Genomic DNA, 57,671 nt, shown 5'->3' on the forward strand with positions numbered 1-57,671 from the left:
CGGTTGATCAGTTCAAGCTTGGGGCGCGGCTGTGAGCATCCTTAACCAAGCGAGTGACGGACTCTTCAATGTACTGATCGTGCTGGTTCGCGCTCTCGTTCGCTTTGGTCCAAGGGAACGGGACGAACTGATCCTTGTCTGTGGTGGTGCAGCCGATCCGGTCGACACAAGCCAATTGACCCGAACACTAAACCGCTGGACTGAACTAGGCCTATTCGTAGAAGACAAAGGAGCCATCACCATAGCCGAGCCGTACCTTTCTGCCCTGGGCAAGAAAGCCGATGACGCCGAAGCCCGTCTTCCGAAAGTCGCTCGAACCGTAGCATTTCTGCCGGCAAACAATGTGCGCTTTTGGGAAAGCGAGGAAGCTAGGAGCGCCGATCTGTCACGTGGCGTAGCATGGATGCTGGCTCAGGACGTCTATTCGCTCGACGTTAACGCAGATCGTCTCACCGAACTTGAAGGTGCTCAACTGATTGATAGCAGCGCTAAGAAGATCGCCCAAAACAACACACGATGGAATGGCCTTAAGACATGGATGCTTTATCTCGGTTTCGCTCGTGACAGCATGCAGTGGGTTATCGACCCGACCGAAGCACTACGAGATACACTGCCCGACATCTTCGGCCCTAGTCGCGAATTGACTGGTCCGGCCTTTGTCGAACGCGCCGCGTCAGTGCTGCCCGTACTCGACGGCGGAACATATCGGACTCAAGTGGAAGCGGTGCTCAAGGAACGTGCATGGCCGCAGCCGAAAGATGGAAGTCTGTCCTCCTCTCTTTCGCGGGCAATCCAGCGGTTGGACCGGGAAGGCGCAATAAAACTAGCGAACCGCAGTGACACAGAGGGCGTGGTGACGCTGACCGGGACCAATATGCGCACCTGGCGAGATGTTTCGCACGTGTCTCTGCCGCCGGCGGAAGAGGTGGATTGATGCTCGAAAAGTATTGGCCAGAGGCGGATGAGGTAAATGCCTGCATCAAGAATGAGGCGGAGACCGCGGACGTATCTGTACTGCTTGCGGTTCATCAACCGTCGCCTCTCACCACTCGGAACGCTGGCACGAACATCGAGATGCCAGCTTCGGAGCAGGAACTGCTGGACGCATTCCTCTCCGATAACGTGCCCGGGGGCTACTTGCTCTTTCCGATTACTGGTCCGTCGGGGATTGGGAAGTCTCATATCATTAGATGGCTTGACGCTCAGCTTCAGAGGTCACCAAAGCACGATCACCTACATATCATTCGGATTCCCAAGAGCGCGAGCCTGCGCAAGGTAGTAGAACTCATTCTCGAGCCGTTGGCGGGAGACTCACGCTTTGAGAAGTCACGATCCGACTTAACTCGGGCAGTGGCGGAGGTGGATGAGCGCAGGGCGGTTGTATTGTTCCGAGCGCAAATCGAGAACGCTCTCAATGGACTTGCTGAGGCGATGCAGATCGAAGCGCGCGAACACCCGGATCGTCGTGCTGGGTTGGTCCCACGTATCGGTCACGCGCGTGATTTGCCAAAACTCTTCGGAGATGCCGCGCTCAAAGATCACTTTGATAATAACGTACTGAATCGCGTCATCTCCCGAGCAGTAGAAGGACGCAATGAAGGCGCTGAAGGAGATGAGACGCAATCCCAGTTCTTCGCTGAAGACTTGATCCTACCAGACGAGATTGACCTCAACGGCGCTGCTTTCTCTGTAAAGACCTATTACCAGACACAATTGGCTGTTTCGGATCCGAAGCGACGGCAGGTTGCAGTCGATCTACTCAACTCGATAGTCGACACTGCAATCGGTAATGTTTTTCAGCTTGAGCAGAGCACAGGCGGTGTCACGCTACAGGAGATTATCCTAGGGGTTCGTGAGATCCTGTTGAAAGACGAAAAGGATCTCGTTCTTCTAATCGAGGACTTCGCAGCACTTTCCGGCATTCAAGATGTTCTTCTGAAGGTTTGTGTCCAGGAGGGAGCGTATGACGGCAAGAAGGTTCGCGCGACCATGCGGACAGCCCTTGCTCTCACCGACGGCTATCTGGCTTCGCGTGATACGATACTAACTCGCGCGCAGCGGGTCTGGGTGATAGGCAATCGAAAACAAAGCGACGAGGAGATCACAAACGCCGTTGTTGACCTCGTCGGAGCCTATTTGAATGCTGCTCGGTGGGGCGGCGATGGCTTGCGAAAGCTCTTTGCCCGGCGTGACGTAGGCGACAGCCTTACTGACTGGCTTCCGCCATGGATTGACGAGGAGCAAACCGACGAGGACGCCGAAGCGCTAGATGCGTTTGGATTTTCTTCCGTAGGACACTCTCTCTTCCCCTTTAATCGCCTAGCCATAGAGGAGTTAGCCCGGCGACACTTGGCTGACGCAAGCGGCCTTCTTTTCAATCCACGGCGCGTGATCAACGAAATCCTGCGCCGCCCCCTGCTAATGCGCGACAGTTTTGTCAGCGGGGCCTTTCCGCCCGTCGACTTTCAGGGCTTTCTTCCCAATCGCTACCTTGCAGGACTTGTTCGCGATTCAAGCCAACCGGAGCCTGTGAAGGGGAGACTTCGTTCGGCACTTGCCGTCTGGGCCGGAAACGCAAGCGTCGAGAGTGAACTTGAGAAAGTGCCTCCGGCAATCTTCAAGGCTTTCTCTCTGCCGACGCCCGCAGACCTCGCCAACGTGGCTTTTGTGCCGGACGAGCGGCCAACCAATCCGCCGCCGCCCAAGGTGGGAGGGGAGGTTGCACCCGCGCAACCCACAGCGCCTTCAGACTCACATGAACCGCGTATTGCCGAATGGTCGAAGAAACTCGACGCTTGGGCGGGAGGTGCAGAACTTATCCATTCCGACGCGAACGCCCTTCGAAAGGCGCTTGCAGCGATGCTGAAGGGTGCCATCAACTGGTCGGCGCTTCGAATTCCAGAACAGGAGATTAGCCCAAGATGGCTTAAGATTGCGGGTGCGCGAGGCAACCCGGTTGGCGGGCGCGAACTCGTTGTTTGTGAGAGCAACGAAGACGAGGATGGCACCCTACGCGAAGGGTTCCTTGGCGCACTCCGCTTCACTGAAATCCATAAGGGCAAGCATTGGTCTTATTCGGAGGCCGATGTCGACTACGTGGCAAGTGCAGCGATCATAGACCGGATAGTTGATCAATTGGTCCCGCTGTTGGTTGCCGAAGCGGCCTCGCAGATTACCGCCGTCGGGAGAGCCTTGCTCAATCAATCCCGCATCGTCGGCCTGTCTCCTCCAGTGCAGACAAACAAAGCAGAACCTCTTCTTCGAGGGATATTCGCTCCGTCGCCGCAGACCGAAGTAGAACCGTTTGAGGAAGGGTGGGACGAACTAAGGAGGTTGGCACTCGGGCGAAAAAACGGGCACAATGTACGGAGCATTTTGCAGTCGCTACTGCTTGAACGAATTGCAAGTTATCAAGGGTCAGGAAACAAGCCTTTTGCAATCGATACTTCGCGCTTGCTAGCGGCTTTATCGGCCGACGCCCAGACCGAGAAAAACACCGAAGGATTGCCTGACGAGGCTCGCAGCTTTATTCGCGCTACAAGTGATCAACGGCTGTGGCCGAGACTTCAGAAGGTCATCATCAAGCTTCGCAGATTCCGAGACGAAACTGTGGACTTTGCTGATGACGACTTCGATAAGAACGCGTTTGTAACTGATCTCCGCGAGATCATTCCGTTGCTGCAAAAAACGAACTGCTGGCCGACTGCAGTTTCGGTTCGCGGTGCTGAGTTTGAGCAATTGTTGATTGAGTTCCAAGCTAGCCGCTTCGTCGATCTGTTGGACAAGACAGCAACGATCGTTGACGAGGCTGATCGTGAGCAAATCCCGAAACTCTTGAATGCTCTCGGCTCAATCGATCTCGGATTGATCCAGCGCACAATGTCGTTTCTGGAGAGCACCAACCAGATTCTTACGCAAGCGGAACCGCGTGTAGCTCAGCAGGAGGCGATCCGTGGACAAGCTGATCCGGGCGTTGCGGCAGCGGAAATAATCGAGCTTCTCGAAGAGGTGAGTAGTGTCGAAGTGGCCGCTGCGGAGGAAACGTCATGAGCGCTTCCATTCCAAATCGCGCAAAGGCACTGCGTGAACGACTGGAGGCACTTGAAAGCCTTGGTGCCAATATGGAGGAAGCGAGCAATTTAGAGGGCTTGCGGTCCGACCTTGTTAGTCCGGCATCCGATCTATCGCGCGCCTTGGATCAGCGGGCGCTACTAGTTGATTCTGGGATTGACGTGGAGGCGCCACCGAGCCTCACGGCGGTTCGGAAACGCGCAAGTGAAATTCTAGAGAAGTTCAAGGTCGAGCAGACGGCGGCAATACTCAAAAAGGGTACACGTTGGCCCAAGCTAATCAGCGAATTAAAGATCGCTTCAAATGATGTCGCCGATACGGTTGCAAAAACCTGGAAGGCATATCGCCAGGAAATCTTTACAGGAGAGAACCCTGCGATCGTGAAAGGGCGTATCGCCTTTACCCCGGCCAACAAGACTGCGTTTCAACTCTATGAGAAACAGCATCGGGACTTCCTGGAGGAGTTCAAACGGCTCCCTTCAGATCTGACAGGTATTGAACGTGTACAATCCCTTGCTGCGGCGTTGACGGAGACTACTAAGAGCTTCGACTACAACGTTCCGGTAGAAGTTAAGAGCTTTTTGGAAGCGGTGCAGAGCGGTGGCGCACCGCTGGATTTGCTTACTGATACAGTCAAGACTTGGCTTGCAGAAAACGACGCCTTTGCGAGTTATCGCATCTTGCCCCGAGGTGCCGATGGAGGCCGATGAAACTCTGCTGCTCGCCGCGCTTGATGAAATCGAACAGCGCGAAGCCAAACTGCTAACGTGGGGTTTGGTGGACGGTCACGTTTCAGCAGGTGAGATAAATGGGATAATCGATTCCCTGCTTGATGATCCCGCAATAGGTGTTGGCGTCAGCTTCTACGATGCTGGGGGTGTTGTCGCCGAACTGGTTGAACGGGCACTACTTTTCGATATCGGTGAAGAACAGGGTACCCACTACCGCTCGCGGATGGCCGAGGGCGTTCGGTTGCTATTCAGGCTTCGCCAACTGTTTCCCCAGCATCAGGGACCGACCGGCTGGCAGACTGCGCCGACGCTTGTCGCCGATTTTCGATTCATCTGGCGCCGCCGCCGTTATCCGAGGCGCGAAGTGGACCCCACCACCGCGTTGAGACGGATCGCTGCCAAGACTTCTGACCCGTCGGTTAGCGCCGTACTGTCCGCCTTGATTGGAAGTTACGGGACAGACTTCAAGCTAGCAGGATTTCAGGTCGATGCCGCAGCTCGGATTCTTGGCGGGTTTGAGAAGTCGCAGTCGATCGCAACACTAGTAAGCGCGGGTACCGGCAGCGGCAAAACGTTGGCTTTTTATCTGCCGGCGCTGTCGCGTGTTGCGTGCCATATCCAGCGGGACGCGGCTGGTGACCGCTGGGTCAAGGTCCTAGCTCTCTACCCGCGAAACGAATTGCTTAAGGACCAGTTTGCCGAGGTGTACAGCCAGGCCCGCCGCCTCGACGCTACGCTAGCCAATCGTGGTCGGCGCAAGATTATTATAGGGACCTTCTTTGGTCCGACACCGGAAAGCTCGGACAATCCTCACAAAACTGCCGCTGGAAAGGATCGAGGAGGTTGGCGCAACTCTGCGGCCGGCGTCGTTTGCGAGTACCTGCGTTGCCCGTCGTCTGGTTGCGACGGCGATATGGTCTGGCGCGACGCGGATCGAAGCGCAAACCTTGAACGTCTTGAATGCACTGAATGCGCTGGCTCTATTGAAAGCGACGAGATCATTCTGACGCGGCGGAGACTCCAGACCGAAGCGCCCGATATTCTGTTTACCACGACCGAGATGCTCAATCAGCGGATGGGTGACAACCGCTATAGGCATCTCTTCGGCATCGGGAACCGCGCACAACGCTCAGTTGAGATGATGTTGCTCGACGAGGTCCATACATATGCCGGGAGTTCAGGCGCTCAGGTAGCGTTTTTGCTGCGGCGCTGGCGACGAATGTTGCGTCGGCATGTCGGCTTTGTTGGGCTTTCGGCGACGCTGAAGGACGGCGCTCGCTTTTTCGCACAACTGACAGGTCTCTTTGAACAAGCTACGGTCGAAATCAGGCCTTCCAATCGCGAAATGATCACAGAGGGAGCCGAGTATCTGCTCGCGCTTCGCGGCGACCCGGTGTCGCGCACCGCGTTACTGTCGACGACGATCCAGACGGGTATGCTGCTTTCACGGCTGCTCGATTCTCCTGATGAGAAAAAGAGCCGCGGAGTCCTTGGTGAGCGGACCTTCCTTTTCACCGATGACATTGACGTGACCAATCGCATGTACTTCGCGATGCTGGACGCGGAGGGACGCAGAAGCAACGGGGCACCAGACCTCGCCAGCAGGCCTGATGGTGGCCTAGCTTCGCTTCGTCGACCTTTACCCGTCGAACAGCGAAAACTGCATGGCCAGGATTGGGAAGCGGTTGTCGAAATTGGCCACAGCCTTCAACCGCAGGACCGGAAGACAGTTGGACGGGTGATGTCGATGGACCCGGGTGTGGGCAACAATCTTGACATAATTGTTGCAACCGCATCGCTCGAAGTTGGCTTCAACGATCCGCGGGTCGGAGCGGTTGTACAGCACAAGGCGCCGCGCGACGTTGCGCAGTTCCTCCAGCGCAAGGGACGTGCGGGTCGTTCGCGGAAAATGCGCCCGTGGACTGTTGCTGTGCTATCGGACTACGGACGCGATCGACTCGCTTATCAGGGCTACGATCTACTTTTCGATCCGGAACTGCCACTCCGCACACTCCCAATCGGAAACCGCTATGTAATGCGTATCCAGGCCGTGTACGCGACGCTCGACTATCTGAGCCTAGCGCTAGCCTCGTCCAATCGCGGAAGTGTCTGGCTCGATCTCTCTTCAAGCACTCACAGAAGTTATCAACGCGCGCGGCAGACGGCGCTAGCAGGATTGATCCAACGCATTCTGACTATCCCAGCCGAACTGGATCGCTATACCGCCTATCTCGCCTCAGCCCTGAAGGTCGAGGAGAGTGCTATAGCACCACTGCTCTGGGATCATCCACGTCCTCTGATGACACAGGTTCTTCCAACGGCGTTGCGACGCCTTGAAAGCAATTGGCGCGCCTGGGGGGAGATCGGCGAAGACTTCCAGGTTTTCAACTCGCCCATGCCTGAGTTCGCGCCTGCCAATCTGTTTAGCGACCTCAACCTGCCCGAGGTTGATATCATCCTGCCCCAGCCAGGCAGGGCGACGCCAGAAGAAGTCGCGATGCCGATCGCCCAGGCGCTTCGCGAGTTCGCGCCGGGACGTGTGTCGCGGCGATACGGGATCAGCCATGCGTTTGAGCGGCACTGGATGTGTCCGACGCTAGATCAGAGCCGCGAGCAAGCCGTACCCTTGGAGCCGTTTGCGCGGTTGGACCCGCTCGGCGACTGGCAGGCCTCGATTGAAGGCTCGGTTCGAAACGTTCCGGTCTTCCGACCGCGTCGTCTGGAGGTCCAGCCGCCACCGGGTACCGTCGTTGATACATCGAACGCCCGACTGCGCTGGCAAAGCCAACTGGTCGCCCGTCAACCGGGCCTCGTACTCGACCCACCTCGCGGCAGCCCTTGGACCCCGCTAATCGAGGATGTGCGGTTTTATAGCCATGAGGGGCAAAGCCCGATCGAGGCACGGCGAATGGCGCTTGGCAGCGACGCAGGCATTCGCTTCCGCGACGGCAGATCGCAAACCAAAGAGTTCACCTTTGAAGTTAATGGAGGACCGGCTGCCCTAGGCTTCAGCCTCGCGGTAGATGCAATGTGTATTCGGCTGCGCTTCCCTGAGGACCTCTGGGCCAGCCTCGGCGACGAGGCTGACCCGCGCTACCGAGCGATGCGCACGGCTCGTTTCCACTATGAGGCGGTCCATGGGGCCTATCTGCAGATGGTAGATAGCCATTTCGCGCGTGACTGGTTGGCGCAACTTATGCTGACTGCAGTCAGCAATGAAGCAATGGCAAAGGCCATTACCCTGCGCGAGGCAGCTTCGCGACTTCGCGACGGAAGTGCGGAGCTCAATCTCAACCAGACTCTCAATGCACTATTTCAGTCACCGATCGTTGACGACGCCAATGCGCAAGGAAACCAACAGGATAGACTACGACAAGATTTGGCGGACTACCTCGCAGATAGGCAGGTCGTCGAGAGTCTTTTCGGTCTGGCTGCAATCCTTTGGACGCCGATTGATGCCGTATGGGAGCCGTGGCTCCGCGAGCGATACACATCAACGGTCGGCGCAGCAGCGCTTAGCGCAATAACGAGCTTATGCCCGCAGATTGACACTGAAAGCCTGGTGCTTGACGTGACCTCAGGACCGCGTGAAACAGACGACGTGCTAGCCGGTATCGCTAATGGAGAGATCTGGATTAGCGAGATGTCGCCGGGCGGAAACGGTCAAATCGAGGAAGCACAGCAACAATATGTCGAGGACCCGCGCCGTTTCTTCAGTTTGATGACTGCAGCTTTGCGCGACAATGATTTTTCGCTCAGCGACTTTCAACTTGGTCGCTTTCTCGCTGTCGTGGTTGAAGGGGACCGCGACGATCCGGTGCCTGCCGCAACGCGAGCCTTCCGGCACGCCTCGAGTTCCGAGGAGAGCAATGAGGCTTTCTCGGTTCTCCGCCATGTTTTGGCCGAGGAAGGCTTTGTCACTTTCCATGCCTTCCTAGTTACACTGGCGAACCGTGTCCTGCGCCCAGGCTCAAGCAGCGATAGCGATGGCTTCTTCTTGAATGCGGTGCGATTATGGAATTCCGAAGAAGAACGACTTGGAGTCGAACTCGACGCCCGATTGCTTGCGTATCGGTTGGCCCGCTCAGACGAAATCGACTCGGCGCTTGGTCTCGCCGGCATTGATGCCCCCTCCGTAAATGCGGACCAGTGGCGCTTCGGTGTGATCTACGGGTTGCTTTGGCCACGGGGGCTGCAAATTCGACAGTCGGGACTGCGTGTCTATTCGCCGTTTGCCGAGTTGCCGGCGCCTGATCCATTGCTGCTGCAATCCTATCTTGGCGAGGATGAACGTCTAATCGATCTGGAGAGAGAAGGCTGGAAGGGCGAGTGTCTTGATCGTCTCGCCAACCTTGGCGCCGCTACATTGGTGTGCCCAATGGCGGCGGCGTCTTTGCTTGCCGACGCCCTAGTGTTCTTAGCTACCAACCCAGTTCAGACAGGATATCTTTCCGTGTTTGCACGCGTTCAAGCCGTCCGTCGGGTTGAGGATGTCTTCCATATCGACGTCGACATCGCGGAGGCGCTGCAATGAGTTTCGAGACGCGACGCATCTTCAAGAGCGCAGTAACAAGCCAGAATTTGATCCGCGAATTACTACAAATGATGTTTCTTGGTGAATTGGTTGCGCCAGGAGGCGAACGTGCCTGGCTCGTCAGCCCATGGATCAGCAATATTGCCCTCTTCGACAATCGGGCGGGAGGTTTTGGCACTCTCAATCCCGAATGGGGTAATCGCGAGATCCGACTGATTGAGGTGATGACGGACTTAATGGCCCGAGGCACGGCGTTAGGTATCGCGACCAGCCTGAACGAACACAATGATCCGCTGATCGACGCCCTTACTTCGGCTGCCGCCGAGGGAGGGCTAGAAGACAAACTGCACATCGTTCGCCGTCAACATTTACACGTAAAGGGTGTTCTCCTGAAACGCGGCCTTCTGACTGGGTCCATGAATCTAACTTACTACGGCCTCGAACTGAACGATGAGATGGTCGTCTACGACACATCTTCCAAGACGCTTGCTGAAGCCCGGATCAACTTCGAATCTTACGTTGAGGCGGGTATTTGATCGAGCACCTCCCTCCAGAAGAGCAGGAGTGGTTGGCGCGCTTCTTCGCTAACCCTAACGAACTGAGTTGGTTGTCGCTTGTCGACGGGACTGCTCCAACGCGAGAAGCAGACCAAGTTCGGCAGTGGCTAGCCCTTCTTGCCGGATTACATCCAGGCGCTCCGCTTGTCCTGCCTTTCGTTCGTGGTGGCACTATCACCGGTTGGTACGCGACAACTCTGGGACGCCACGGCGGAAATGAACTCGGAGAAGAAATCAACGCTTGGCTTGGTCCGACATGGCTTAGCCGTTTCGAGCGCGTGCCGGTTGATACAAAAGACCCAATGGCTGCCGTGCTCTTGGGCCGCTTTGGTGGGACTGTTTATCGGTTCACTGGAGCCGACGAGGTTGCGATGAAGGCGATTTCGGGTCGGTTAAGCGAGTTCGCCGAGATTATCGCGCGACGCCCCCAGGAGAGCCAGGCTCGTGTTCGCCCGGTCGGTGCTATCCGTAGCGATTTTGAACGCGCCTTGCTTGCCGGGGACGTATACCAGGCCGAGGCGATGATCGGCGAATTCAAACAGACTGGGCGCCTAAATGAGGAGAACCTCCGTTACCTCGAAGTCCGGCTGAGCGCGGGTCTTGGACTTTGGCCAGAGATCGCTCGAGATCACTGGCGTATCAAAACGCTAGCGGATCTCGCGCTTCCACCGCAGATTCTGTCTGACCTCATAGAGGCGCTCTACAGGACCTATGTCGACCCGGCAGAAGCAACGGGAGATGCGGAGGCTGTACGAGAAGCATTCGCGGGTAATATCTTTGAACCCTATCCTAAACTCTTCACGTCACGTCGGGGCATTCGTGCGCCGCGCGTAGTCAAGGCATTCGTACTTTACGAGCAATTTCAGAGAAATCCTGACCGCGATATCATTGATGCACTGCTCAATTTGTTGCCTGCGGGCACGAACACCTCGCTGTTCCAAGCGCTACCATCTCTTGGGCTAAATTCCTCGCCAGGTACGACCTTAAATGAGGCCGACGAAGCGTTTGACGATGGGCAATTCGATAGAGCATTCGAGTTCTACTTGCGGTTGCCGCCCAGCAGGAAGACGCTCAGCCGGCTAGTCTCGTGCGTTGGTATCATCGGAACTAGTGACGCCCGTGACCGCTTGTTGGCCGTGGTTGACGAGGTTCCCCCAGAATTGCTTGACGGCCTCGCTCCGGCGGTGCGGACGAAAATTGTGGGCCTTGCGAACGAGCAAGTTTCCGAAGAAGCCCACTCTTCCGATGTCTCAGAGTTGGAAGAAGTGAATCCATGGATGCGCTGGGTCGAGCAATTGCAGGCTGGCAAGAATCTCGCGGAGGCAGAACGAGATGTGCAATCTGCCCCGACGAATTGGGACACAACGGAGATTAGAAAGGATCTGCAGTCAGCGAAGAAATTCGCCGACGCGCTCAGTGGTTTGGATGACGACGCCAGTGCAATTGCTCGAAGTGCGGTTCCTCAGATCATAACCAGCTTTTTCCCAGACGAGAGGGAGGCGCCGCCTGCTGCGAAGCCAATTGCATCTTTGCTGCTCTTACTGATTGCGATGGACGAGACGCTCTCGCGAACTGACCTTGATCTACTAGCTCAGTTGACCGCTATCCTGATAGAGCAAGGATTGTCGTCGGACGAGTATGTTTCATTGGTTGGCGACCTTGAGGACGTGCAAAAGCGGATTGGTTCGTTTGCCTATCTGCCGTGGAGTCTAGATGTGAGCGAGACTCTTGCGATTTTGCCATGTCCTTCTGATGATGCACGTGACGCCCGTCTAAGGTTCTTCCTGCAAGTGCTCAGCCAAGCCACCGGCTTTTCGCATCGGTTGACTGCGGTCGATCTTATGCCTCTGGAAATGCTGGCGAAGGATTACGGTGTAGGCGGCGACGCCGTCGCCACGCTCAAGGGGGTAACAGACGAGAAGGGTCCCGAGGCAAAGTCAAAGCCCGATCTCAATGGCAAGACGATCGGAATCTACACACTCGCGGAGTCAGCGGGTGCCCGTGCCAAGATCGCACTGGAGGAATTATTCCCAGGCTCCAAGGTCGTTGTGAACTCTGATCTCGTCGCGACTGCACAGCTTTCTAATCTTGCAAAGACAGCCGACATTTTCGTCTTCGCATGGAAAAGTAGCAGCCACCAGGCGTTCTACTGCGTGAAGGATGCTCTCGATGGCGACCTGCCAATTTATGCACCGGGCAAAGGGACAGCCAGTATACTGCGTGCCATCTTCGACCATCTCAGCTGAATGTCGCTCAATCAATAATCGCCCATCTGGATTGGGACATGAATGTCCAAGAGGCCGTCTCGATGCCGCATCTGGTGAACCGTTTCAGAACCTACGATCTGGAGGTGCCTGACGTCAGCGCCCACCGGACAGAACTAGGTGTTTGAGCAACGGAGGATTTCTGGTTCATCGAAGCCATTATGGAGCGAAGATGAACAAGACATCCGGAACATCGAAGGACGCCGCCGACAGGCTGGTCAGGGGTATCAAGCGGAAAACCCGCAAGCAGTATTCTGCCGAGGAGAAGATCAGGATCGTTCTGGCAGGACTGCGCGGTGAAAGGTCAACGGCAGCAGTGGGTCGCTCTAATTCTCAAGATACCTATCTACTGTCTGGGACATCACCCGGAAGTTCATCTGCAAACCACCGCCCCTTCTGTACCCGCTTGCCCAGCGTCTCGATGAATCCATCAAACCGTTCGCGACCTTTGGCCTGTGCCGCGGCTTGCTGCTCTGGCGCGATCGGCGGGGTGATGGTGAGCCAGAAGCGTACGAAGAGCGCGAGCGTCTCGATCGTGATCCGCTGGTCTCGTTCGAGGCGGGCGACTTGGCGGGAGAGGCGATCGAGGCGGCGCGTTAGGGCGGCCTCCTGCATGTCGGCATGATCAGGCGAGAGGAAGGACTCGACCGCCGCCTCGACGATGGCGGAGCGGGTCACGCGTTTCCGGTCGGCCATATCGTTGATCCGCCCGATGAGTTCGGCTGGCAGGGACAGGTTGAGACGGTCGCGCATGGATGATGCCCTCAGAGATCGATGCCGTCATTGCGGTCGAGCGAAGCCTGCCGGGCCACTTGCCCCATCTGCTTGCGCAGGGCCTGACGTTGCCGTGCCGCCTCCTCCGGCTCGTCATCGAGTATCATCTCGAACTCGCGCGCCGGTTCTGTCGTCTTTTCCGGGGCTGCGGCCACACGCTCAGGCAAGTCAGGTTCCCGACGCAGGCCTGCATTCGCTTCGTCCGCATTGGTCGAAGCTGTCGAAGACCCCGCTGGCGTATCGGCTTCGATGGTGGGAAGCGATGACCATGGATCATCCTGCAGGACCGGATCTCCTTTCCGCGCTTCTGGCGGCGGCACTACGCGATCGACGAACCGTCTGTCCTCGAAATACCGTGCTTTCTTCGCGCGGATCGGCGGCGATCCTGCGACCATGACGATTTCGTCGTCGGGCGGGAGCTGCATGATCTCGCCCGGCGTCAGGAGTTGGCGCGCGGTCTCGGAGCGCGAGACCATGAGGTGACCCAGCCAGGGCGCCAGCCGGTGCCCGGCGTAGTTGCGCATCGCCTTCATCTCGGTCGCCGTACCGAGCGCATCCGAGACACGCTTGGCGGTCCGTTCGTCATTGGTGGCGAAGCTCACCCGGACATGGCAGTTGTCGAGAATGGCGTTATTCTGGCCATAGGCCTTCTCGATCTGGTTGAGCGACTGCGCGATCAAGAAGCTCTTGATCCCGTAGCCCGCCATGAAGGCCAGTGCGCTCTCGAAGAAGTCGAGCCGACCGAGTGCCGGAAATTCGTCGAGCATCATCAGAACACGATGGCGGCGGCGCGTATCTTTCAGATCTTCGGTCAGGCGGCGGCCGATCTGGTTCAGCACCAATCGGATCAGCGGCTTGGTGCGCGAGATGTCCGAAGGCGGCACGACGAGGTAAAGCGTTGTCGGATGTTCCGCGCCGATGAGATCGTCGATGCGCCAGTCGCAGCGCCGGGTCACATGGGCGACGACGGGGTCGCGGTAGAGGCCGAGGAAGGACATGGCCGTCGACAGAACGCCCGAGCGTTCGTTGTCGGACTTGTTCAGGAGTTCCCGGGCCGTGGAGGCGATCACGGGATGCGGCCCCGCCTCGCCCAGGTGGCGCGCTGTCATCATGGCCTCGAGGGTTTGCTCGATAGGGCGGCGCGGGTCGGACAGGAAGGCCGCTACGCCCGCGAGGGTCTTATCGCGTTCGGCGTAGAGCACATGCAGGATCGCGCCCACCAGCAGCGAATGTGAGGTCTTTTCCCAATGGTTGCGTTTTTCCAGCGAGCCTTCTGGATCGACCAGCACGTCGGCCACGTTCTGAACATCGCGTACCTCCCACTCACCGCGGCGGACCTCGAGTAACGGGTTGTAGGCGGCCGAGGTCATGCTGGTTGGTTCGAAACGCAGCACCCGGCCATGGCGTGCGCGGAACCCGGCCGTCAGGTCCCAGTTCTCGCCCTTGATGTCGTGGACGATAGCAGAGCCTGGCCAGGTCAGAAGCGACGGGACCACGAGGCCCACACCCTTGCCCGACCGGGTGGGCGCAAAGCAGAGGACATGCTCCGGCCCGTCGTGGCGCAGGTAGTCCGGATCTAGCTTGCCGAGCACGACACCATCGGAACCCAGCAGCCCGGCGGCCTCGACCTCGGCCCTGTTCGCCCAGCGGGCAGACCCATAGGTATCGACGTCGGCGGCCTCGCGCGCCCGGATGACGGACATGGTGATGGCCACGGCGATGGAGATGAACCCGCCCGAGGCCGCGATCGCGCCGCCCTCCCAGAACACCGTTCGCCCATAGGCGTCGTAGAAGTACCACCACCAGAAGAAGGCGGGCGGCGGGTAAATCGGCATGCCGAGGGCCTCGAACCACGGGCTGCCCAGTTGCGCCTGAAACCCCAGCCGCCACGCGACCCATTGCGTCGCGCCCCAGGTCGTCGTGAGCACGATCAGGAAGACGGCGAGGAGCTGTCCCCAGAGGATTTTCGTGGCGGTCATGGTCAGGGTCCTTTCGTCAGATGCCGAGCCCTCGCTTGCGCCCGAGGCTCCAGTCGATCCCACCGCCGCTGCGCGCGATCCCGGTGATGTGCTGGCCAAGGCGGGGCTCGATCTCGCGGGACCAGGGGACGAGCTGGAAACTGCGACCGCCGTCCGGGCCGAAACCCTCGATCATCGCGTAGCGGCCGGAGGTCAGACGGAGCTGCCGGGTGTAGGTGCCGGTCACATGCTCGCCGGGTTTCGCGGGTTGATGCTGGAGACCAGTCTCGGCCTCGAGCGTCCGGCCCGTGGCGTCGAGCTCGCGCTGCCGCAGGGTCGCGAGGAAATTGCGCTGAAAGATGATCCGCTGTCCCTGCCTTTGGGCCAGCCCTTCATCCACCAGATGTTCGGCACGGGCATCGAGGGCGTCCCGGACCTCCGCCCCGAACCCGCCCATCGCAAGCGGCATGCGGGAACGTTGGACCAGACGGTGATCGAGCCAGGTCGCGCCGGGCGCGGTGATCTGGCCCTGCAGGTCGAGATCGGACCGGTTGGCCAGGACAAGCGTCGGACGCGGATCGTCCGCGCCGCCGAAGCGGCGGACCTCGACGATGCCGCCAGACGCGGGAGTGTGCTCGAAGGCGTCCAGACCGCGGAAGCGGACATGATGCGCGCGCCCATCCGTCCCATCGATCACGGCATAGGCGGTGCCGGTCTGTTCGTCATGCAGGCCGGTCTCGACCAGGCGCCCGATGATCGGATCCCTTGGCGTGTCCGCGTCGATGGCGAAATCGGATAAGCCGCGGTCCTGCCCCCGCTCGGCGAAGGCGCGGTGCATCGTTTTGATGATGTCGCCGCGCTCGCCCAGGTCGCGGAGCGTGCGTTCGGCCTCGAGCCCGAGCATCCATTCGCCGGGGCGGCCTTCCGACGCGAGACCGAGTCTCCGAAGGTACTGAAGGCGGCCGATCATCAACCGGCGGATTTGCGGGTCCGCGGGTCCGGGTGCTGAGGGGCGCAGGTCGAGCAGACCGAGATCATCGGCCTGATAGCGCAGCTCCCGATCGAGGCGCGTCCAGCGTTCCGCCGTGACCTCCTGTTCGAGCGCATGCCGGATTTCGTGCTCCGGTTTCGGACCGAGCTCCAGCGCGACCAGATCCTCGGCGCGGGACCGCAGCCCGCTGCTGATGTAGTCGCGCGCGATCACGAGATCGCCGCCAAGATCATCCACGCCCCGGACGATCAGATGCACATGCGGATTGTCGGTGTTCCAGTGATCGACCGCGACCCAGTCGAGCCGCGTGCCGAGATCGGCTTCCATCCGCCGCGCGAGATCGCGGGTGAACCCGCGCAGGTCCTCCATATCAGAGGCATCCTCGGGCGAGATGATGAAGCGGAAATGGTGCCGATCATTCTCGCATCGGGCCGCGAAGTCGGAACCGTGCAGACCGTCGGTCTCGGCATCGAAAAGCAGGCCCTTCTCCCCATCCCGGCTGACGCCGTCGCGGCGCAGATAGGCAAGATGGGTCGAGAGCGGAGCCGCACGATAGGCCCGGCCCTTGTGACGGGCGATGCGGGCTTTGACGACAACGCGACGCGCGGGCGAGAACAGTCGGCTGCGCCCGAACCGGCCATGGCCGCGCCCGAAAGTCGAGTGTCCTGGCCGACCCGGACGACGAGACGGCCCGGTGTGCCCGGCCTTCTGAGCCGCGCGCAGCACCTGGTCCACGAAGCCTTTGGAACGCGGCGTTCGAGTGCTCCGGGGTTTGCCGGGCCTGATCCGGAAGTCGTGCTCGGATTCGGTCATGCACAGCCCCATCCGAGGACGGAAATACCCCTGTGCATGCAGAAGCATTGAAACCGCAGGGAAAATCCCGGAAACCTGCACACGTCCGAAAGGCATGCACGCGAAAACGCCAGTCCCGTCAGGGACTTGCGGCATTCGTGGCATGCCCTTTTATCTCGCCCTTTATCCTTCCCGCCCGTTGTCCGAGCGCGCCCTTCCACCGCGATTACGCCACGGCCTTCCAGAGCCTGAGAAAACGCGATCACGGTCATGGCCGTGTCTCCGCGCCGGGCCGAGCAACGAAAATGCTTGGATTGGGGGTGACTGGAGCCATTTCGCGGGTCGGTCGACCTGCATCCGGATTGCCAGCATTTCGCTGCGGACGCTCCGCCGATCTGTCGGTGAAGAGGGCTGCCTCGCGCCAAACGGCAACGATTGCGCGGCTCGGGAGCGGCGCCGCGCCGTCCAGACGTGGTGCCAGCATCGCGACATAGGCGCGGGTTTCGGCGGGCAACGGACGGCCCTCCGAGAGGTATGCGTCATACCGGCCCGGCCCCGCATTGTAGGCGGCAAGCATACCACCGACGGTGCCATAGCGATCGAGCATGGCGCGCAGATAGGCCGTGCCTGCGAGGATGTTGTCGCGCGGATCGAACGGGTCGGTTCCGAGACCGTGGTCCTGCCGCAAGAGGGTCCATGTTCCGGGCATGACCTGCATCAGTCCCAAGGCCCCGGCATGGCTGACCGCACGTGCATCGCCCGCGCTTTCGGCCTGCATTACGGCACGGATCCAGTGCTCCGGGATCGCGAAGCGTACCGAGGCTTCGGCAATTGCGGCGGCATGGGGATCGCGGGCTGGATCGCGGATGACGACCGGGATTTCGGCGAGAGCCGGACCACTGATCGGTGTTGTCACGGCAAGGCCAGAAAGAAGGAAGGCAGCCCAGATTTGCGCGATGCAAGGTCGCTCGACTGTGATCCGGTTGTTGCGTTTCGAGCTGATCAGCGCCATCGCTTACGCCGCCCCGTTGCGCTTGGGCGGACGGTTCCATTGCAGCGACCAGACCGAGCTTTCGCCGTTGCGGAAGAGATTGGCGCGGATGGGCTGCGCCAGCATCGGGTCATCGATCAGCACCGAGAAGTACTCGCCGGCCTTTTCCCCGGTGCGCGACCAGGCCGCGCCGATTTCACGGGCGAGGTCGCCGTCACCGTGAAACAGGCGGTAGTCGGGTGCGTTCTCGACTTCGGTCGGCTCGGCCTTGCTCAGTGTAATCTCGAGGTCGAGTGTGAGTGTCCGGACATATCCGGCAAAGCCGGATTTCGTGCGGGTGAATTCACCGATCTGGGGCATGGCGTGCCTCCTTTCTGTTGCGGTGTTGTGTGGATTCCGGATGCGCCGACCCTGCGATGGCGCCGTTGGAAACAGTCCAAAGCGGTGTCAGCCGGGCGGTTATCGTGGTAAGCGGCAACGGCCCGAAATACCGCCCGTCGAGGCTGTGCGGCGCATCCGGGTTCATGAGGAAGACTTCGCCAGCACCGAGCCGAAGACAGCCCCGCCATACGGGCAAATCGCGGCCGTAGCGGTCCTGCGCATGGGCTTGGCCAAGACGGCGATGATCGACGGTGATCCTGTCGCCCGAGCGGCAGACCAATGCTCCTTCGAGCGCCACGACATGCTTGAGCAGCGGCACGCCGCGCGGCAGATATCCGCGGGAAGCAAGGAAATCCGAAAGCGCCGGGGGTGGTGCAGCGGCCACCAGATCCCCGATGGCCAATCGTTCGACAGTGTGCAGCCGATAGAGCCCGACGGAAACGCTCGCGCTGGCATTCCACAGTAAACGCGGCGACCATTGAACGACTGCGGGAATGACGATCAGGGTGACCGACAGGGCCGACGCCCAGACGATGGTGCGCCGCGCCTTCATAGCCCGAGGCTCCGCCGCTTGAGCCAGGCGCGGTGCTGGAGACGGGTATAGGAATGGGCCGGTTGCGCGGTGGCCAGACGATTGTGCAGGTGTCGCCAGTAGTCCGGCGAGGCATCCGCCGGGTCGATGCCAAGCGTCTCGATAGCGTCGATCGTCTGCAACACGCGTTCGACCTTGGGCCAGCTATGGGTAGAGAGCAGCAATGTCCCTCCAGGCCGTAGATAGGGCAGCGTTTGAAGGGGAGTTCCGGGCTTCGCAGCCTGCAGGATGTCGAAGCGCGAGAGGACCGTGCCATAGGCGTTGGCCGCCCAGCGGTTGACCCCGAAGATCGTCCCCGGCGCGAAGCCAAAGCGGCGCCGAGAAAGATCAACACGCTCTTCGGAGACCGGATGGCCGAACCGAATCCACTGTTCGATCTGGCCCTCCTTCCAGGTCAGCTCGACAAAGGTCAGGTCGCCTTCGCTACCGATACCCTGTGCACCAACCTGGCGCGGTTCGGAGCGGATCGAGCTCATGTCGCCGCCCTCCTCGAAGTGCCGAGAGGTCGCTCGGGCGTGTCATTCTGAGGGCCCGTTTCGAGGGATTGAGCGCGTCCACATGCGGGCTTATCCCCTGCGGGGGCAGCGCAACAAGAGTTAGATTCTGAGTTAGAATCTAAGTTACGGTCCAGAATTCTGTCGTCTTTTGAAATGGATGAACCCAAACCGGGTTCCCGATAGCACGAGGGTCCGGTTCCCGATGGCACGATACCCGGGGTTCCCGATGGCACGAGCCCGTCCACAGCTTGTCCACGGGGCTCGAAGGCGAGCAGTCGTCGCCCCCGCGCCTCGATCTCGAGCGCCAGGCGATAGCCCGGCAATGGCTGTCGGCGGATGATGTCCCGCAGCTCGAAGGCAAACCGCTTGAAGGGCGAGAGGCTGCCGGATTTGATATGGAGATGTCGGAACTCGAACCGCCACCCAGCCTTTTGGCGGCCACCATGCTTGCGCACGAGGCGATAGAGCCAGCGATCGAGGCCGCCCGTCAGATCGAAATAGGCGCGGTCGATGGTCAGGATCAGTGTGTCATTGATGACCGCCCGATAGAACCAGTCCGGCACGATCAGCTCGATTCCGTCTGGGCGACCGCCGGTATCGATCCGTTCGGTCCACTCGTTGATCCAGGAAAAACGGTGCCGACGTCCTTCGGCCGGCTGGCGGATCGAGGTGCAGACCGTCGTCGATTGCAGCCTATCGAGCGCAGCCTTCAGCCGATGATAATCGCGGGCCGAAGTGCCCCGACCGATGAAGGTGAGTATCTGGTACGGCGTCGCCGCTATGAGCCGCGACGTGCGCAACCCGGAATCGCGTGCCTCGACGATCTGGCTTGCGGCCCAGATCAGGATATCGGCGTCCCAGATCGTAGCCATCCCGTGGTCCGCCACGGCCTCTACGCGGATTTCGATGCCGCCCGCTGCGAACTCGATGGGCCGGGTGCGATGGGTCTTGGACAAGGAAAAAAAGGGATAGGACATGAGATCCTGCGCGTCCCGTACTGCGAACTCGCCGGGGAGCGCGTGGAACAGATCGAGCTGGCCGCGTTCTGACGCACTGCGGGACATCTTGGACGTCTCGACCGGATCAGCGGAAGGCCCGGCCCGCGGGCGGGGTCGCGGTCAGCACATGGCGTTTCGCGGGCAACACGCGTCCTCCGCGTGGATCGGACGTCGAGGTCACGGCACCGCGCTGGACCCAAGCCTCGAGATCCTCGATCGAATAGACGACGCGCCCACCCAGCTTGTGATAGGCCGGGCCGGTGCCATAGGTACGATGCTTCTCAAGGGTGCGCGCGGACAGGCTGAGAAACTGCGCGGCCTCCTTGGTGCGCAGATAGCGCGGCGGCAGGGGAGCGTGGTCTGGTCGCATGGAAAGCCTCCTTGGGGTCCGTGAGGCCGCCGGACAACGGCGGCTGGTTGCGGCCACGATGGCGAAGTGCGACGGGTGGGATGGAGTGCGAAGATGGGGGTGCGGAAAACGCACAGCGAAAAAACAGAAGGTCTATCGATGCACATCGGGACGCAGTAGTGATCGGTAACCGCCCTCTACCAGTCTTTTGGCATCACGGATCAGCCTGATCACGGCGAAGCGCTCGGGGGCGCTTTGCCACTCGTCCCGGCTGACCCGGGATAGCCGAAAGACCACTTCAGCAATCTCGCGTTGCGACGCGCCGACTACGCGTCCGTCAAATGCTTGCAACATGCGCTTGGCACGCAGTCGTTTCTGGCGGGTGAGGCGCTTGTCTGCAGGTACCTTTCGGCCATGCAGCCGCGCGAGCAAGCTGTAGACAGCCTCTAGACGGGCAAAGCCATCCTGATCGAGTGGGACGATCGCCACAAACGCATCATCGTCGGGATCCGATTGCAGAACCTGCAGGCGACGTTGCCCGCCAACGCCAAGAAGATGGTGGAGGCCGTCATGGGCGTAACGGATGGTCCCTTCAAGCAGGATCGTCGGTTCCGCCGCGCCGCTCAGGACCTCCGGAATCTTCTGCAGCACGATCACCGACGGATCCACCGTTGGGGCCCAGAGTGCGCAGGCCTTTGGAGCCGGGAGGTTGGGATCGGCCGCGAAATCGTAACCCCCATTTGTCGAGGAGCGCGTCTTTCAGAGACGCGTCGTCCGGTGCGGCCTTGGAAAGGGTCGCATAGTCCTTTGCGTAGCGCTTGTTGCGGCGCAGCCATTCCCAGGCAAGATCGGACGCGCTCAGGTCTTCGACGTAGTCGTACTCTGCCGAGGAACGCCAGCCGGAGCGTTCCGACGGCATGACAAATCCCGTTCGTCAACTTCCCTGAAACGGCCTGATTTTACACGTATTGATTGATTTCCGGGAGTCCGGCCCACCCGACATGAGCGAGTTTCGGCGTGACTCAGCCGTTCGGGCCGTCACCCCCCTGCCGAAGCAGGTCGCGGTAGCCGTGCTCGGTCATCCAGCGGGCCCGCGCGAGGTGACTATCATAGACGCTCCTGCAGCGATCGGGATCATGCATCGGATCGAGGCCAAACAGGACTTCGACCACTTCCTGCCAATCGGCCCCTTCCTCGGCAGCGTCGAAAATGCGGAGGTAGAGAACCATATGAGCATGGTCGTAGTCGGTCAGCGTTTCGCTGTCCGGCGGAGCATCCAGAAATGTCGTCTCGCCCTGTGCCATTTGCCTACAGGATCGCAGAAACGACCCCCCTCCCAAAGTTGCCTTTCCGTACAGGCGCGCCACCGAAACCCGCATCAACCGGTTACGATCACTTGGCCTTTTTCGCCTTGGTCACATCGATCAAGACACCTTCACCTTGGTCCAAACGCAGAAAGGTGATCCCTGCATCCTCGAACACCCGCCGCACCTGATCCTCGGTCGACTCGTAGACACGAAGATCCTTCTCGGATTCGAGCCTCTTCAGTGCGGTCAGTGATACCAGGGCCTTATCGGCTAGCTCCTGCTGCGTCCATCCCAGCAATGCGCGCGCGGCCCGTGATTGTCGGGCGGTGATCATGATGATCACCTCCCACCTGGCCATTCACACATGCCAGAACTACGACTATTTTAGTCGCGTTTCCGGAGGCTTGCCAGTGATCATCGCGGTCAGTGGCCGTTTCGGGCATTGGATCGCGCAGGAGCCGACCAAGGCGCAACTCACCGCGAATTCGGTGGCTGCGCGCGGCGGGATGTCGCCGAGTGATACGAATTGTGATCGGCGTCCGATAGTGCCATCGGGGAAGCCCGGCGGCTCGCGCCGCCGGGCTTCGGTGCTGTGTCAGGACTGGTCGTCCTCATCGTCGATGAGGGAGGGCTCCTCGTCCTCGGCCTGCTTGGCCTTGGTCAGGAAGTCGACCGTCTCGGCGATGATCTCGCAGCCGTAGCGATCGACACCCGCGGCGTCGGTCCACTTGGTGTAGTGGATACGGCCACGGACCAGGAGCTTCATCCCCTTCTCGCAGTACTGCTGGACCGTCTTGCCGAGGCCGTTGAAGCAGGTGATGCGGTGCCATTCGGTGTCCTGGACGCGGTAGCCGTTTTCGTCGCGGACAACCCGGCCCTCGGAATAGCGCGGGCGGGAGGTGGCAAGGGTGAAGGTGGTGATCGAGGTGCCGCCCTGGGTGGTGCGGGTTTCGGGGGTCTGGCCGATGTTGCCGGCGAGGATGACGATGTTCTGCATGGTATGTCTCCGTTGCTTCATCCGGAGGGACCGTCCCTCCGATGAGGCCCGTCAAAGACCGCTGGACGGGGCCTGCACGGGCACCCCCGGTGTCCGCTCGACCCCCAAAGGCGGGACGTGGCGCGGGCAGGCGTGGAACACGCCAACACGGGTCCCTCCGCGCGGGGTTGCTGGCCTCGGCCGGACGGGCTTAGGGGATCAATCAGGAGGAGGGACAGGTCTTCTCGGGGGAGCCCCAACGGGGACGTAGTGCCGAACAATCTTCCTCGCGAAGGGCGACTTGGCCCCCAGATCACGCGCCCATCAGCAATCGGCCTCACGCACCACCGTCGCGTGCCACAGCTGCGCCGTGTCCAATGGCCAGAAACCGCAGGCAGAACCGAGCACGTCAGGCATCGTTCACCGCACTCACAGGCATCGGCCTGGCTGGTCCATCGTCATAGGGCGAGAGAGGGGTGATACGGAGTCTTGGCCTGCGATCACCCAAGGACCGTCACAGCGCAGATTTCCACTGCGCCTGCGATCAACTGACGAGGGACGACCGCAACTAAGGGCTAAGGGTCGAGAAGCCCCTCTCCCAAGGCATTGAGGTTGATCATCGCCGCAACGGCGACGACCGCGCCGCAGCCGCCGCAGAGAAGTGTCAGCAGGACACCTGGATCGAGCGCATGTTTCGCCACGCCATGGGCCAGCGCGTAGCCGGCCACGGCGGCGGGTACCGCAAAGAAACCGAGTGCCCCAAGGCGGAGGAACGGGTTCCGAGCAAAGCCGAGAATGGCGATCACGAGGCCGACGGAGAGCGCCGCCCCCGCCAGTCCGGCGAGGAAGGACAGGCCGAAACCGGCACCGCCACCATGAATCTGCAGGAACGCTGCGATCCCGGCCATCACCGGCAGCGCGAAGACCGCAAAGCGGAAGGCCAGAACGCCGAGGGCGATGGACAGAGAGATGGCAAGAAGAACAAGCGACATGGACGCCTCCATGGGTCAGTGACTTTGGGGATCACTACAGGCTGCCCGAATGTGCGCACCGCCTGCGACTATGCTGCTTCGCCGGTTCTGCTGGCTGGATTATGCCTCAAGATCATGTGTTTACCAAGCCGAGCGATGCACGACAGCGAACCTTCGCGCATGATCCAGCGAAGGGCGGGCCTGTGGGAGCCTCCTGCCTTTCGCCGCATGCGCACCTCCGTTCGAGCAACATGCCCGGAAGGCGGACTGAGCTTCTCTGTGCACATCCCCTAGAGCTGACATTCAGGCAGAGCTCATTGATCGGCTCTTCTGCGTGCTTACTAGCTGCATTCACAAAGTTGTGGACTGACCGCCATCTCGCCCACGAGACGATTTGCACCCGCGGAAGTCTCGCAACCTTCCACACTCAGTTTGCGTCATTCTAGCGATGAAGGCGGTCGCATACCAGCGCCGCAATTTCCTCTCGAATGGAGCCAAGCTTGCCACCAAAAGACGCGAAACTGCGATGTCTTACGTCTAAACTGAACAGCACCGGCGCGAGACCCCTAATGCGCTCTTTTGCTGGCGGGTGGGTCTGGACAAGTGCATTGTCGTCGGAAGGCTTGGCGCTCCGCGACCAAATTTCCTCCAGAACAAGAACGATAGAGAAGAAAATATAGGGAGCAGCCAGAGCTGACTTTAATCGCATGGCTTTGGCGAAGTCCTCTCCAGAAAAGCGCCCGTCAAGAACTCGGTCAAGCGTCGAGGTGTCGATTGTCTTGAGTGAAGGTGTCTCTAGGGATATCTTGTAACCGATTGCATCAGCTTGAAATTCCTCTTCTTGCTGCCGGGAGAGCACCGCGACCTTACCTTTTGGTGTTGGCAACATGTTGCGTGAACCATCCGCCTCAAGATGACCAGCCGCTATATGTCCATATTCGTGGCATAAAACAAAGTGCCAACATGCCATTGCAAGCGTCCCGGCAAGCAGCCCGCTCTCCCCACCCGAAAGCAATGCCGGGCCTGCCAAAGAGCTTCCATACGAAATGTATGCATAAAAAATGTCTGCCAAAATGGATATGGTTTCTTCGGTTGGGTGTATACTTCCTTCTGAATCCCGCTCAAACCTTACAATAACCTCACAGACTTGTCGCAGAAATGGAGAAATGCCGGAGTTGATTAAAACCAGGAAGCCACTGCTCACCGCTACCGTTTCGGCATTAAGAGAACCAGTTGGGAACTCGCAAAATAAGGTTCTATTCAAGAGATCCGCTTGTGCTGCATAGTGCTCCGTGAGAAAGCGACGCAGATGGCTAGCAGAGCGATCTAACGAATGTCGGCTTATGTCGGGATTTTCACCTTCCGAGCGCATTGCGGCGCGCCTTTTTGCTACGTCAGCATACATTTCATTGATGTGTTTGTCGAAATCACTTTGCGAAGGTTTTTGAGTAATCGATTTTAGTACCTCATTCTCTAGAAATCGGGCATTATCCGGAGCCTTGGGCTCGGTCATCCCGTACTCACTGAGGAAGGAGATGTAATCTTGCCGAAGCGCGCATCTCGCAGTCGTCACGGGGATGCTAACTCCAAGCGGATTCGGCTCCGCACGCCTGGCTGCGATATTATAGTTGCTGGGTCAGGCATTTCAATATCGGTAGGGAGCATGTTTCTTCTTTTGAACTTTGGTGTGCTAAATGGGCGCAGCTTAAGGTGAGATAGCTGAAAGAAGGGAGTAGTGCCCTTTGCCGAGAGCATCTTAAAAAGATCCCCCTTCTGACGCTTCAATGATATCTGCGCACTCGCGTCGATTAGTGCTCTGCAGTCATTACTGTGGCTGCCGGAAATCTTGAATTCTAGCGATGCCCCCTTCTCCTTGGCGACAATGATGGTTGCTAAGTCCGCTTTGACTATGTCAGTCACTACAAAAAAATCCCGCTTCCATTCGCCGGATACATACTTATCGATGATGGATGCTTCCAAGCTCGGAGCCTCAACGAGACTTAGGGAAGATGAGTCGTTTATCTCCACTAAGAATGAGCCTTCTGTCTGGAATCCAATATGTAGGGAGATATCTCCGGAATGCTCAAATCCTTCCTGAACTCGGTGTTTGGCGTCAGATGTAAAGTCGACAGAAAAGCTCAACCCGGAGGAGATCTCAAGTGGGCCTCGCGCAGAGCTTCTCTTTATCTTATACGGAATTGAATAGTCATCCAGAGATCCAATTCTTTCAAATTGGGAATTATTCAATCTGCCCACGTCTCCCAATGAGTATACTTTGCTGGGCAGCCAGGCAGCCCAGTAATCGTCCATAAATTCCTTCACGCCCCTTGTGTAAAAGTTCGCAGGATTCATGTCGAAGTCTCCAGATACCGTGACTCTAAAAAAGACCGTAACGCAAGGTGATCCATCCTAGCATAAACAAAGTGGCAGGTGAGGTCTTGCAAGTAAACGGCAAACCGCCTCGATACTGCGTTCCAAGTCAACGACCATGAGCTTCACTAGCGAGTTTGAACCCCTTAGTCAGATGACGGTGTACGCCCGTTCGTCGTCCTTCGCACGCGAGACGAAGGTCCGCATTGCCGGTGGAAGAGCTCTAGGCGAGGGCCATGTTTGGGTTGAGACCGAACAAACGTACTTGCAGCATACGACTGCCCGGAGAGTGCAAGTTTGGTCTCGAACCTAAAGTCTGCTGCAATGAGCATGAAGTCCGGTCTGACGCAGTAGCCGCGTGATGTGCATATCGAGAGAACGCGGCGCTCACGCGCCGCCCTCGTGCTTCAGGACTGGAATGCCCAGCTTGCGGGCCTTGTCGGCAAGGTTCTCCTGGATCCCGGTGCCGGGGAAGACAAGTACGCCAATCGGTAGGACGTCCAGCATTGCATCGTTACGCCTGAATGGGGCCGAGCGGCCGTGCTTGGTCCATTCGGGTCGGAAGGCGACCTGCGGCACCTTGCGGTGATCGGCCCAGCGGGAGGCGATGAGTTCCGCGCCTTTCGGTGAGCCGCCGTGCAGCAGCACCAAGTCCGGGTGCTTGGCGTGTACCCGGTCGAGCTGCGCCCAGATCAGGCGGTGATCGTTGAACACCGCCCCGCCGGTCACGGCCACCTTGGGGCCTTCGGGCAAAAGCAGCTGCGCCTCGGCCCGCCGCCGGGCGGCAAGGAAATCCCGGCTGTCGATCATCGCGGCGGTCAGATTCCGATGGCTGACGCGCGAGCCGTTCCGGGGATGCCATGGCTTGCCGAGGTGATGCTCGAAACCCTCGGCTGCGAGGTCGCGGAAGAGTTCCAGCGCGGTGCGGCGTTCGACCATGCTCTGCCCCTCGGCCACGAGGCGTTCGAGTTCGAGGGATTTCACCTCGGAGCCATCTTGTTCCCGCTGCAAGCGGCGCTGCGCCTGTTCGTTGTCGTCGAGCTGCCGCTCGGCCCGCGTCAGCGCCCGGTGGAAGAGGTTGACCGCGCCCCAGAGCAGTTCGTCGAGATCGGGTTCGAGGCGCGTATCACCCAGCGTCGCGACATGGGCGTCGAGGATATCTGCGACAGCACCGGCGATCAGGTCGCCATCGGGCAAGGGGCGCGGATCGGGCTCATCCTCGTATGGGCGCCAGCCGTAGAGCTGGAGTTCGGTCAGGACATGGGCGGTCGAGGACGTGCTGTGATGCGGCTCGTGGGCATCGGTTTCGGGATCGAGGGTCATCTGCGGGTTCCTTCCTCGGGGGAGCCGCGCGCCACACGCGGCCTTCGTGGCAGAAACGCGCCCACGGGCGGGACGGCCGGGCAGCCCGAGGCCTTCGCGAGGGCCTTGATGGCCAAGCCCGGCTATTTTGTCTCGCGATGCAAAGCGCCCCAACGGGGCGCGGCGGAAAATAGCCGGAGCGCGGCCATTGCCGGGCCGTGCCGATTGTGGGCCTCCTGCCCTCTGAGAAGGACGTGCGCGCCGGCCTTTCCCGTGGATGGGTTCCGCGCGGCAAATCCCACCGAAAGCAATGCTGCGAGCCGTGCAGAGCCAGCCGGATTGCCGCCGTGTCACACCGGCATGAACCGCTCGGCGTCCTCGGCGTGGAGACGAAGCCGCAACCGCGCCCGCAAGGCTGCCAGACCGTAGCGCCGGAGATCGTCGTTGAAGTCGCCCAGCCGCGGCGTGAGGGTCACCGCCTCGATCCCGATCTCGGCTGCGCGCGGCTGCAGTCGATCACTTGCCGCCGCGCCTGCGGGATCACGGTCGCGCAACACGTAGAGTCGCTGCAGCCCTGCGGGAAACCGGGTGGCGGCCAGGTGTCCCGACGACAGCGCCGCTAGGGCGGGTATTTCGGGCAGAGCCGAGCGCACGGAAAGAACCGTCTCGATCCCCTCGCCCGCGACGAGCACGTCAGCGGGCACGCCGAACCGCACCGCATTCCCGAGCAACGCCCCCATCGCTCGCCGCGGTGTGTCGATATCGGCCTTGGCGCTCCCGTCCGGGCGCAGCCAGGTGCGATGGGTCCCGGTATGGCGGCCTTCGAGATCGGTGATGGCGGCCAGCATGGCCGGAAGCCGCGCAACCGAACCGCCGGCCTCTGGCCGATAGAAACAGGCGGAATGGAACCGCAGGCTTGGCATTCGGTCAGCCGTTCCGATGCCACGCCCGCGCAGATAGTTTTCCACTGGAGTGGCGCGGATCGGAACACCCATCGCGAACAGACGCCGCGCCGCTTCCTGGGATCCGGTGGCAGCTGATGGCCGTGAATGTGGAGAATGCTGTCGGGGTGGATCAAGTAAGGGCAGGCTCAGGAAGCGTCGGGCCTCATCGGCAACGTCCTTGAAGTCGACCAAGCCGCAGCTCTCGCGGATAACATCGAGCAGATCGCCGTGCTCCCCCGTGGCTGCGTCGGTCCACTTTCCGGCCGCACGGGTGCCGGACAGAGGCCCGGATAGCCGAACATACATGGATCGACCCGGATTGTTCTGAGCATCACCCACCAGCCAGTAGTGACCCTGTTTCCGACCGTTCGAAAGATAGTGTCGGCACACCGTTTCGGCATTCCGGGCAAGCTGGTGCGAAAGCTCGGTAGCGGGGCTCGGCATGGCAGTCTCCATCAGGCTTGGACGAAATCAGGGGCCCGCCACGCCTGACGGGCCCCTGTGTTAGGAACCTGGGTGGAAGGTCCCGTGCTGCTCGAAGGTCACTCGGCGGCAGTCCGGGCGAAGGCGTCACCGACGACGGGGTCATCTTCCTCCATCGGGTCAGAGTCTCCGATAGCCGGTTCGCCGCCGTCTTCCGCCGATTGCGCTTCGCTAGAGTCGGGATCCTCTTCCGAAGCCTCAACACCGGTGTCGTCCGCCTCGTCGAGCAGTTCGATCTCCGGTGCGTCCTCTTCCGGCAGCGGCGGCGTGCGCAACGGTTCGGGCATCCAGCCGGTGCCGACGAGCAGGTCCTCTGCTGCCATCACCATCTCGGCCTTCTTCAGCCCGATGATCCGGTCAGCGGCGTCTTCGCCTTTCGCCTCGCGCACGGCCTCGAGGATGCGCGCCTTGGTCACGCGGCCGAGGTAGCTGTCGCCCGTCGCCGTCCAGCCCGCCTTTGCCACGTCGAGGCCGACGGTCCCGGCCAGCACATCGGCATGCGCGATGGCGCGCGGACGGCGCTGGTAGGGGTCGTGGACGGCATTGACGCTCATCCCCACGCAATGGGCGAAGAGCGCCTCGCGGCTGCAGCTGTCGAACTCGGTCAGGGTCTCCCAGAGGTCTTCTGGCGCTTTCGGCAGGTTCCGTGCCCAGGTCTCGTGACGCTGGTCGACGGCCTGCGCGTAGGCCGTGTCGCCGAGGCCCGGCACCTGCGATCCGAACCCCGCGTTGCGCTGTTCGATCTCGACGCAGCTGTCGACGGCGTAGCGATAGAAGAGCCGCAGGACCATCGCGTGCAGGGCCGCGAGGAAGGCGACCTGCGGGTCCTGGGCCAGCGCATTGCGCAGCGCCAGGGTGCGATGGGCCGTCAGTTCCATGACGAGGCGGTCGGAAAGCGGTTTCAGGCCGTCGTCCTCTTCCTCCTCGTCCGAAGCCGACGCAACGGTGTTGTCGGAGTCCTCGACCAGCGCCGTTTCCGGTGCGACCTCGCCGGTGTCCTTCACCTCCTCGACCGGCTCATCTTCGGACCGCACGTAGCCGCGCTCGACCCGCAGCCGCCCGGAACTGTCGATGCTGACGAAGGCCCCGGCCAGCGCGAGGTCGTCGGCCTCGTACCGGATCGGACGCGCCTCGAGCGCCTCCATCGCCTCCTCGATCTCGCCCAACCGGGTATCGACGTCGTCGGGCAACTCGTCGGCCTCCGCATGCTCGGCCTCGAGCGCGTCGTATTCGGCCTTCAGCGCCTGGTAGCTGGCGGCTTCCTCGTCGCTCATCGGCACCGCCTCGCCGTGGACCCGGCGCATCCCGAAGGTGTGGCCATAGGGGAACTCGGTGTCGACCTCGACCCATTTCCAGCCCTCGGCGCGCACCAACTCGGCCTCCTCGGCCAGCTTCTCGCGCACCATGACGTCGAGCAGTGCGGCATCCTGCAGCCAGCCGCCATCGTCCTGCTGGAACAGGTCGCGCAGGATCTCGCCCCCGGCCTCGACGTAATCGTCGAGCCCGACAAACTGCGCCCGCTTGTCGGAGGCGCGCACCGCGCCCTCGGTCAGTACGCGGCGGATCTCGTAGGGCTGGCGGGAATAGTGCCGCTGCAGCGCCTCCCAGACCTGCTCCTGGCGCGCATGGTCGGGATTGACCGTGAAGACCATGAGCTGGTCGAGCGTCATCTCCTCCTCGGCATAGGCGTCGAGCAGTGAGGGCGCGACCGAGGCGAGCTTCAGCCGCTGCTTGACCACGCTGGCCGAGACGAAGAAGGCCGCGGCGATCTCCTCCTCGGTGCGGCCCTTCTCGCGCATCGCCTGGAAGGCGCGGAACTGGTCGAGCGGATGCAGCGGCGCGCGCTGGACGTTCTCGGCGAGGCTGTCTTCCTCGGCGAGCCCGTCTGTGCGCACGATGCAGGGCACCAGCGCGGTCTTGTTCATGCGCTTCTGCTTCACGAGCAGTTCCAGCGCCCGGAACCGCCGCCCGCCGGCGGGGATCGTGTACATGCCGGTCTCGGCGCCGCTGTCGTCCAGCACGGGCCGCACGGTGATGGAGCTGAGCAGCGTCCGCCGCGCGATGTCCTCGGCCAGTTCCTCAATCGACACGCCGGCCTTGACGTGGCGCACGTTCGACTGGCTGAGCATTAGCTTGTTGAAGGGAATGTCGCGCGAGGCGCTGAGGGTGATTTTCTGTTGCTTTGTCATCGGGATATCTCCGCGACGGGCCAGCCGGGAGCCTCTCTCCCAACCTCCAAACCCGTCACGGAAAACCCGGCACCCCTCTCACTCTAAGATGCATTACCCCTGCAAGGTTTCCGCACGAGCGTTTCCTGTGCGGAGCAAACCCAACGCTAAGAAGTTGCGCCAACGATGACATACAACTGAAAGGGTGATAAGATCGTTGGGTCCGTAACCTATTGGGTTATCAAATGGGTGCAAAGAAATTCTCTCTCACAACGTTCTTTTTAGTTGCCGCATTCCCGGCGAACTCTCAAGGAAATGAAACGGGCCACCTCCCTCTCTTGGCTAGCCTCGCAAGCGCAAGCCAGGCGGTTTGCTACGATTATCATATTGAAAGTAACTCGTGCAGTTCTGTGAGCTACTTCACCGCAGTGGAAGACAACCGCGCTATTTCAAATGACGTGCTGATTTTCCCCATACAGGAAATTGAGGCCGTGGAGTTATTCTTTGGAAGACAAGTGAGTTCGGAACTAGCGAACGGAGAGTACCTTAAAATGGTCGTTGTCGGGCCTGTTGAAATTCGGAATTCTTCCTTTTGCTTCACCCTCGAAGACTTTGGCTCCGCCCTTGCCTATGCATCGAACAATCGAAGCCCCTTCATACTCCCGGAAGACCGTCTACTTGCCGACATAAGTCGGAGAGTTGAGTTTCTTTTTGGAGAGTTCGCGAGAATGGAGTTTGGATTAAGCTCCGTCAATGTCTTCTGTGATGAGCTGTCGAGTGCCCCCATTTCAGACGATTTCCTTGAGTTCAGTTATCGCAGCTTTGCCGATGGCATCGAGCTTCCTCAACAGAACATTTCCGAGCAAACAGTTCGCTTCTACTTTAGTCGTAGAATTCCTGAATTAAGGTTAGAATAGCATGCCTGGTTACCTTTCAATCGAATTACTGGCAGCCATATTTGGTGCGAGCTTTCAAGAACTTCTGTACTGGAACAGTCTGAAGAAGAAGCTTTCAAACAAGTCTGTAAAGGCTATGTATAAGAGCGCGGGTTATTGGATTATTACATTTTTAGTTATCGGGGCATCCGCTATCGGAGTAATGATTTGGTCGAATTCTTCGACAGGTTATGAACTTAGAGACTATGCACTTATGGGTGCAGCGTTTCCTGCCCTCTTTAAGCTTGGAGTTAATTCGCTTAGCGGCGGCGGTGAGCCGAAACTTGGAGCGGAAAGCCCCAGTTTTTCAGCTGCATGGAGGAAATACTTCTTTCCGGAGAGAGATCGTGGGTAGAATTATCTTTCCCATCATTGCCGGACTTGCATTGATTATCGTAAAGGTCGGGCCAGAAGACTTTTTTCGGCATGTTTTTCCCGCTTTGCGGGAAACACCAACAGTTCGTCCTCGAGCACCTGAACCTGTAGCGCCGCCGCCAAGGGTCCAAACAGCGGAAGAAATTGCCTTAGAGGATCTGGCTCGGGCCGTCGGCGAGATTCCAGTAAATGAGCCAGATGCAGTTTTGGTCGCTCGAATTGAGACTTCGCCGGCCTTCCAGCAATATCCGACTCCACAGGGAGTGATTGAAGGGCCTCGGTACGCAGCTGATAGAATCGTCTCCGAAGCATCGCGACTTGGACTGGAAAATATTCGCACCTACACGGAATACGTCGAAGCAACACACAGCATTTTGACCACCACTCCTAGAAACGACCAAGAGTTCAGAAGCATTTTCTCCCGAACTCCATCTGCAAGTGAGGCGGACGCGCTTGCGTCTGAAGCTGATACGGTCGCTCGTGAGTTCCAACACGTCGAAGACGAGGAGTCACTCCTTCGGAGCATCGAGGAAGAGGAAACAAACTTCGTCACAATTGTGGGCCACAATGAAGGTGGTTATCTTCAACTGCCCTCCGGTGAAAACCTGCGGATAGAGATCATCGCTGAACACTGCTCTTCCATTGGAAAGAGATGCATATTCTTAAGCTGTAACTCGGCTGATTTCCTGGGCGCATTTGAGGACTCTGCGTTTGGCGTAGATAGGCAAATTACATTTCGTGGCGCGCATATGATTGCGAGCTTCCTCAGTGAAAGGATGGCGCAGCGTGGTGTTTCCTCCTATTTGCAGACTTCAGACGATCTCGGCGAAGAGCTGTTAGTTCTCGCCCGGGCGGCAAATCTATCAGAGGCGATTTCTGCAAGTACCCCCCGTCGTTGTGGCGGGCGGTATCGGTGGCGTCTACCTTGCGGTCAGCGAAGACAGACAAGATTAGGTTTCGCAAGTTCGTGGGTTACGAGCTCATCGATGGTTGAGCAAAGATCAAAGTAGAGGCGCATTGGAGGTGGCCGCACGGACGACCACCGACTTTCTATACGGCTCTCTCCAACAACGCTTTCGCCTTCCCCTCCATCGCCAACCGCGCATCCTGCTGCGGCTTCGAGCGGGCCACCGCCGTAATCCCCTGCACAAAGTCGAAGACGCTCTCGGGCGGGCGACCCTCCTCGGCCAGCACCGTCTCGACGATCCGCCCCGTCTCCGCCTTGGAGAACCCGCGTTTGCGCAAGAAATCCTGACGGTCCGCGTCGGACCGCGCGACGATCTTCTCGCGCGCCGCGCGAATGCCGTTGATGAAGGGTGCGGGCGAGGACTCGGCGAAGCGGCTTAGCGCCGGGGCAGCCTCATGGGCGAAGCGGGAGGCGGCATATTTGGAGTGCCGGATCGTGATCTCCTGGAAATCCTCGACGCCCCAGAGGTTGCGGTTCTGGCAGACCGCGCGCAGGTAGAAGCTGGCGATGCCGAGCGTCTTGGCGCCCACCTCCGAGTTCCAGCAATAGAACCCCCGGAAATAGAGGTCGGGCGAACCGTCGGGCAGCAGCCCCGCCTCGATGGGGTTCAGGTCATCGACGAGGAACAGGAACACGTCGCGGTCGGAAGCGTAGAGCGTCGTCGTCTCCTTCGTCACGTCCACGCGCGGATTGTATATGCCGGTCGACCAGTCGAGCACGCCGGGAACCTTCCAGCGCGTGTCGCCCGTGCCGTTGCCCGCGATGCGCTGCACGGCGGAGACCAGTTCATGGTCGTAGATGCGGCCGTAATCGGGGCCGGTCACGGCACGCAATTCTGTGCGGCCATCCGCGACCTCCATGGTCTTGATCTGCTCGGCCCGGTGATTTGTGAGGCCGTACTGCAGGTTGATCCCCGCCAGCGGCGCGGGAAGTTGCCGCAGATAGGCAGCGGGCGCGCCGACGAGGCTCGAGAGCTGACCGAAGGACCAATGTTTCGGTACGATGGGTTCATCCGCGCCGGGCAGGACCAGCCCAAGGTTCTCCGTGTTGTCGCGATGCGCCTCGACCCGGATCGCCGCACTTTCCACCGTGCGCGTCCGGCTCCGCTCCGCCCGGCCCTTGACCGAGGCGAAAAGGTCGTCGAGCGACAGATACCGCTCGTCATCCGGCCGCGCGAACCACTCGGACGACACGCGGTCCACGTTCTCGCCGCGCGACACATCCACCTTGTAGCCGCCGCTGATATCACCCCCGGCATCGATAATTTCGGTGTTCATTGGGAAACCTCCGCGACGGGCGCCGGAGGCCTCTCCTCCAGCCCTTTACCCGTCACGGCACCACTGCCAGTCTCTCACTCTCTCGCTTGGCCAGTGGCGGCTTCCCGCGCCTTGGTGACACCTGCGTTGCGCGATTCGGGCGGCCTATGGCAGACTTCGTTCAGGCAACGGTCTTCGGGCCCTGCCATAGCTTAGGGCCCCTAAATGGTGAGAATTCGCATAGAACAGCGCAGTATCTCCGGCTTACGGGCCGCCGATTTGCGCGACGCTAGAGCAGCCATCTATACGCCAAGCTACGAAAATGTGCGCTCACCCCACCTCCAACCCGCTATGATGCATAGGCTTTTTCCTTCGTACGTGTGCCAGCCTCTGGCAGGCTGGTGCTTATGGAAAGGGACCAGAAAAGCAGGCCGGGGGCTGACGCCTCAAGGGACGCCCAGGACTCATCTCGGGAAAGCGGAGCGGCTGAGAACAAAATCGCGCGCCTCACGTCTTCTGGCGATGATCCGCGACTGGTCAACCTTGTTCGCTTGTTGGCGCGGCAGGCGGCGAGAGAGTTCATTGAGACAGAGAATAGGCGGCATGCACGGGCTCGCCTCCGCGATTAAGGGGGCTATCGCATGAAGGCAGCGCTTTACGCTCGGTATTCATCTGACAACCAACGTGATGCGTCGATCGAGGACCAGCTTCGCATCTGCCGTGCACGCGCGGAGCGGGAAGGCTGGACGATCATCGACAGCTATACGGATCGCGCGATTTCCGGGGCGTCCTTGCTTCGGCCAGGCGTTCAGGAGCTGATCTCGGATGCGCTGAAGGGGCGTTTCGACGTGATCCTCGCGGAGTCGCTGGATCGTCTCTCCCGGGACCAGGAGGACATTGCCGGGCTCTACAAGCGGATGCGCTTTGCGGGTGTGAGTATTGTGACGCTGTCGGAAGGTGAGGTCAGTGAATTGCACATCGGTCTCAAGGGAACGATGGGCGCGCTCTTTCTAAAGGATCTAGCTGACAAGACCCGGCGCGGTCTTCGCGGGCGCGTCGAAAAGGGTCGCTCCGGTGGTGGGCTTTGCTATGGGTATGATGTCGTTCGCACGGCCGATCCGGACGATCGGGGCGAGCGGGAGATCAACCCAGCCGAAGCAAACGTCGTTCGGCGCATCTTCAGGGATTACTTGTCCGGACAATCATCGCGGACGATCGCAATGACCTTGAACCGGGAGGGCATTTCAGGACCGCAGGGCAAGGAGTGGGGGCCGTCGACGATTCACGGCAATCCGAAACGAGGAACGGGCATTCTCAACAACGAACTCTACATCGGGCGGCTGGTCTGGAACCGTCTGCGATACATGAAGGATCCTGACACCGGTAAGCGCGTCTCCCGCCCGAACCCGGAAAGTGAGTGGGTTGTCCAGGAGGTCCCGGACCTTCGGATTGTGGACCAGGATCTCTGGGACGCCGTGAAGAAGAGGCAAAAGAGCCTTTCGTTTGATACGACGCCGACAAGCAGCAATCCGATGAACGATAGACGGCGACCGAAGCATCTTTTCGCCGGTTTCATCAAGTGTGGGTGCTGTGGTGGTGGGTACTCCCTGATCTCGAAAGACCTGCTTGGCTGCGCAGCGTCACGGAACAAGGGCACATGCGATAACCGTCTGAACATCCGTCGGGATGCCTTGGAGGCGTCGATCTTGAATGGCCTTCGGAAGCATCTCATGTCGCCAGAGCTCTTCAATGAATTCTGTGCCGAGTTCACGCGCGAGGTAAATCGGCTCCGGATCGAGCGCGGAGCCGACCTGGCCGGCTGGAGGAGCGAACTCGAGAAGGTTGACCGAGAGCTCGACAAGATGGTCGATGCCATTCTTCAGGGCTTCCCGCCAGCAAAGCTCAAAGACAAGGCCGAGAAGCTGGAGGCGAGGAAGGCGGAGTTGACTGAGCTTCTGGACAATGCCGACGAGCCGCCGCCGTTGCTGCACCCGAACATGGCACGGATGTATCAGGATCGGATCGCGAAGCTCTGCGAGAACCTGCAATCCGAGGAAGATCGAGGCGCCGCCGTCGACGTGCTTCGGTCACTCGTTGATGAAATCAGCCTCGTGCCCGAGAACAGCGAACTCTCCATCGTCCTTCGCGGCGACCTGGGGGCGATCCTGCGCTTTGCAGCCGGAAAGCAAAACCCCGACTTCCTTTCGGAGGCCGAGGCTTTGGACAACCTGCTTTCGCAGAAATCGTTGGTTGCGGGAGTAGGATTTGAACCTACGACCTTCAGGTTATGAGCCTGACGAGCTACCGGGCTGCTCCATCCCGCGCCATTTGGTCTGGGCGGTTTAGTCTGAGTCGTGGGGGAGAGCAAGGGCGCGCGGAGAGAAACCTGTGAGAAAATCTCACTGTTTTCGGTACGGTCAACTTATCCGACCCGCCTGATCGTGACGGTTCATCCGGGCGGCAATTTCCTGTGCCCAACCGGCATTCATTTCCGCAAGATTGTTGATCTCGCTCGCCACAACCGCAAATCCGCGCCCCACGTCACCGGCACGCGCCGCCTCGATCCGGGCATTGATCGACAGCATCGATAATTCCCGCACAGATCCGGCGATCTTTTGTGCCAAATCCAGAATTTCTTCGTTGGCCTGTTTGGTTGTTTCCACAGAACTGTGAATGTCCGCGCGCAGGCGCGCTTCAGCAGCGGCGTCAATCACAAGGCCCTGCAAATACAGGATCGACCCATCGGGTGCGAACACCGCAGCGCCCCGTTCGCGCACCAGAATCTCGGAAGTGTCGCGACGTATCAGCCGGTAATCCACATCCCAGGGCTGTTTCGCCTCAATGGCCGCATCCACCTTGTCGATCATGGGGCGCAAATCGTCAGGATGGCACAACGATGCATAGTTGAGGTCGCGGTTGCCCAGCAGCGCGTCCGGCTGACAGCCTGTGATCTCGCGCACGCTTCCGGCCAGATGGATCATGGTCACCGCTTCGTCATTCTTGCAGCGATAGGCAAAGCTTTTTGACGCTGCCATCACCTCGTGCAGGAATTGGGTACTGTCCATGTTGTCCGGGAGCGGCGTGACCATAGCACTTCTTTCGCTTGTGAAAGGCCATGCGCCTCACAAGTGCCGGATACACCCCATCAATGGTTACCAGAGCCTATCCAACGCGAAGTCCCGCGGCGTTTGCACCGAAAACCAAAGCTGAAACAGAAAATGCGCCGCAAGATGCAGCGCCTGTCGTCAAGTTGGGGGATAGGTGAAATCGTAAGAGAGACACATGAAAACAAAGGGCTTTTTAGGTTTGGCAGTGACCTACTCTCCCACGCCTTAAGACGCAGTACCATCGGCGCAACAGCACTTAACGGCCGGGTTCGGGATGGGACCGGGTGTTTTGCTTGCGCTATGACCACCAAACCAAAAAAGACCTCTGAATTCCTCAACACGTTGTCCAAGTCGCATACGACTTTCGTTTAAGCTGTGTATGCTTTTGATTTATCGTTCATCACGACGTTTGATGCGCTACCGCTTTGCTACTTGAGCGCGGAACGTATCGAAATCTCGCTTTTACTGGATCAAATCAAGCCTATCGGGCAATTAGTACCAGTCAACTGAACGCATTACTGCGCTTACATCTCTGGCCTATCGACGTGGTGGTCTACCACGGCCCTCAGGGATACCTTGTTTTGAGGGGGGCTTCCCGCTTAGATGCCTTCAGCGGTTATCCTGTCCGATCATAGCTACCCAGCACTGCCGTTGGCACGACAACTGGTCCACCAGTGGATCGTTCACCCCGGTCCTCTCGTACTAGGGGCAACTCCTCTCAAGTATCCTACACCCACGGAAGATAGGGACCGAACTGTCTCACGACGTTCTAAACCCAGCTCACGTACCTCTTTAAACGGCGAACAGCCGTACCCTTGGGACCTGCTCCAGCCCCAGGATGAGATGAGCCGACATCGAGGTGCCAAACACTGCCGTCGATATGGACTCTTGGGCAGTATCAGCCTGTTATCCCCGGCGTACCTTTTATCCGTTGAGCGATGGCCCTCCCACTTGGGACCACCGGATCACTATGGCCGTCTTTCGACTCTGCTCGACTTGTCAGTCTCGCAGTCAGGCTGGCTTCTGCCATTGCACTCAACGAGCGATTTCCGACCGCTCTGAGCCAACCTTCGCGCGCCTCCGTTACGATTTAGGAGGCGACCGCCCCAGTCAAACTACCCGCCACACAGGGTCCCGGATCCGGATAACGGACCGCGGTTAGACATCAAGCAGAACAAGGGTGGTATCTCAAAGGTGACTCCACCGAAACTGGCGTTCCGGCTTCAAAGTCTACCACCTATTCTGCACATGTTCGGCCTAATGCCAGTGTGAAGCTGTAGTAAAGGTGCACGGGGTCTTTCCGTCTAACCGCGGGTAACCGGCATCTTGACCGGTAATTCAATTTCGCTGAGTCTCATGTTGGAGACAGCGGGGAAGTCGTTACGCCATTCGTGCAGGTCGGAACTTACCCGACAAGGAATTTCGCTACCTTAGGACCGTTATAGTTACGGCCGCCGTTTACCTGGGCTTCAATTCAGAGCTCTCACCCCTCCTTTTAACCTTCAGGCACCGGGCAGGCGTCAGACCCTATACGTCGTCTTGCGACTTCGCAGAGCCCTGTGTTTTTAATAAACAGTCGCCACCCCCTGGTTTGTGCCCCCAGCCCCTAGTTGCCTAGGAACCGGGCCTCCTTCTCGCGAACTTACGGAGGTATTTTGCCGAGTTCCTTCAACATAGTTCTCTCAAGCGCCTTGGTATTCTCTACCAGTCCACCTGTGTCGGTTTAGGGTACGATCTTATAGGAGGGCTATTTCCAGGAACCTCTAAGCAGCCCATTCAATCCGATAAGGATGAACTACCCTCGAGATCCGTCACCACTCCATGGCCCAGGAATATTAACCTGGTTCCCATCGACTACGCCTTTCGGCCTCGCCTTAGGGGTCGGCTTACCCTGCTCAGATTAGCTTTAAGCAGGAACCCTTGGACTTTCGGCGAGAGTGTCTCTCACACTCTTTGTCGCTACTCATGTCATCATTCTCACTAGTGATCTCTCCACCGGATCGCTCACACGCCGGCTTCACAGAAAACTCCTTATCCTCCGCTACATCCCGAGGGATGCAAAAGAGGATTGGAGTTATGTCACACTACGCTCTGCTACCATGCACTATGTGCATCCTAAGCTTCGGCTCATGGCTTGAGCCCCGTTACATCTTCGCCGCAGGACAACTTATTTAGACCAGTGAGCTGTTACGCTATCTTTAAAGGATGGCTGCTTCTAAGCCAACCTCCTGGTTGTTATGGTCGTCCCACCTGCTTTCCCACTTAGCCATGAATTAGGGGCCTTAGCTGTAGGTCAGGGTTGTTTCCCTCTCCACGACGGACGTTAGCATTCGCCGTGTGTCTGCCATCTAGTACTCCCGGGTATTCGGAGTTTGGTTAGGATCAGTAAGCCTGTGGGGCCCCATTACCCATCCAGTGCTCTACCCCCCGGGGTATTCGGATGACGCTCTACCTAAATAGATTTCGCAGAGAACCAGCTATCTCCGAGTTTGATTGGCCTTTCACCCCTAGGCACAACTCATCCCGACCTTTTTCAACAGGTGTGGGTTCGGACCTCCAGTAAGTGTTACCTTACCTTCATCCTGGTCATGCCTAGATCACTCGGTTTCGGGTCTGATCCACCTAACTCATTCGCCCTATTAAGACTCGCTTTCGCTGCGCCTACACCTAACGGCTTAAGCTTGCTAGATAGACCAAGTCGATGACCCATTATACAAAAGGTACGCTGTCAGGCCTCAAGGGCCCTCCAACTGTTTGTAGGCGTTCGGTTTCAGGAGCTGTTTCACTCCCCTCGTCGGGGTGCTTTTCACCTTTCCCTCACGGTACTGGTTCACTATCGGTCAGTAAGGAGTACTTAGCCTTCGAAGGTGGTCCTCCGATCTTCAAACAGGATTTCACGTGTCCCGTCCTACTTAATACGTCCAATCGTGCTTCCTATACGGGGCTGTCACCCGCTATGGCCGACCTTTCCAGGTCGTTCTAGTCACATTCATGGCTCGGCTGGTCCCCGTTCGCTCGCCGCTACTAGGGGAGTATCAATTGATTTCCTTTCCTCCGGGTACTTAGATGTTTCAGTTCCCCGGGTTTGCTCTTATAAACCTATGTATTCAGTCTATAAGTACCTGTTTCAGCGACATATTGAGTGCTTGCGCAACAATATGAAACTGTCAGGTGGGTTGCCCCATTCAGAAATCCATGGATCAAAGCTTATTCTCAGCTCCCCATGGCTTATCGCAGAGTATCACGTCTTTCATCGCCTCTTACTGCCAAGGCATTCACCAAACGCCCTTCTCGCGCTTGATTTGATCCAGAAAAAGAAAGACTTGCGTCCAACACGACCGCACAGCTGGTAACTAAATGCGGTCTTCTTCCGGGATCAAAAGCATACTTTACCCGCCGACATGTTTTGTAAGCATGTCGACAAATGAACAGGCGTTGATCTTGCGTTCCGTGCGGGACCGCAAGTACCTGTTCTGGTTAGTGTACTTGACTTGGACAACTCTGTTCGTTTTCAGCAGGGATACGTCAGATCGAACGAGGAAACATTCGATAAGTCGCCTTCCTTATCCGTCTTTCGCCTTGCGACTACTAAACTGGATGCAGAACCAAACTGAGATCATCGCCACACTCGGCGCGATCAAACAGTGTTGATTGTCATTTTGAGATTGCTCTCAAAATAACTGTATCTCTCTATACGATGTCAATTCGTCCAGATTGGACGAGTAAAAGCGCCGTAGCGCTCTTACTGATCTAATCCGTCAGTCAGGTTTTGAACCACTTGGGCAATCTGGTCTTGGCCAGGAATGGTATACCCGGGGACCGTATCACGCCGTCACTCTCGTCATATTTCATGTCAGATGTGATCGTCTCATGTGCGAGCGCCACCGCGTCAGACCATGGCGTAAAGTCCAGTGTTTCTGCTTTTTCAAAGAACCGTTTGGTATGCGCATCAGCGCGTTTCCAACCCCAGCCAGGTACACCCGGCGCTCCGGACCGTGCCACCGCTTTGCGGGTCACGTTTCCATCTGCAAGCGCTGCGATGCTCGCAAACTTGAGGTGTGCAAGGTAGGCACCTTGCGGAAAGGAGTAGCTGTAAGGCTTGTCCGTTTCGTTGGTCAGCTTCACGCCGTGCCTCATCAGAGGCGCATCCGCTTTCACTGCCCATGCCTTACTGTAGTTTCCTGTGATCACCGCCGCATCGCGACAGTCAAACACCGAAACATAGTCGGGCATGTCCTGTTCCTCGGCTTGCTCATAGACATTCAATCCGATCGCAAAGACCGCATCGTCTGTTGTCTGAGTAAGGAACTGTTTGAGTGAACCGTGCAGATCAGGATCTATGCAGATCAACTCATCTGTGTCCGTCCGTATCACCCAGTCGTAAAACTGAAGCAATCCTGTCTGGAACTGGTTAAGCATCCTGTTGCGGCGTTTGTCGAACCCGTCCAGACTGTCCCGTGGGATCGTCCAGATGTTCGCGCCTTGTGCAATCTGGTTCACCTTTGGGTCAGGTCCGTGGACCACAACGTAAAGGTTCTCGATGCCAAGATGTTTCGAGTAGTGTCTGATCCACTGAGCGAGGGCCCAGTAATCTCGGTACACCATTGTAATTGCGCAAATCTTCATGCCCGGATTTAGACCCGAACGTGACGACAAGAACAATATCAAATGGTGGAGCCTAGGAGGATCGAACTCCTGACCTCCTGAATGCAAATCAGGCGCTCTCCCAGCTGAGCTAAGGCCCCACAATTCTGATCCAGAATTGTGGGCGTGCGCAGCAGGGGCTTCCGCAGGAAGCGCCCGAGAGCGGCACCCATTTGCAATTCTGGGTGTCAGCGTTGCGAAGTCGTTCTCGTGACATTCGCTTACGCAAATGCACTGCCACGACAACGCGTTTTCGCCATTGGCGAAAATCGCTTGGTGGGTCGAGGAGGACTTGAACCTCCGACCTCACGCTTATCAGGCGTGCGCTCTAACCACCTGAGCTACCGACCCATACGGGCGGTAGCCCGTGTTCTTTATACTGAAGAGATATGAGGACGGCTCGGTCCTGATGTTTGAGACGCTTTGTTTGCGTCTCTTGCTAAGTGTTCCATGATTGATGCGAACATCAATGGCTAGGAACATCCTTAGAAAGGAGGTGATCCAGCCGCAGGTTCCCCTACGGCTACCTTGTTACGACTTCACCCCAGTCGCTGATCCTACCGTGGTCCGCTGCCTCCAAAAGGTTAGCGCACGGCCGTCGGGTAGAACCAACTCCCATGGTGTGACGGGCGGTGTGTACAAGGCCCGGGAACGTATTCACCGCGTCATGCTGTTACGCGATTACTAGCGATTCCGACTTCATGGGGTCGAGTTGCAGACCCCAATCCGAACTGAGACAAGTTTTGGGGATTAACCCACTGTACTTGCCATTGTAGCACGTGTGTAGCCCAACCCGTAAGGGCCATGAGGACTTGACGTCATCCACACCTTCCTCCCGCTTATCACGGGCAGTTTCTTTAGAGTGCCCAGCCGAACTGCTGGCAACTAAAGATGTGGGTTGCGCTCGTTGCCGGACTTAACCGAACATCTCACGACACGAGCTGACGACAGCCATGCAGCACCTGTCACTGTGTCCCTAAGGAACGCTCGATCTCTCGAGTTGTCACAGGATGTCAAGGGTTGGTAAGGTTCTGCGCGTTGCTTCGAATTAAACCACATGCTCCACCGCTTGTGCGGGCCCCCGTCAATTCCTTTGAGTTTTAATCTTGCGACCGTACTCCCCAGGCGGAATGCTTAATCCGTTAGGTGTGTCACCGAACAGTATACTGCCCGACGACTGGCATTCATCGTTTACGGTGTGGACTACCAGGGTATCTAATCCTGTTTGCTCCCCACACTTTCGCACCTCAGCGTCAGTATCGAGCCAGTGAGCCGCCTTCGCCACTGGTGTTCCTCCGAATATCTACGAATTTCACCTCTACACTCGGAATTCCACTCACCTCTCTCGAACTCAAGACTACCAGTATGAGAGGCAGTTCCAGGGTTGAGCCCTGGGATTTCACCCCTCACTTAATAGTCCGCCTACGTGCGCTTTACGCCCAGTAATTCCGAACAACGCTAACCCCCTCCGTATTACCGCGGCTGCTGGCACGGAGTTAGCCGGGGTTTCTTTACCAGGTACTGTCATTATCATCCCTGGCGAAAGAGCTTTACGACCCTAAGGCCTTCATCACTCACGCGGCATGGCTAGATCAGGCTTTCGCCCATTGTCTAAGATTCCCCACTGCTGCCTCCCGTAGGAGTCTGGGCCGTGTCTCAGTCCCAGTGTTGCTGATCATCCTCTAAAACCAGCTATAGATCGTAGACTTGGTAGGCCATTACCCCACCAACTATCTAATCTAACGCGGGCCAATCCATCTCCGATAAATCTTTCCCCCGAAGGGCGTATAAGGTATTACTCACCGTTTCCAGTGGCTATTCCTTAGAGAAGGGTATGTTCCCACGCGTTACTAACCCGTCCGCCGCTCACCCGAAGGTGCGCTCGACTTGCATGTGTTAGGCCTGCCGCCAGCGTTCGTTCTGAGCCAGGATCAAACTCTCAAGTTGAAAAGCAATTGCTTGCTTATCCTTGACGTTCGAACCTCTGCACATCGTCCCATTGTTCAAATGGGACAGTCTCTGTTTGTTGTGCTTCAGGTTTTCATAAGAAAACAAGAAACCGTCCAAACAGTGAAGCTGACACTGGATTATCGGGTTGCCCCTACCAGCGCGATATACAGACGTTGATCCATCGAAATGAACCAAACCGCCCACATATCTCTTCAGTTACTATCAATTTCAAAGAGCGTAGAGACAAAAGTGACTGGATGCGCCCTAACTTCTTTGGCGCGCCCCGCCTCGATTACCTCTGATTTTATTCTTGCGTCTCGTTTCGGTCTGTTGCGTTTCCGCTCCGTCCCGCCCGTCTGGCGCCCCGTTGGTGCATCTCTGCGCCGCCGGTGAGGGGGTTCTACGGTTAGTGCGGGATACCCGCAAGTGCTTTTTTGCAGAAACCTCATCTTTTTTCAAAAAAGGCCATTTTCCGTGCAAAAACATGGTTTTAGGCAATGATATTTCGCGGACCATACGTCAAATCGACACAAAATTACCGACACCTATGGGTCTGTTGCATGGTCTGACCGCTAGATGTTGGGTTATCCCCAGACCTATCCCCAAGACGATGCACAGACTCACCGCAAAACAGCATGAATCACATCCCTTTTGTGGATCAGGAGCACGGATGATTCCGATTCCGGCAGGATTCTCTGCCCCGACTCGCAAAAACGGCGGCCCCGAGGGACCGCCGCGTGTATCGCTCACTCTATCCTATGGGATTCAGCGCTGGCGCCGCCGCATCACAGCAAACCCGCCAAGACCCGCCAGCAAAAGCGGCAGACCCGCCGGCAATGGAACGGGCGGTGCAGCCACGGTCTCGAATTCGATGGCGGTTAGAAAACCCAAGGTCGTGGCGCTTGGATTGTTGACGCTGACGGAATACGTGACACCCGCCGTCAAAAGCGGCATTGCGCCACCGGAAAACATCTCGACCATCGCTGCCGACGCGTTTGAACCGGTACCACTGAAAGCCACCCCGCTGTCGATCACTGTCGCGCCCAGCGACAGGCTCAGACTTGGGTCCACAAGGCCTGCGCCCCGATTGTACCCGGAATAGCTGCTCAACGTCACATCCTGATCAACACTGAAGTCGAACGAGAACGCTGATACGCCACCGCCACCAACAGCAACACCGGTGCTGCCGAGGCTAAACTGATTGGTTCCACGGCTGATCGGGTTTGAAAACGTAAAAGTTACGCCATCAGCAGTTTCGGTGAATGCGGTTGGCCCAAGACCCGGACCACCCGGCGCACCGGTGACGGCAAAGACACCGTCGGTAAGATCAATGGTAGATGCCAGCGCGCCTGAGCCAAGCAAGGCAAGAACTGCACTGGATGCAACGAAAAGCTTTCTCATTATCGTAATCCTGAAAAATTATTTAGCGGTAGTTCTTTAGACTCCAAATCATCGTTTTTCAATTATTTTGTAGATGTACAATCCGGCAGCGACAATCGTGTGACATTCGAACACGATCACCTATCCCCGCGCGGGCAACCTGACGTCGCGAGATAGACGCAGGCCGGTCAGCACAATCAGCACAGCCAGATAGATCAGCGGCTCGATCTCCCACACCTTCTGTACCATCACGAAATGCACGGCACCCAGAATAGCGGCCGGGTAAACCAGTTTGTGCAAACCGCGCCACGCGGCGGCCCCCATCTTGCGCAGGGACAGGTTGTTTGATGTCACCGCCAGCGGGATCATCAGTACAAAGGCCGCCATGCCGACCGTGATGTAAGGCCGCTTCCAGATATCGGCCCACATCTGCCCCCACAGCAGGCTCATGTCCAGAACAACCCAGACCAGCAGATGCAGCACGACATATGTAAAGGCGAGCAATCCAATGGCACGGCGAAACCGGATCAGGTTGATCCCGAACCATTGCCGCAGCGGCGTGATGCACAGCCCGATGATCAAAAGCTGCAATGCAATCTCGCCCAGCTCATGTTCCAGTTCCTTGATCGGCTCGCGCCCAAGCCCCCCGGTCTGCGCCATATACAAAAGCACCGGCACCGGAATCAGGTACACTATATATAATGCCCACGTGGGAACCTTGCGGGCCAACCCGTTAATTCGATCAACCAGCGTCATGCGCAGCAGGCATCCCCGTCCTGGATCGGCGGACAGGGAACAGTCCCGTAAGAGCAATAAACACAGCAATCTCCCGATAGGGGTTTCAGAACAACGCCGCAGCTCTCGCATTCATAAAACCACTGGCAGGCATCAGTCGGCATGGTTTCAACCTTGCTTTGATTGCAGTGCGGGCAGGTCAGTGTCGATTGCAGTTCAGCCATTGGCCCGCGCCTTTCGGATCCAGGCCACCAGCATCACCAGAACAAACGCGCCCAGCAACGGCAGCAACACCATATCAAGATAGGCGATGGTCCCCGCCAGCCCAATCCCGCTCAGAACAACCACAAGAAGCGGGGTGAAACAGCACAAGGCCGTCACCGCGGTTCCGATAGCACCGATGCGAAACAGCCGGCGGGCATCCATCAGAAATTGACGCTCAGATCCATGCCTTCATACAGGCTTGCGACCTCCTCTTCGTATCCGTTGAACATCAGGGTCGGTTGCCGCCCGGCAAACAGGCCTCCGCCGACAACCCGTTCGGTCGCCTGGCTCCAGCGCGGGTGATCCACTTCGGGGTTCACATTACTATAGAAGCCATATTCCCGCCCATTCGCCTTGTTCCAGCTGGTCGGCGGTTCCTGATCGGTGACGGTGATGCGCACAATCGACTTGATCGATTTAAACCCGTATTTCCACGGCACGACCAGACGCATGGGCGCGCCATTCTGGTTCGGGATCGGTCTGTCATAGATACCCGTGGCCATGATCGTCAGCGGGTGCATCGCCTCATCCATGCGCAGCCCTTCGACGTAAGGCCAGTCCAGCACGGGAAAGCGGACACCGGGCATCTCATCAGGGCGCAGCGCGGTTTCAAAGGCCACGTATTTCGCGCCGTCCTGAACACCTGCAAGGGTCAGCAGATCGGCCAGCTCAAACCCGTTCCACGGGATCACCATCGACCACGCCTCGACACAGCGGAAACGATAGATGCGCTCCTCGATGGTCATGGCCTCCATGATCTGTTCCATCGAATAGTCACCGGGGGCATCGACCATACCGTCGATCACTACGGTCCACGGCTCGGTCGTCAGTGTATGGGCATTGCGGGCGGGGTCGGACTTGCCCGTGCCGAATTCATAGAAGTTATTGTACTCCGTAATGTCCTCCCAGGAGTTGGGGGTCAGCGCCTCCTCCTGGCTGCGCGCCGCACCTGCCGCGCCGATCAGGCCCAGCCCGATGGCACCACCCATCAACTGACGGCGGCTCATATAAGCCCCATAAGGCGTGGCATCAGCACGGGTCAGGTCGTTCTTCCAGCGGTAGGCCATTCACATCTCTCCAGCGGTTTCGCATTTGCTTGTCACATAGATCGCAACGGCAGGAGAGGAAAATAATACTGCCTCACATGGATGTCAGACGGCTGTAATGTCGCCGCCCGCAAACCATCGGCAAAATCCTGCGCCCTGACATTGTTGTGAGTGGAAATGCGATGTTGGCCCAGCTTAGGCAAAATGCGGGCCAGTTCAAGACCATGTGGGAAAAATTTCCACGTGATCCAGGCGATGGTTTCACCCGTTCCCTTCACGATGCCGCGTGACGGTTATCGTAACTCAAATGGGAGAAACACAATGATCCGCACTACATTGCTTGCCACCGCCACATCCATCGCACTCGCCGCGTCCGCCTTCGCGGGTGGCGCGAAAAAGGACATCGTTGACACAGCCGTCAGCGCAGGCTCCTTCGAAACGCTGGTTGCGGCCGTACAGGCGGCCGGCCTTGTTGACACGCTGAAAGGGGACGGCCCGTTCACTGTCTTCGCCCCAACAGACGCCGCCTTTGCCGCCCTGCCCGAAGGCACAGTGGAAAGCCTGCTGCTGCCCGAGAACAAGGACCAGCTGGTGTCGATCCTGACCTACCACGTCGTCCCGGGCAAAGTCATGTCGACTGACCTCTCCGACGACATGGAAGCAACGACAGTACAGGGTGAATCGATCACCATCGATCTGGACAACGGCGTCATGGTCGAAGAGGCGACAGTCACAACCGCCGACATCGAAACCTCCAACGGCGTGATCCACGTGATCGACACGGTGATCCTGCCCGGCGCTGATAGCTAAGGCTGACAAAACCAACGAGGGGCCCCCACCACACGGGGGGCCCCCAACCGCGCGCCCCGGCCCATCCACACGCAACACCACACAGCCTCGCGGCATACTGCGCCCAAACGCAGCAACAGCGCCGAGGCCACCCATGACACACACCCTCCACACCATCCCGCTCAGCGAAATCGACGAACACGCCCTCCCGCGCGACCGGGGCAGCATCGACCCCGAGGCGCAAAGCGAGCTCGAAATCTCCATCTTCACCACCGGCCTGCGCCAACCGATTGAGGTCTGGGAGCTGAGCACACCGGACAAGACCCACAAATACGGGCTCATCTCCGGCTACCGGCGCCTTTCGGCCGCCAAGGCGCTCAACCACGACACCATCCCCGCCTTCCTGCGGACACCCCGCGACATCTCCGACGCGCTCGCCACAATGGTCAGCGAAAACGAAATCCGCGCGCAAATCAGCCCATGGGAAAAGGGTGGGCTGATCCTCGACTGCCTCGCCTCCGAACTCTTCGACACCGAAGACGGGGCGATCAACGCCCTCTTCGGCACCCTGTCGCGCCAGAAAAAGGCGCGCCTGCGCAGCATCACCACGGCGGTGCAGGCCTTTGACGGCGCACTGACCAACCCCGAACTGCTCTCCATCGCCCGCATCGAACGGCTGGCGGCGGCACTGCGGGCGGGGTGGGAAGACCTGCTCTCAGACGCCCTGCGCACATCGCCCAGCGACACGCTCGAAGGGCAATGGGCCGCCCTCGAACCGGTCATCGACGAAGCGCTGAACCCAAGGCACAACGAATCCGCCCCCGGCACCCGCCGCGCACCCAAACGGTCGATCAAGTTCACACACGCCCTGCACATCCGCCGCGAACTCACCCGCTCCGGCTGGATCCTGCGATTTTCGGGGCCCGAGGCGAAAACCCCCGGCCTCATGGACGACGTCATGGACCACATCGAACGGTTGTTCAACGAAGAGCGCTAAGGCCCCACCAAGTCTTCACGGAGGCGCGCGATCTCACGCACCACCCCATCCCCCTCCCGTAAGGGCGGGGTTCCACCCCGCTTCAACGTAAGAAGTCAGAAAAACAAGCACCAGATTTATGCACCATGGGTTGCAAATCGGTCAAACGGGATGTCCGCAGCCAGCCCGAAGCGGACGTGGAGTTTCGTCAGGTCGGACGGAAAAGTGGAATTTCGCTGCTGCGGCTGCCGATGCCTGGAAAGCTCGCGTTTCGAAGTGGCGCATCGTCCTTGATACTAAAAAAACGCCGCCGGAAAATCTGGATCAACACTTCGCAGAAGATCGATCCGTGTTTTTCCATACTTCTCAATGAGGCGTGCCTCAAATTCAGGCTCTATGTCAATCGCGAACGAGAACAAGCCTCGCAAATAAAAGAAACTTTTAGGATCAATTTCCCCCTTAACCCAATGATGGATCAATGCCTTAACTTCCCTTTTCCTTTCTCTACCAATCGACAGGGTGTGCTGCGGAGTGATGACTACCCCTGTTATCACTCTCCGATATTTCTTTGAAAGATACGCAGTTTTCTGGTGATTTAGCCTCAGTCGTATGTGTGGAATTCCTCGCTTATTCTGGACGATGACTTTCTCAAGCCCGTCAAGCTGCCCGGGTTCGTACGAAGAAACGAACAGGTCATCAGCGTACCGTGTATACACCAGCCCTTTCGCATGGCATTCCTCGTGCATACGACGGTCAAACTCGAACATCATGGCGTTTGTAATCGCTGGCGAACTTGGCGCACCAATCGTTAACCTACCGTTTCGGCAAACGATATTACCTATGAATTCCAAATCCCGTTCAGAAAGCTCGATGCCGACAGCTTGTGCCTGTTTACTTATATATTGGACTACCCGCGCCTGAGAGAACGAAGGGAAGAAGCTTGCAAAGTCATAGCGGTTAGTAAACTTCGTTTTACGGTGACGCTCAGCATTTAATCTGATTCCTGTGCCTTTCCGATAAGCGGTTGCAGATTCGTGTAAGGGAAAACGGCCAATAAGCGCCTGCACAATCCAACGTTGGATGGCTTTGAGTTCTCGGCTGGGGTGCTCAATTACCCTTTCACCGCCCGTCCGTTTGGGAATGGTATAGACCTTGTAGCGGCGACTCGCGCTTTCCGACAAACTCAGCAGTTTGGCTTCTGGTATTTTGGCCGTTCTGCTTAGGAGTTCGATCAACATATCAAATTCCCACCAAGGCGATAAACTCAGGGTCCGCACCGAGATAAATAGTTGAGATGTCGACCATCAGAACATCTCGTTCGGTTTTCGCGCCATCTTTAATTTTTAGGATCAGATTTTCCGTGCCACTCGGTTTGAGATGACCGTAGTCACCGACCTCAACCAAACGTCCTGAGCCTACAAGTATGGATACAATCTGCTTTGTTTTCGAGGGCGCAATATGACCTGAGAAAAGCCCCTTTAGGACCGCTTCGATGTCTTCAACTGTAGCGATTCCAAGCATTGAAACGAGCATTTGTATGATCGCAAAGAGCTCAAAGCTATCCATCTCCGCGAATGCCATGATCTTTAGTGTTCGCCGCGTCGGATGAAGTGGTGCTCTGTCAATCAGGCGTTGAGAAACAAGATTGAAGTCCGGATGGCTATAGTCAAACTGTATATTCGGCTGGAAAATCGACACATCCGCAATCTTCTTTGCGGGCCCGATTGAAATAAAGCTGTCCTTCGTCAAATGAGTGGCGTTGATTACAAGTAGTATCTTCGCCGCTATTTCTGGAATAGCTGAGAAATATCCAGTCTCCGCGAGAGAGCCCGGAGCTTCGGGGAAGATCACAATGGAATGCGAGAGCTTTCCTATCAGTTCTTCAAATGTAGTAATGTCAAAGGGTTCATTGTCGCCTAGCGTCCAGTATTTGCGCATAGCAAATTCGGGTTCGAAAAACTCATAACCCGGCAACAGTTCATCAAACTCGCTTTGGAACTTGCGCCGCATATCTGTTGGTTCACTGCCACCACAGACAAATACAATGTTACTCTGCCTTGGAATCGTGAAACCATTCCTGAAAAGGTCGTAGAGCCCCTTGCGCAGTGACTTATGATCATCACTGCGCAAGGGGTGGTCCATTTACATTCTCTTACTTAAGCGTCCGACTTCGAATGGTTTTGTCGGCGCCGAGGCGAAGACCGGGGCCGACAAAACCATTCGAAGTCGGCGCCCAATGTCGTTCAATCAAATTCAGCCTGGCAAATCACCCGGCATAGAGCGTTTCGGCAAAACACCCAGCTAAGAGCACTACGAACGTACCAGTTTCTCGGACAATGGCAATAGAGCGAGAAGGCAGAAATCCGTGCATACCGGGAGCAAAGCTGACATACGATGAGACTATCACGAAAGGCAGGTTTGGGCCGTCTGGACGACTTTGCAAAGTCCGCTTTCTGCGCACAGCCGATGTCTGAGTCGAACGCAAAGCGCTAAATCCCTTGCATATCCTTGGCGAAAACCCCCTCCAAACAGCACCCCTCTCCAACCCCCAAACCTTAACAAACCGTAAAACCGCCTCTGTAACCCATTGAAGTATATGGGGCAGGTGGGTGTCCCAGCGTGGGACACCCCCGATCCGCCCACATCCGGGGCCCATCTATCAGTGCACGACCGCATCATCCGGGCGGGGCCGGTTCGAGGCGCTGATCCGGTCCCCGATGATCAATCCCTCGGGACCCGCAGACACCTCGACCGTGTCCCCGTCCGTCACATCCCCGGCCAGCAGCATCTCTGCCAGCGGGTTCTGAAGCGCCGACTGGATCACCCGTTTCAGGGGCCGCGCCCCAAACACCGGGTCATACCCCTCATCCGCCAGCCAGGTCCGCGCCCCCTCATCCAGAGACAGCGTGATCTTGCGCGCCGCCAGCCGTTTCAAGAGCCGCGCCATCTGGATCGTCACGATGCCATCCATGTCCGCGCGCGCCAGGCGGTCAAAGATGATCGTCTCATCCAGACGGTTCAGGAACTCGGGCCGGAAATGGCTGCGCACCGCATCCATCACATCCCGCCGCGCCGCCGACGCATCCGCCCCGTCCGGCAACTGGCTGAGCGCCTGCGCCCCAAGGTTGGACGTCAGGATGATCAGCGTCTGCTTGAAGTCCACAGTCCGCCCCTGCCCGTCGGTCAGCATGCCATCGTCCAGAACCTGCAAGAGCACGTTGAACACGTCCGGATGCGCCTTTTCGACCTCGTCGAACAGGACAACCTGATACGGTCGTCGCCGCACCGCTTCGGTCAGCGCGCCGCCCTCGTCATAACCGACATAGCCCGGAGGGGCGCCGATCAGTCGCGCCACGGCGTGCTTTTCCATGTATTCCGACATGTCGATGCGGACCATCGCGTGCTCATCATCAAACAGGAACTCGGCAACCGCCTTGGTCAGCTCGGTCTTGCCGACACCGGTGGGTCCGAGAAACAGGAACGAGCCCAAGGGGCGGTTCTCGTCATTCAGCCCGGCCCGCGCACGACGCACCGAGTTGGCGACGGCCCGCACTGCGTTTTCCTGCCCGATCACGCGCGCATGCAGCTGATCCTCCATGCGCAGCAGCTTGTCGCGCTCGCCTTCCAGCATCTTGGACGTCGGAATGCCGGTCCACCGCTCGACCACGCTGGCGATCTGTTCGGGGCGCACTGCTTCGGCCACCATCGCATCGTTCTCGGCACCTTCAGCCTCGGCCAGCTTGCGCTCGAGCTCGGGGATCACGCCATAAGACAACTCACCCGCGCGACCGAGGTTGCCCTCGCGCTTGGCGATGTCGAGCGCGGCACGCGCTTGATCCAATTGCTCTTTCAGATCACGGGCCGAAGCCAGCTTGTCACGCTCGCCCTGCCACTGTGCCGTCATCTCCGAACTGCGTTCCTGCAACTCGGCCAGATCCTTTTCCAACGTCTCAAGACGATCCTTGGACGCGGTGTCATCCTCAAGGCGCAGCGCCTCGACCTCAATCTGCATCTGAAGGATCTGACGGTCCAGCGCGTCCAGCTCTTCGGGCTTGGAATCCACCTCCATCCGCAGACGGCTGGCGGCCTCATCCATCAGGTCGATGGCCTTGTCCGGCAAAAACCGGTCCGTGATGTAACGGTGGCTAAGCGTCGCCGCAGTGACCAACGCGCTGTCCGAAATACGGACACCGTGGTGGAGTTCGTACTTTTCCTTGATGCCGCGCAGGATGCTGACCGTGTCTTCGACAGTTGGTTCCTCAATCATCACGGGCTGGAAACGACGGGCAAGGGCCGCGTCCTTTTCCACGTATTTGCGATATTCATTGAGGGTCGTTGCCCCAACGCAATGCAATTCACCGCGCGCAAGGGCAGGCTTGATCAGGTTGGCCGCATCCATCGCGCCCTCTGACGCACCAGCACCCACAAGGGTATGCATCTCGTCGATGAACAGGATGATTTCGCCAGCAGCATCGGTGACTTCATTCAATACGGCCTTCAACCGCTCCTCGAATTCACCGCGATACTTCGCACCAGCGATCAAGGCACCCATGTCGAGGGCCAAAAGGCGTTTGTTGCGCAAGGATTCAGGCACGTCCCCGTTCACGATGCGCAGGGCAAGCCCTTCGGCAATCGCGGTCTTACCCACGCCGGGTTCACCGATCAGCACCGGGTTGTTCTTGGTCCGGCGGCTCAGCACCTGCATGGCACGGCGAATTTCCTCGTCTCGGCCAATGATCGGGTCGATCTTGCCTGCTTCGGCACGCTCGGTCAGGTCCATCGCGTATTTCTTCAGCGCGTCATAGCCCTCTTCGGCACTTGCCGTGTCAGCCGTCCGTCCCTTGCGAATGTCGTTGACGGCAGAATTCAGCGCCTGCGGGTTCACCTTGCCCGCCTCAAGCGCATCCTTGGCACCGGATTTCACCATGCCCAGCGCCATCAGGACACGTTCCACAGGTACAAAGCTGTCGCCCGCCTTCTTGGCCAGCGCTTCGGCCTCGGCCAGCACCTTGCCGGTGGCCTGATCCAGATAGACCTGTGCGGCATCGCCCGTCACCTTGGGCATCTTGGCCAGCGTCTGATCCACATGGGTCAGCACACGGCCCGGATCACCGCCTGCGCGTGTGATCAGATTTGCAGCGAGCCCCTGATCATCATCCATCAGGGCCTTCAAAAGATGTTCGGGGGTCAGTCTTTGGTGGCTGTCGCGTGTTGCGATGGTCTGTGCGGCCTGCACGAACCCGCGCGACCGCTCCGTGAACTTGCTCAAGTCCATGGTCATTCTCCTTTTGCACAGCGCCCGATTGTCCTGCGCCCTCAAAGAGGCACGCCGAAGGTATGGGCCTACGAGACTAAAGATGGGTATACGACAGGCAGGTCGCAAGAGCGTGATCGCAGCAAATCTACCCTGGCGACACTGCGTATCCTTTGACGTAACCGGGGCGTGTATTGGCCATGTGGCTCGGCCACCCGCATAGTTATTCCCTTGATATGAATGCGTTTTTCGGCGGAATTTTGCCGATATCACGATGCGGGCGTATGGATTTTCGAAAACCACATACGTTAACGAAATATTAATACTTTCAATTGGTTAACCGCAGCCAATCAGACACTTGCTCTTAGGCCCACAGCTTCGTGACTCAGCGTCACACCCCACTGGTCTTTAAAACCAGACGGAAGCGTCCACATAGTTATCCACAAGAGCAGAAACCAAAAACAGGTGTCAAAATGCATACAGTTCCGTTGCAACTTAACGATGTCATCTACAACGCAGCCAACCAGACATTCGAAGCATTGGTGTCGGTTCATGACGCGTCTGGAGCTCGTCGCTATGCCTGCGCTATCGACGCGCCCATCGATATGGAATTCAAAGATGCCGCCAAGGGTCTGTCCAAGCAGGCCCTGCGTCGTCACAAGCGGGGTCAGACAGACTCCTTCATTGAATCGTTCGCGCCCCACACGCGGTCGGCACGGATTGGCAATGCACGCTCGTATCGCCGCGAGGCCACACAGCAAGACCTGCCGCGCGCAGCATAAAACGCGAATTCTCTGACGCACACGGCTCAGTTTCCACCCTCCCTCGGGACTGCGCCACATCGTCAGAGCATTCCCGCGGTCGTCGGACAGCTTCGACAACCCGGTAAAACGCCCGGATGCATCCCCCTGCATCCGGGCGTTTTTCATTTGTGGATTTTGCATCATACCTGCCGTATGACCCCTGAAATCAACCAAAGGGGCAGCGGAATGGCGGATGACAGATTGATCGTGGCGATGGACGTGCCAAATGCCATCGCGGGCCTTGAACTGGCCGAGGCCCTTGGCGACAGCGTCAGCTTTTACAAGATCGGGCTGGGGATGCTGACCGGGGGCGGTCTGGCGCTGGCCAACGAGCTGAAACAGGAACATGGCAAGCGTATCTTTCTAGACATGAAACTGTTCGACATCGGCGCGACGGTCGAAGCGGCCGTGCGCGGGCTGGCCCAGTTCGACCTCGACTTTCTGACAGTGCACGGTGACCCCCACGTGGTGCGTGCCGCCAAAGAGGGGGCGGCGGGTTCATCCCTCAGGATTCTGGCCGTGACGATCCTGACATCTCTGGATCGCAACGACCTTGACGATTGCATGATCAAAACCGGTGACCTGGGCGATCTGGTGCCGGAACGGGCCGCGCGCGCCTTTGAGGCGGGCGCTGATGGTGTCATCGCCTCCCCGCACGAAGCCGTCGCCATCCGCGCCCTGCCTGAGTCGCGGGATCGGCTGATCGTCACCCCCGGAGTCCGTCCGGCAGGGGCGGAAAAAGGCGATCAGAAACGCGTCGCCACCCCTGCAAATGCCATTGCAAACGGGGTTGACCACATTGTTGTGGGCCGTCCGATCTGGCGCGCCGCACATCCGAAAACCGCCGCAACCAGCATTCTGGCAGAGATGGCGAGCCCACAGGCCCACAGCCCAAATCGCTGACACAAAAGACAAAATCGGGATTGTTCTAAGACATACCGACACAGAATCAGGCGCTGATTTTTTAATCAACAGATTGTGCCTTGGGGGCAACATGCCACTCTATATCGCAGGGTATGGATTTCATGACTGTGCCAACTCGCCTTCAGGTGGTAAGTTGACCCTAGGTGATACTCCCCGACGAACCGTTTCTTCCTGAGGTTCGTCACCTCCCCCGCTCACGTGCGGGGGGTTCTTTTGAGGGGTACTTGCTCTGCCCTCCGATCAACATGTTCCGATGCGACACCGGCCAGATAGTCGCCCAGCCGTGGTTTGAACTGGGGCACTACGGTGTCGTGGGCGACGAAGGTGTCAACTGACATCAACGCCCATCCCTGCCCCTCGTCCCCCAGCACGATCTGCGCCTCGACCGCGGCGGCAACATGGGCGGCAAAGAACCACGACACATCCCCGCTGGATGTCCCATAGGCACGTCCCCACGTGATCTGATGCGGGTCAAGGGCAAGGCTCAGCTCCTCACGGGTTTCGCGCAACACGCATTGCAGTGGTGTTTCGCCCGGTTCGATCCCGCCACCGGGAAGATCCCAGTATCCGGCCCACAGCAAACCGGGTGTGTCGTCGCGCTGCAGCGTGGCCAGACGGTCACCGACAAACAGTGCCAGTTTCGCCCCGATCACGCGTCCCGCCATGTTCAATCCCCGTCTCAAGCGCTACACTTGCCAGCACTAGCCACAAAGCCCGCCCATGCCCAGTCTCTGCCGCGAATGCCTTACCGATTTTGACTCCGCCGCGCGTTGCCCCGCCTGCGGCAGCCCCCGTATCGTGTCCCATCCCGAACTGTTCGATCTGAGCATCGCACACATGGATTGCGACGCGTTCTACGCCTCGGTGGAAAAGCGGGACGATCCAAGCCTTGAAGGCAAACCGGTCATCATCGGTGGCGGGCGGCGCGGCGTGGTGTCTACCGCCTGCTACGTGGCACGCATTCGCGGCGTGCGCTCGGCCATGCCCATGTTTCAGGCGCTCAAACTCTGCCCCGAGGCGGTGATCATCAAGCCCCGGATGGACGCCTATGTCGACGCCTCGCGCGCCATCCGCGCCATGATGGAAGAGATGACGCCGGCCATCGAGCCCCTGTCACTGGACGAGGCGTTTCTCGACCTCTCCGGCACCGCCCGCCTGCACGGCGCACCGCCCGCAGTGATGCTGGCCCGTCTGATCAAGCGGATGCGAGAGGAACTTGGCCTGACCGGTTCCATTGGCCTCAGCCACAACAAATTCCTCGCCAA

47 protein-coding genes, 3 tRNA genes, 3 rRNA genes and 1 pseudogene (1 of these 54 running past the window's edge) are annotated in these 57,671 nt (G+C 58.6%); 15 read left to right on the plus strand and 39 right to left on the minus strand.

Annotated elements, in window-relative coordinates; genetic code table 11:
* Positions 1-31 precede the first annotated feature (31 nt).
* From dpdG to dpdD, 6 genes are read left to right on the plus strand one after another with little or no spacing between them, the layout of a single operon-like run.
* Positions 32-934: a protein DpdG gene (dpdG, locus tag ACERZ8_RS03660; protein WP_407590767.1), complete on the plus strand. Its 903-nt coding sequence runs from the start codon at positions 32-34 to the stop codon at positions 932-934.
* Positions 934-4,050, plus strand: a complete 3,117-nt coding sequence (gene dpdH, locus ACERZ8_RS03665; RefSeq protein ID WP_407594148.1) for a protein DpdH — start codon at positions 934-936, stop codon at positions 4,048-4,050. The genes dpdG and dpdH overlap by 1 nt, the downstream gene beginning before the upstream one ends.
* Positions 4,047-4,781 carry a hypothetical protein gene (locus tag ACERZ8_RS03670; protein ID WP_407590768.1) on the plus strand — a complete coding sequence of 245 codons (735 nt, stop codon included), beginning with the start codon at positions 4,047-4,049 and terminating at the stop codon, positions 4,779-4,781. Before dpdH ends, ACERZ8_RS03670 begins: the two co-directional genes overlap by 4 nt.
* The gene (gene dpdJ, locus ACERZ8_RS03675; protein ID WP_407590769.1) at positions 4,768-9,336 is read left to right on the plus strand and encodes a protein DpdJ; all 4,569 of its coding nucleotides are present in this window, start codon (positions 4,768-4,770) and stop codon (positions 9,334-9,336) included. Before ACERZ8_RS03670 ends, dpdJ begins: the two co-directional genes overlap by 14 nt.
* On the plus strand, positions 9,333-9,872 hold the full coding sequence (gene dpdK / locus ACERZ8_RS03680) for a phospholipase D-like domain-containing protein DpdK (protein ID WP_407590770.1): 540 nt from the start codon (positions 9,333-9,335) through the stop codon (positions 9,870-9,872). Before dpdJ ends, dpdK begins: the two co-directional genes overlap by 4 nt.
* Entirely contained in the window at positions 9,869-12,139 is a 2,271-nt protein-coding gene (dpdD, locus tag ACERZ8_RS03685) for a protein DpdD (RefSeq protein ID WP_407590772.1), read from the plus strand. The genes dpdK and dpdD overlap by 4 nt, the downstream gene beginning before the upstream one ends.
* Positions 12,140-12,499: 360 nt before the next feature.
* On the opposite strand, the gene ACERZ8_RS03690 is transcribed toward dpdD, so the two are convergent.
* The 20 genes from ACERZ8_RS03690 to ACERZ8_RS03785 all read right to left on the minus strand — a co-directional run bounded on the left by ACERZ8_RS03690 (position 12,500) and on the right by ACERZ8_RS03785 (position 31,022).
* Positions 12,500-12,910, minus strand: coding sequence for a ribbon-helix-helix protein, CopG family (locus tag ACERZ8_RS03690; protein ID WP_407590773.1), 411 nt, complete (start codon positions 12,908-12,910; stop codon positions 12,500-12,502).
* 11 nt (positions 12,911-12,921) lie between these two features.
* Positions 12,922-14,910, minus strand: a complete 1,989-nt coding sequence (locus ACERZ8_RS03695) for a conjugal transfer protein TraG (RefSeq protein ID WP_407590774.1) — start codon at positions 14,908-14,910, stop codon at positions 12,922-12,924.
* A gap of 16 nt (positions 14,911-14,926) precedes the next feature.
* Positions 14,927-16,693 carry a relaxase/mobilization nuclease domain-containing protein gene (locus ACERZ8_RS03700; protein WP_407590775.1) on the minus strand — a complete coding sequence of 589 codons (1,767 nt, stop codon included), beginning with the start codon at positions 16,691-16,693 and terminating at the stop codon, positions 14,927-14,929.
* A 247-nt stretch (positions 16,694-16,940) separates the two neighbouring features.
* A complete protein-coding gene (locus ACERZ8_RS03705) occupies positions 16,941-17,684 on the minus strand; it encodes a lytic transglycosylase domain-containing protein (RefSeq protein WP_407590777.1) in 744 nt (247 codons plus the stop codon).
* Between the two features lie 3 nt (positions 17,685-17,687).
* The gene (locus tag ACERZ8_RS03710; RefSeq protein WP_407590778.1) at positions 17,688-18,023 is read right to left on the minus strand and encodes a DUF736 domain-containing protein; all 336 of its coding nucleotides are present in this window, start codon (positions 18,021-18,023) and stop codon (positions 17,688-17,690) included.
* Positions 18,007-18,597, minus strand: a complete 591-nt coding sequence (locus ACERZ8_RS03715; protein WP_407590780.1) for a S26 family signal peptidase — start codon at positions 18,595-18,597, stop codon at positions 18,007-18,009. The genes ACERZ8_RS03710 and ACERZ8_RS03715 overlap by 17 nt, the downstream gene beginning before the upstream one ends.
* Complete coding sequence (locus ACERZ8_RS03720; RefSeq protein WP_407590781.1) at positions 18,594-19,112, minus strand: DUF2840 domain-containing protein; 519 nt, start codon at positions 19,110-19,112, stop codon at positions 18,594-18,596. The genes ACERZ8_RS03715 and ACERZ8_RS03720 overlap by 4 nt, the downstream gene beginning before the upstream one ends.
* Positions 19,109-20,197, minus strand: coding sequence for a replication initiator protein A (locus ACERZ8_RS03725; RefSeq protein WP_407590782.1), 1,089 nt, complete (start codon positions 20,195-20,197; stop codon positions 19,109-19,111). Before ACERZ8_RS03725 ends, ACERZ8_RS03720 begins: the two co-directional genes overlap by 4 nt.
* Before the next feature lie 19 nt (positions 20,198-20,216).
* On the minus strand, positions 20,217-20,501 hold the full coding sequence (locus ACERZ8_RS03730) for a helix-turn-helix transcriptional regulator (protein WP_038076323.1): 285 nt from the start codon (positions 20,499-20,501) through the stop codon (positions 20,217-20,219).
* 132 nt (positions 20,502-20,633) lie between these two features.
* On the minus strand, positions 20,634-21,137 hold the full coding sequence (locus ACERZ8_RS03735; protein WP_407590783.1) for a DUF2285 domain-containing protein: 504 nt from the start codon (positions 21,135-21,137) through the stop codon (positions 20,634-20,636).
* On the minus strand, positions 21,073-21,399 hold the full coding sequence (locus ACERZ8_RS03740) for a transcriptional regulator domain-containing protein (protein WP_407590784.1): 327 nt from the start codon (positions 21,397-21,399) through the stop codon (positions 21,073-21,075). The genes ACERZ8_RS03735 and ACERZ8_RS03740 overlap by 65 nt, the downstream gene beginning before the upstream one ends.
* 103 nt (positions 21,400-21,502) lie before the next feature.
* Positions 21,503-21,784 carry a DNA -binding domain-containing protein gene (locus ACERZ8_RS03745; protein ID WP_407590786.1) on the minus strand — a complete coding sequence of 94 codons (282 nt, stop codon included), beginning with the start codon at positions 21,782-21,784 and terminating at the stop codon, positions 21,503-21,505.
* An 88-nt stretch (positions 21,785-21,872) separates the two neighbouring features.
* Complete coding sequence (locus ACERZ8_RS03750) at positions 21,873-22,121, minus strand: helix-turn-helix domain-containing protein (protein ID WP_407590787.1); 249 nt, start codon at positions 22,119-22,121, stop codon at positions 21,873-21,875.
* A 261-nt stretch (positions 22,122-22,382) separates the two neighbouring features.
* A complete protein-coding gene (locus ACERZ8_RS03755; RefSeq protein ID WP_160764804.1) occupies positions 22,383-22,784 on the minus strand; it encodes a single-stranded DNA-binding protein in 402 nt (133 codons plus the stop codon).
* 554 nt (positions 22,785-23,338) lie between these two features.
* On the minus strand, positions 23,339-23,755 hold the full coding sequence (locus ACERZ8_RS03760; RefSeq protein ID WP_407590788.1) for a hypothetical protein: 417 nt from the start codon (positions 23,753-23,755) through the stop codon (positions 23,339-23,341).
* Positions 23,756-24,176: 421 nt separating this feature from the next.
* A complete protein-coding gene (locus ACERZ8_RS03765; protein WP_407590789.1) occupies positions 24,177-25,247 on the minus strand; it encodes a M48 family metalloprotease in 1,071 nt (356 codons plus the stop codon).
* A gap of 56 nt (positions 25,248-25,303) precedes the next feature.
* A complete protein-coding gene (locus tag ACERZ8_RS03770; RefSeq protein ID WP_407590791.1) occupies positions 25,304-26,086 on the minus strand; it encodes a hypothetical protein in 783 nt (260 codons plus the stop codon).
* A 405-nt stretch (positions 26,087-26,491) separates the two neighbouring features.
* The gene (locus tag ACERZ8_RS03775; RefSeq protein WP_407590792.1) at positions 26,492-27,427 is read right to left on the minus strand and encodes a DUF2493 domain-containing protein; all 936 of its coding nucleotides are present in this window, start codon (positions 27,425-27,427) and stop codon (positions 26,492-26,494) included.
* A gap of 329 nt (positions 27,428-27,756) precedes the next feature.
* The gene (locus tag ACERZ8_RS03780; protein ID WP_407590793.1) at positions 27,757-28,794 is read right to left on the minus strand and encodes a DUF7146 domain-containing protein; all 1,038 of its coding nucleotides are present in this window, start codon (positions 28,792-28,794) and stop codon (positions 27,757-27,759) included.
* 98 nt (positions 28,795-28,892) lie between these two features.
* Positions 28,893-31,022: a ParB/RepB/Spo0J family partition protein gene (locus tag ACERZ8_RS03785; RefSeq protein WP_407590794.1), complete on the minus strand. Its 2,130-nt coding sequence runs from the start codon at positions 31,020-31,022 to the stop codon at positions 28,893-28,895.
* 389 nt (positions 31,023-31,411) lie between these two features.
* Here ACERZ8_RS03785 and ACERZ8_RS03790 point away from each other — a divergent pair, with 389 nt between their 5' ends.
* Genes ACERZ8_RS03790 through ACERZ8_RS03800 form a run of 3 tightly spaced genes read left to right on the plus strand, consistent with a single transcriptional unit; the run spans position 31,412 to position 33,321 of the window.
* A complete protein-coding gene (locus ACERZ8_RS03790) occupies positions 31,412-31,918 on the plus strand; it encodes a hypothetical protein (RefSeq protein WP_407590795.1) in 507 nt (168 codons plus the stop codon).
* A 1-nt stretch (position 31,919) separates the two neighbouring features.
* Positions 31,920-32,291: a hypothetical protein gene (locus ACERZ8_RS03795; protein ID WP_407590796.1), complete on the plus strand. Its 372-nt coding sequence runs from the start codon at positions 31,920-31,922 to the stop codon at positions 32,289-32,291.
* On the plus strand, positions 32,284-33,321 hold the full coding sequence (locus ACERZ8_RS03800) for a hypothetical protein (RefSeq protein ID WP_407590797.1): 1,038 nt from the start codon (positions 32,284-32,286) through the stop codon (positions 33,319-33,321). The genes ACERZ8_RS03795 and ACERZ8_RS03800 overlap by 8 nt, the downstream gene beginning before the upstream one ends.
* Positions 33,322-33,361: 40 nt before the next feature.
* Here the strand turns inward: ACERZ8_RS03800 and ACERZ8_RS03805 are convergent, their stop codons facing one another.
* Entirely contained in the window at positions 33,362-34,555 is a 1,194-nt protein-coding gene (locus tag ACERZ8_RS03805) for a DUF932 domain-containing protein (protein WP_407590798.1), read from the minus strand.
* Between the two features lie 620 nt (positions 34,556-35,175).
* On the opposite strand from ACERZ8_RS03805, the gene ACERZ8_RS03810 reads away from it, so the two are divergent.
* Positions 35,176-36,825, plus strand: a complete 1,650-nt coding sequence (locus tag ACERZ8_RS03810) for a recombinase family protein (protein ID WP_407594150.1) — start codon at positions 35,176-35,178, stop codon at positions 36,823-36,825.
* On the opposite strand, the gene ACERZ8_RS03815 is transcribed toward ACERZ8_RS03810, so the two are convergent.
* The 14 genes from ACERZ8_RS03815 to ACERZ8_RS03880 all read right to left on the minus strand — a co-directional run bounded on the left by ACERZ8_RS03815 (position 36,782) and on the right by ACERZ8_RS03880 (position 47,938).
* A tRNA-Met gene (locus ACERZ8_RS03815) sits at positions 36,782-36,858 on the minus strand. The two genes, ACERZ8_RS03810 and ACERZ8_RS03815, sit on opposite strands and share 44 nt — an antisense overlap.
* A 93-nt stretch (positions 36,859-36,951) precedes the next feature.
* Positions 36,952-37,623, minus strand: a complete 672-nt coding sequence (locus ACERZ8_RS03820) for a methyl-accepting chemotaxis protein (protein WP_407590799.1) — start codon at positions 37,621-37,623, stop codon at positions 36,952-36,954.
* A 215-nt stretch (positions 37,624-37,838) separates the two neighbouring features.
* Positions 37,839-37,953: ribosomal RNA gene (gene rrf, locus ACERZ8_RS03825) — 5S ribosomal RNA — on the minus strand.
* A gap of 159 nt (positions 37,954-38,112) precedes the next feature.
* Positions 38,113-40,944 (minus strand): 23S ribosomal RNA (locus ACERZ8_RS03830).
* Between the two features lie 459 nt (positions 40,945-41,403).
* Positions 41,404-42,246, minus strand: a complete 843-nt coding sequence (locus tag ACERZ8_RS03835; protein ID WP_407590801.1) for a glycosyltransferase family 2 protein — start codon at positions 42,244-42,246, stop codon at positions 41,404-41,406.
* Between the two features lie 64 nt (positions 42,247-42,310).
* A tRNA-Ala gene (locus tag ACERZ8_RS03840) sits at positions 42,311-42,386 on the minus strand.
* A gap of 173 nt (positions 42,387-42,559) precedes the next feature.
* A tRNA-Ile gene (locus ACERZ8_RS03845) sits at positions 42,560-42,636 on the minus strand.
* Between the two features lie 138 nt (positions 42,637-42,774).
* Positions 42,775-44,232, minus strand: a 16S ribosomal RNA gene (locus tag ACERZ8_RS03850).
* The 16S, 23S and 5S rRNA genes sit together here with 2 tRNA genes alongside, the layout of an rRNA operon.
* Before the next feature lie 768 nt (positions 44,233-45,000).
* Positions 45,001-45,636: a VPLPA-CTERM sorting domain-containing protein gene (locus ACERZ8_RS03855; protein WP_407590802.1), complete on the minus strand. Its 636-nt coding sequence runs from the start codon at positions 45,634-45,636 to the stop codon at positions 45,001-45,003.
* Positions 45,637-45,756: 120 nt separating this feature from the next.
* The gene (gene msrQ / locus ACERZ8_RS03860) at positions 45,757-46,371 is read right to left on the minus strand and encodes a protein-methionine-sulfoxide reductase heme-binding subunit MsrQ (protein WP_407590803.1); all 615 of its coding nucleotides are present in this window, start codon (positions 46,369-46,371) and stop codon (positions 45,757-45,759) included.
* Entirely contained in the window at positions 46,368-46,574 is a 207-nt protein-coding gene (locus ACERZ8_RS03865; RefSeq protein WP_407590804.1) for a GDCCVxC domain-containing (seleno)protein, read from the minus strand. Before ACERZ8_RS03865 ends, msrQ begins: the two co-directional genes overlap by 4 nt.
* Positions 46,567-46,776: a mercury resistance system transport protein MerF gene (gene merF, locus ACERZ8_RS03870; protein ID WP_407590805.1), complete on the minus strand. Its 210-nt coding sequence runs from the start codon at positions 46,774-46,776 to the stop codon at positions 46,567-46,569. Before merF ends, ACERZ8_RS03865 begins: the two co-directional genes overlap by 8 nt.
* Positions 46,776-47,681: a protein-methionine-sulfoxide reductase catalytic subunit MsrP gene (gene msrP, locus ACERZ8_RS03875; protein WP_407590806.1), complete on the minus strand. Its 906-nt coding sequence runs from the start codon at positions 47,679-47,681 to the stop codon at positions 46,776-46,778. Before msrP ends, merF begins: the two co-directional genes overlap by 1 nt.
* A 32-nt stretch (positions 47,682-47,713) precedes the next feature.
* Entirely contained in the window at positions 47,714-47,938 is a 225-nt protein-coding gene (locus ACERZ8_RS03880) for a hypothetical protein (protein WP_407590807.1), read from the minus strand.
* Positions 47,939-47,981: 43 nt separating this feature from the next.
* Here ACERZ8_RS03880 and ACERZ8_RS03885 point away from each other — a divergent pair, with 43 nt between their 5' ends.
* Positions 47,982-48,470, plus strand: a complete 489-nt coding sequence (locus ACERZ8_RS03885; protein ID WP_407590809.1) for a fasciclin domain-containing protein — start codon at positions 47,982-47,984, stop codon at positions 48,468-48,470.
* A 133-nt stretch (positions 48,471-48,603) separates the two neighbouring features.
* The gene (locus ACERZ8_RS03890; protein WP_407590810.1) at positions 48,604-49,446 is read left to right on the plus strand and encodes a ParB/RepB/Spo0J family partition protein; all 843 of its coding nucleotides are present in this window, start codon (positions 48,604-48,606) and stop codon (positions 49,444-49,446) included.
* 275 nt (positions 49,447-49,721) lie between these two features.
* On the opposite strand, the gene ACERZ8_RS03895 is transcribed toward ACERZ8_RS03890, so the two are convergent.
* The 3 genes from ACERZ8_RS03895 to clpB form a co-directional block, all read right to left on the minus strand.
* The gene (locus ACERZ8_RS03895) at positions 49,722-50,663 is read right to left on the minus strand and encodes a retron St85 family RNA-directed DNA polymerase (protein WP_407590812.1); all 942 of its coding nucleotides are present in this window, start codon (positions 50,661-50,663) and stop codon (positions 49,722-49,724) included.
* Between the two features lies 1 nt (position 50,664).
* Entirely contained in the window at positions 50,665-51,567 is a 903-nt protein-coding gene (locus ACERZ8_RS03900) for a retron St85 family effector protein (protein ID WP_407590814.1), read from the minus strand.
* A gap of 517 nt (positions 51,568-52,084) precedes the next feature.
* Positions 52,085-54,700 carry an ATP-dependent chaperone ClpB gene (gene clpB / locus ACERZ8_RS03905; protein ID WP_407590815.1) on the minus strand — a complete coding sequence of 872 codons (2,616 nt, stop codon included), beginning with the start codon at positions 54,698-54,700 and terminating at the stop codon, positions 52,085-52,087.
* 452 nt (positions 54,701-55,152) lie between these two features.
* Between clpB and ACERZ8_RS03910 the strand changes: the two genes are divergently transcribed.
* Positions 55,153-55,461, plus strand: coding sequence for an orotidine 5-phosphate decarboxylase (locus ACERZ8_RS03910; protein WP_407590816.1), 309 nt, complete (start codon positions 55,153-55,155; stop codon positions 55,459-55,461).
* A 207-nt stretch (positions 55,462-55,668) separates the two neighbouring features.
* Complete coding sequence (gene pyrF / locus ACERZ8_RS03915) at positions 55,669-56,385, plus strand: orotidine-5'-phosphate decarboxylase (protein WP_407590817.1); 717 nt, start codon at positions 55,669-55,671, stop codon at positions 56,383-56,385.
* 215 nt (positions 56,386-56,600) lie between these two features.
* Here pyrF and ACERZ8_RS03920 read toward each other — a convergent pair whose 3' ends face one another.
* Positions 56,601-57,071: an NUDIX hydrolase gene (locus tag ACERZ8_RS03920; RefSeq protein WP_407590819.1), complete on the minus strand. Its 471-nt coding sequence runs from the start codon at positions 57,069-57,071 to the stop codon at positions 56,601-56,603.
* 55 nt (positions 57,072-57,126) lie between these two features.
* Here ACERZ8_RS03920 and ACERZ8_RS03925 point away from each other — a divergent pair.
* Positions 57,127-57,671 (plus strand): annotated as a pseudogene (locus ACERZ8_RS03925) (DNA polymerase IV) (it continues 710 nt past the right edge of the window).

The organism is Tateyamaria armeniaca, assembly GCF_045797845.1.
GTDB lineage: Bacteria > Pseudomonadota > Alphaproteobacteria > Rhodobacterales > Rhodobacteraceae > Tateyamaria > Tateyamaria armeniaca.

Excerpts from the sequence above, each read along its gene's own strand:
- ACERZ8_RS03720 (WP_407590781.1), bottom strand. The coding sequence starts at position 19,112 with ATGAGCTCGATCCGCTCCGAACCGCGCCAGGTTGGTGCACAGGGTATC.
- ACERZ8_RS03785 (WP_407590794.1), bottom strand. The coding sequence starts at position 31,022 with ATGACAAAGCAACAGAAAATCACCCTCAGCGCCTCGCGCGACATTCCC.
- ACERZ8_RS03765 (WP_407590789.1), bottom strand. The coding sequence starts at position 25,247 with ATGACCGAGCCCAAGGCTCCGGATAATGCCCGATTTCTAGAGAATGAG.
- ACERZ8_RS03705 (WP_407590777.1), bottom strand. The coding sequence starts at position 17,684 with ATGGCGCTGATCAGCTCGAAACGCAACAACCGGATCACAGTCGAGCGA.
- ACERZ8_RS03805 (WP_407590798.1), bottom strand. The coding sequence starts at position 34,555 with ATGAACACCGAAATTATCGATGCCGGGGGTGATATCAGCGGCGGCTAC.
- ACERZ8_RS03750 (WP_407590787.1), bottom strand. The coding sequence starts at position 22,121 with ATGATCACCGCCCGACAATCACGGGCCGCGCGCGCATTGCTGGGATGG.
- ACERZ8_RS03745 (WP_407590786.1), bottom strand. The coding sequence starts at position 21,784 with ATGGCACAGGGCGAGACGACATTTCTGGATGCTCCGCCGGACAGCGAA.
- msrQ (WP_407590803.1), bottom strand. The coding sequence starts at position 46,371 with ATGACGCTGGTTGATCGAATTAACGGGTTGGCCCGCAAGGTTCCCACG.
- ACERZ8_RS03725 (WP_407590782.1), bottom strand. The coding sequence starts at position 20,197 with ATGTCCCGCAGTGCGTCAGAACGCGGCCAGCTCGATCTGTTCCACGCG.
- dpdJ (WP_407590769.1), top strand. The coding sequence starts at position 4,768 with ATGGAGGCCGATGAAACTCTGCTGCTCGCCGCGCTTGATGAAATCGAA.
- ACERZ8_RS03715 (WP_407590780.1), bottom strand. The coding sequence starts at position 18,597 with ATGAAGGCGCGGCGCACCATCGTCTGGGCGTCGGCCCTGTCGGTCACC.
- ACERZ8_RS03730 (WP_038076323.1), bottom strand. The coding sequence starts at position 20,501 with ATGCGACCAGACCACGCTCCCCTGCCGCCGCGCTATCTGCGCACCAAG.
- ACERZ8_RS03710 (WP_407590778.1), bottom strand. The coding sequence starts at position 18,023 with ATGCCCCAGATCGGTGAATTCACCCGCACGAAATCCGGCTTTGCCGGA.
- ACERZ8_RS03740 (WP_407590784.1), bottom strand. The coding sequence starts at position 21,399 with ATGCCGTCGGAACGCTCCGGCTGGCGTTCCTCGGCAGAGTACGACTAC.
- ACERZ8_RS03670 (WP_407590768.1), top strand. The coding sequence starts at position 4,047 with ATGAGCGCTTCCATTCCAAATCGCGCAAAGGCACTGCGTGAACGACTG.
- ACERZ8_RS03855 (WP_407590802.1), bottom strand. The coding sequence starts at position 45,636 with ATGAGAAAGCTTTTCGTTGCATCCAGTGCAGTTCTTGCCTTGCTTGGC.
- ACERZ8_RS03795 (WP_407590796.1), top strand. The coding sequence starts at position 31,920 with ATGCCTGGTTACCTTTCAATCGAATTACTGGCAGCCATATTTGGTGCG.
- pyrF (WP_407590817.1), top strand. The coding sequence starts at position 55,669 with ATGGCGGATGACAGATTGATCGTGGCGATGGACGTGCCAAATGCCATC.
- dpdH (WP_407594148.1), top strand. The coding sequence starts at position 934 with ATGCTCGAAAAGTATTGGCCAGAGGCGGATGAGGTAAATGCCTGCATC.
- clpB (WP_407590815.1), bottom strand. The coding sequence starts at position 54,700 with ATGGACTTGAGCAAGTTCACGGAGCGGTCGCGCGGGTTCGTGCAGGCC.
- ACERZ8_RS03835 (WP_407590801.1), bottom strand. The coding sequence starts at position 42,246 with ATGGTGTACCGAGATTACTGGGCCCTCGCTCAGTGGATCAGACACTAC.
- ACERZ8_RS03895 (WP_407590812.1), bottom strand. The coding sequence starts at position 50,663 with ATGTTGATCGAACTCCTAAGCAGAACGGCCAAAATACCAGAAGCCAAA.
- ACERZ8_RS03775 (WP_407590792.1), bottom strand. The coding sequence starts at position 27,427 with ATGACCCTCGATCCCGAAACCGATGCCCACGAGCCGCATCACAGCACG.
- ACERZ8_RS03820 (WP_407590799.1), bottom strand. The coding sequence starts at position 37,623 with ATGGTCACGCCGCTCCCGGACAACATGGACAGTACCCAATTCCTGCAC.
- ACERZ8_RS03885 (WP_407590809.1), top strand. The coding sequence starts at position 47,982 with ATGATCCGCACTACATTGCTTGCCACCGCCACATCCATCGCACTCGCC.
- ACERZ8_RS03755 (WP_160764804.1), bottom strand. The coding sequence starts at position 22,784 with ATGCAGAACATCGTCATCCTCGCCGGCAACATCGGCCAGACCCCCGAA.
- ACERZ8_RS03700 (WP_407590775.1), bottom strand. The coding sequence starts at position 16,693 with ATGACCGAATCCGAGCACGACTTCCGGATCAGGCCCGGCAAACCCCGG.
- ACERZ8_RS03890 (WP_407590810.1), top strand. The coding sequence starts at position 48,604 with ATGACACACACCCTCCACACCATCCCGCTCAGCGAAATCGACGAACAC.
- ACERZ8_RS03760 (WP_407590788.1), bottom strand. The coding sequence starts at position 23,755 with ATGTCGCTTGTTCTTCTTGCCATCTCTCTGTCCATCGCCCTCGGCGTT.
- ACERZ8_RS03810 (WP_407594150.1), top strand. The coding sequence starts at position 35,176 with ATGAAGGCAGCGCTTTACGCTCGGTATTCATCTGACAACCAACGTGAT.
- ACERZ8_RS03865 (WP_407590804.1), bottom strand. The coding sequence starts at position 46,574 with ATGGCTGAACTGCAATCGACACTGACCTGCCCGCACTGCAATCAAAGC.
- ACERZ8_RS03690 (WP_407590773.1), bottom strand. The coding sequence starts at position 12,910 with ATGCGCGACCGTCTCAACCTGTCCCTGCCAGCCGAACTCATCGGGCGG.
- merF (WP_407590805.1), bottom strand. The coding sequence starts at position 46,776 with ATGGATGCCCGCCGGCTGTTTCGCATCGGTGCTATCGGAACCGCGGTG.
- ACERZ8_RS03780 (WP_407590793.1), bottom strand. The coding sequence starts at position 28,794 with ATGCCGAGCCCCGCTACCGAGCTTTCGCACCAGCTTGCCCGGAATGCC.
- dpdK (WP_407590770.1), top strand. The coding sequence starts at position 9,333 with ATGAGTTTCGAGACGCGACGCATCTTCAAGAGCGCAGTAACAAGCCAG.
- ACERZ8_RS03695 (WP_407590774.1), bottom strand. The coding sequence starts at position 14,910 with ATGACCGCCACGAAAATCCTCTGGGGACAGCTCCTCGCCGTCTTCCTG.
- ACERZ8_RS03920 (WP_407590819.1), bottom strand. The coding sequence starts at position 57,071 with ATGGCGGGACGCGTGATCGGGGCGAAACTGGCACTGTTTGTCGGTGAC.
- ACERZ8_RS03770 (WP_407590791.1), bottom strand. The coding sequence starts at position 26,086 with ATGAATCCTGCGAACTTTTACACAAGGGGCGTGAAGGAATTTATGGAC.
- msrP (WP_407590806.1), bottom strand. The coding sequence starts at position 47,681 with ATGGCCTACCGCTGGAAGAACGACCTGACCCGTGCTGATGCCACGCCT.
- ACERZ8_RS03900 (WP_407590814.1), bottom strand. The coding sequence starts at position 51,567 with ATGGACCACCCCTTGCGCAGTGATGATCATAAGTCACTGCGCAAGGGG.
- ACERZ8_RS03910 (WP_407590816.1), top strand. The coding sequence starts at position 55,153 with ATGCATACAGTTCCGTTGCAACTTAACGATGTCATCTACAACGCAGCC.